Annotated in this window: 67 protein-coding genes, 14 tRNA genes, 4 rRNA genes and 1 other annotated feature (2 of these 86 cut by a window edge); of the genes, 4 read left to right on the forward strand and 81 right to left on the reverse strand. The window is 45.2% G+C overall.

Annotation, left to right across the window (positions count from 1 at the left end):
- The 4 genes from NSS82_RS31680 to NSS82_RS31695 all read right to left on the reverse strand — a co-directional run.
- A protein-coding gene (locus NSS82_RS31680) for a phage tail sheath family protein (RefSeq protein WP_076273161.1) crosses the window boundary here: on the reverse strand, positions 1-280 show its start. 1,043 nt of this gene lie to the left of the window's left edge; only the first 280 of its 1,323 coding nucleotides appear in the window; it begins with the start codon at positions 278-280; its stop codon lies off the left edge, out of view.
- Positions 280-459: a hypothetical protein gene (locus NSS82_RS31685; protein WP_036681241.1), complete on the reverse strand. Its 180-nt coding sequence runs from the start codon at positions 457-459 to the stop codon at positions 280-282. Before NSS82_RS31685 ends, NSS82_RS31680 begins: the two co-directional genes overlap by 1 nt.
- The gene (locus NSS82_RS31690) at positions 456-869 is read right to left on the reverse strand and encodes a phage tail terminator family protein (RefSeq protein ID WP_076273160.1); all 414 of its coding nucleotides are present in this window, start codon (positions 867-869) and stop codon (positions 456-458) included. Before NSS82_RS31690 ends, NSS82_RS31685 begins: the two co-directional genes overlap by 4 nt.
- Positions 870-1,401: 532 nt before the next feature.
- The gene (locus NSS82_RS31695) at positions 1,402-1,899 is read right to left on the reverse strand and encodes an ArpU family phage packaging/lysis transcriptional regulator (protein ID WP_076273182.1); all 498 of its coding nucleotides are present in this window, start codon (positions 1,897-1,899) and stop codon (positions 1,402-1,404) included.
- A gap of 288 nt (positions 1,900-2,187) precedes the next feature.
- Between NSS82_RS31695 and NSS82_RS31700 the strand changes: the two genes are divergently transcribed.
- Positions 2,188-2,619: a helix-turn-helix domain-containing protein gene (locus NSS82_RS31700; RefSeq protein ID WP_076129758.1), complete on the forward strand. Its 432-nt coding sequence runs from the start codon at positions 2,188-2,190 to the stop codon at positions 2,617-2,619.
- A 28-nt stretch (positions 2,620-2,647) separates the two neighbouring features.
- On the forward strand, positions 2,648-3,061 hold the full coding sequence (locus NSS82_RS31705) for an ImmA/IrrE family metallo-endopeptidase (RefSeq protein WP_076273181.1): 414 nt from the start codon (positions 2,648-2,650) through the stop codon (positions 3,059-3,061).
- A 100-nt stretch (positions 3,062-3,161) separates the two neighbouring features.
- Here NSS82_RS31705 and NSS82_RS31710 read toward each other — a convergent pair.
- From NSS82_RS31710 to NSS82_RS31805, 20 genes are all read right to left on the reverse strand, one after another.
- Positions 3,162-3,235 (reverse strand) — tRNA-Pro (locus NSS82_RS31710).
- Positions 3,236-3,249: 14 nt separating this feature from the next.
- A tRNA-Gly gene (locus NSS82_RS31715) sits at positions 3,250-3,323 on the reverse strand.
- Positions 3,324-3,334: 11 nt separating this feature from the next.
- Positions 3,335-3,408 (reverse strand) — tRNA-Pro (locus NSS82_RS31720).
- Positions 3,409-3,440: 32 nt separating this feature from the next.
- A tRNA-Arg gene (locus NSS82_RS31725) sits at positions 3,441-3,517 on the reverse strand.
- Positions 3,518-3,524: 7 nt separating this feature from the next.
- Positions 3,525-3,599, reverse strand: a tRNA-Gly gene (locus NSS82_RS31730).
- Positions 3,600-3,605: 6 nt separating this feature from the next.
- Positions 3,606-3,689: transfer RNA gene (locus tag NSS82_RS31735), tRNA-Leu, on the reverse strand.
- Between the two features lie 16 nt (positions 3,690-3,705).
- Positions 3,706-3,778: transfer RNA gene (locus NSS82_RS31740), tRNA-Lys, on the reverse strand.
- 5 nt (positions 3,779-3,783) lie between these two features.
- Positions 3,784-3,858 (reverse strand) — tRNA-Gln (locus NSS82_RS31745).
- 43 nt (positions 3,859-3,901) lie between these two features.
- Positions 3,902-3,977: transfer RNA gene (locus NSS82_RS31750), tRNA-Val, on the reverse strand.
- Between the two features lie 40 nt (positions 3,978-4,017).
- Positions 4,018-4,092, reverse strand: a tRNA-Glu gene (locus NSS82_RS31755).
- An 11-nt stretch (positions 4,093-4,103) separates the two neighbouring features.
- A tRNA-Thr gene (locus NSS82_RS31760) sits at positions 4,104-4,179 on the reverse strand.
- 1 nt (position 4,180) lies between these two features.
- A tRNA-Asn gene (locus tag NSS82_RS31765) sits at positions 4,181-4,256 on the reverse strand.
- 6 nt (positions 4,257-4,262) lie between these two features.
- A 5S ribosomal RNA gene (gene rrf, locus NSS82_RS31770) occupies positions 4,263-4,379 on the reverse strand.
- Positions 4,380-4,453: 74 nt separating this feature from the next.
- A 23S ribosomal RNA gene (locus NSS82_RS31775) occupies positions 4,454-7,379 on the reverse strand.
- Positions 7,380-7,518: 139 nt separating this feature from the next.
- A tRNA-Ala gene (locus NSS82_RS31780) sits at positions 7,519-7,594 on the reverse strand.
- Positions 7,595-7,620: 26 nt separating this feature from the next.
- A tRNA-Ile gene (locus NSS82_RS31785) sits at positions 7,621-7,697 on the reverse strand.
- A gap of 46 nt (positions 7,698-7,743) precedes the next feature.
- Positions 7,744-7,860 (reverse strand): 5S ribosomal RNA (rrf, locus tag NSS82_RS31790).
- A 124-nt stretch (positions 7,861-7,984) separates the two neighbouring features.
- Positions 7,985-9,542: ribosomal RNA gene (locus tag NSS82_RS31795) — 16S ribosomal RNA — on the reverse strand.
- The 16S, 23S and 5S rRNA genes sit together here with 14 tRNA genes alongside, the layout of an rRNA operon.
- Positions 9,543-9,900: 358 nt before the next feature.
- Positions 9,901-10,131 (reverse strand): hypothetical protein, encoded by a 231-nt coding sequence (locus NSS82_RS31800; RefSeq protein ID WP_036680631.1) that lies wholly within the window; start codon positions 10,129-10,131, stop codon positions 9,901-9,903.
- Between the two features lie 252 nt (positions 10,132-10,383).
- The gene (locus NSS82_RS31805) at positions 10,384-10,995 is read right to left on the reverse strand and encodes a stage II sporulation protein M (protein WP_036680630.1); all 612 of its coding nucleotides are present in this window, start codon (positions 10,993-10,995) and stop codon (positions 10,384-10,386) included.
- Positions 10,996-11,103: 108 nt separating this feature from the next.
- Between NSS82_RS31805 and pdaB the strand changes: the two genes are divergently transcribed.
- Positions 11,104-11,907 carry a polysaccharide deacetylase family sporulation protein PdaB gene (pdaB, locus tag NSS82_RS31810; protein ID WP_036680629.1) on the forward strand — a complete coding sequence of 268 codons (804 nt, stop codon included), beginning with the start codon at positions 11,104-11,106 and terminating at the stop codon, positions 11,905-11,907.
- Between the two features lie 50 nt (positions 11,908-11,957).
- Here the strand turns inward: pdaB and NSS82_RS31815 are convergent, their stop codons facing one another.
- The gene (locus NSS82_RS31815) at positions 11,958-12,779 is read right to left on the reverse strand and encodes a PPK2 family polyphosphate kinase (RefSeq protein ID WP_052097348.1); all 822 of its coding nucleotides are present in this window, start codon (positions 12,777-12,779) and stop codon (positions 11,958-11,960) included.
- A 243-nt stretch (positions 12,780-13,022) separates the two neighbouring features.
- Positions 13,023-13,613, reverse strand: coding sequence for a KinB-signaling pathway activation protein (locus NSS82_RS31820; protein ID WP_038574906.1), 591 nt, complete (start codon positions 13,611-13,613; stop codon positions 13,023-13,025).
- A gap of 131 nt (positions 13,614-13,744) precedes the next feature.
- Between NSS82_RS31820 and gerD the strand changes: the two genes are divergently transcribed.
- Positions 13,745-14,431: a spore germination lipoprotein GerD gene (gene gerD / locus NSS82_RS31825; RefSeq protein WP_036680627.1), complete on the forward strand. Its 687-nt coding sequence runs from the start codon at positions 13,745-13,747 to the stop codon at positions 14,429-14,431.
- 59 nt (positions 14,432-14,490) lie between these two features.
- Here the strand turns inward: gerD and NSS82_RS31830 are convergent, their stop codons facing one another.
- The 55 genes from NSS82_RS31830 to rpmG all read right to left on the reverse strand — a co-directional run.
- Positions 14,491-15,600: an Mrp/NBP35 family ATP-binding protein gene (locus NSS82_RS31830; protein WP_036680625.1), complete on the reverse strand. Its 1,110-nt coding sequence runs from the start codon at positions 15,598-15,600 to the stop codon at positions 14,491-14,493.
- A gap of 90 nt (positions 15,601-15,690) precedes the next feature.
- Positions 15,691-16,431 carry an N-acetylmuramoyl-L-alanine amidase CwlD gene (gene cwlD / locus NSS82_RS31835; RefSeq protein WP_038573445.1) on the reverse strand — a complete coding sequence of 247 codons (741 nt, stop codon included), beginning with the start codon at positions 16,429-16,431 and terminating at the stop codon, positions 15,691-15,693.
- A 78-nt stretch (positions 16,432-16,509) separates the two neighbouring features.
- Positions 16,510-17,679, reverse strand: coding sequence for a sulfate adenylyltransferase (gene sat, locus NSS82_RS31840; protein ID WP_076273157.1), 1,170 nt, complete (start codon positions 17,677-17,679; stop codon positions 16,510-16,512).
- A 37-nt stretch (positions 17,680-17,716) separates the two neighbouring features.
- Positions 17,717-18,409 carry a phosphoadenylyl-sulfate reductase gene (locus NSS82_RS31845; protein WP_036680616.1) on the reverse strand — a complete coding sequence of 231 codons (693 nt, stop codon included), beginning with the start codon at positions 18,407-18,409 and terminating at the stop codon, positions 17,717-17,719.
- A 228-nt stretch (positions 18,410-18,637) separates the two neighbouring features.
- On the reverse strand, positions 18,638-19,276 hold the full coding sequence (locus NSS82_RS31850) for a hypothetical protein (protein ID WP_076273158.1): 639 nt from the start codon (positions 19,274-19,276) through the stop codon (positions 18,638-18,640).
- 197 nt (positions 19,277-19,473) lie between these two features.
- Positions 19,474-19,866 (reverse strand): 30S ribosomal protein S9, encoded by a 393-nt coding sequence (gene rpsI, locus NSS82_RS31855; protein ID WP_025706574.1) that lies wholly within the window; start codon positions 19,864-19,866, stop codon positions 19,474-19,476.
- Between the two features lie 20 nt (positions 19,867-19,886).
- A complete protein-coding gene (gene rplM, locus NSS82_RS31860; RefSeq protein ID WP_036680589.1) occupies positions 19,887-20,324 on the reverse strand; it encodes a 50S ribosomal protein L13 in 438 nt (145 codons plus the stop codon).
- A gap of 229 nt (positions 20,325-20,553) precedes the next feature.
- Positions 20,554-21,336 carry a tRNA pseudouridine(38-40) synthase TruA gene (gene truA, locus NSS82_RS31865; protein WP_036680587.1) on the reverse strand — a complete coding sequence of 261 codons (783 nt, stop codon included), beginning with the start codon at positions 21,334-21,336 and terminating at the stop codon, positions 20,554-20,556.
- 317 nt (positions 21,337-21,653) lie between these two features.
- Complete coding sequence (gene rplQ / locus NSS82_RS31870; RefSeq protein ID WP_019908254.1) at positions 21,654-22,019, reverse strand: 50S ribosomal protein L17; 366 nt, start codon at positions 22,017-22,019, stop codon at positions 21,654-21,656.
- Between the two features lie 34 nt (positions 22,020-22,053).
- Positions 22,054-22,998: a DNA-directed RNA polymerase subunit alpha gene (locus tag NSS82_RS31875; protein WP_036680585.1), complete on the reverse strand. Its 945-nt coding sequence runs from the start codon at positions 22,996-22,998 to the stop codon at positions 22,054-22,056.
- A 130-nt stretch (positions 22,999-23,128) separates the two neighbouring features.
- Positions 23,129-23,524 carry a 30S ribosomal protein S11 gene (gene rpsK / locus NSS82_RS31880; protein ID WP_019908251.1) on the reverse strand — a complete coding sequence of 132 codons (396 nt, stop codon included), beginning with the start codon at positions 23,522-23,524 and terminating at the stop codon, positions 23,129-23,131.
- 19 nt (positions 23,525-23,543) lie between these two features.
- A complete protein-coding gene (rpsM, locus tag NSS82_RS31885; RefSeq protein ID WP_036680583.1) occupies positions 23,544-23,912 on the reverse strand; it encodes a 30S ribosomal protein S13 in 369 nt (122 codons plus the stop codon).
- Positions 23,913-23,931: 19 nt separating this feature from the next.
- The gene (rpmJ, locus tag NSS82_RS31890) at positions 23,932-24,045 is read right to left on the reverse strand and encodes a 50S ribosomal protein L36 (RefSeq protein ID WP_003322638.1); all 114 of its coding nucleotides are present in this window, start codon (positions 24,043-24,045) and stop codon (positions 23,932-23,934) included.
- A gap of 53 nt (positions 24,046-24,098) precedes the next feature.
- Positions 24,099-24,314 (reverse strand): translation initiation factor IF-1, encoded by a 216-nt coding sequence (infA, locus tag NSS82_RS31895; protein ID WP_036652996.1) that lies wholly within the window; start codon positions 24,312-24,314, stop codon positions 24,099-24,101.
- Positions 24,315-24,316: 2 nt separating this feature from the next.
- Entirely contained in the window at positions 24,317-24,625 is a 309-nt protein-coding gene (locus tag NSS82_RS31900; RefSeq protein WP_036680581.1) for a KOW domain-containing RNA-binding protein, read from the reverse strand.
- An 11-nt stretch (positions 24,626-24,636) separates the two neighbouring features.
- On the reverse strand, positions 24,637-25,389 hold the full coding sequence (map, locus tag NSS82_RS31905; protein ID WP_038573450.1) for a type I methionyl aminopeptidase: 753 nt from the start codon (positions 25,387-25,389) through the stop codon (positions 24,637-24,639).
- 4 nt (positions 25,390-25,393) lie between these two features.
- Positions 25,394-26,038, reverse strand: a complete 645-nt coding sequence (locus tag NSS82_RS31910) for an adenylate kinase (protein ID WP_038573451.1) — start codon at positions 26,036-26,038, stop codon at positions 25,394-25,396.
- 96 nt (positions 26,039-26,134) lie between these two features.
- Positions 26,135-27,433, reverse strand: a complete 1,299-nt coding sequence (secY, locus tag NSS82_RS31915) for a preprotein translocase subunit SecY (protein ID WP_076105929.1) — start codon at positions 27,431-27,433, stop codon at positions 26,135-26,137.
- Positions 27,433-27,873 (reverse strand): 50S ribosomal protein L15, encoded by a 441-nt coding sequence (rplO, locus tag NSS82_RS31920; RefSeq protein ID WP_036680569.1) that lies wholly within the window; start codon positions 27,871-27,873, stop codon positions 27,433-27,435. The genes secY and rplO overlap by 1 nt, the downstream gene beginning before the upstream one ends.
- A 40-nt stretch (positions 27,874-27,913) precedes the next feature.
- A complete protein-coding gene (rpmD, locus tag NSS82_RS31925) occupies positions 27,914-28,099 on the reverse strand; it encodes a 50S ribosomal protein L30 (RefSeq protein WP_036680567.1) in 186 nt (61 codons plus the stop codon).
- A gap of 14 nt (positions 28,100-28,113) precedes the next feature.
- Complete coding sequence (rpsE, locus tag NSS82_RS31930) at positions 28,114-28,611, reverse strand: 30S ribosomal protein S5 (RefSeq protein ID WP_036652980.1); 498 nt, start codon at positions 28,609-28,611, stop codon at positions 28,114-28,116.
- A 27-nt stretch (positions 28,612-28,638) separates the two neighbouring features.
- Entirely contained in the window at positions 28,639-29,007 is a 369-nt protein-coding gene (gene rplR / locus NSS82_RS31935; RefSeq protein WP_036680564.1) for a 50S ribosomal protein L18, read from the reverse strand.
- An 84-nt stretch (positions 29,008-29,091) separates the two neighbouring features.
- Positions 29,092-29,634, reverse strand: coding sequence for a 50S ribosomal protein L6 (gene rplF, locus NSS82_RS31940; RefSeq protein ID WP_036680562.1), 543 nt, complete (start codon positions 29,632-29,634; stop codon positions 29,092-29,094).
- Between the two features lie 30 nt (positions 29,635-29,664).
- A complete protein-coding gene (rpsH, locus tag NSS82_RS31945; protein WP_036680560.1) occupies positions 29,665-30,063 on the reverse strand; it encodes a 30S ribosomal protein S8 in 399 nt (132 codons plus the stop codon).
- Positions 30,064-30,095: 32 nt separating this feature from the next.
- Positions 30,096-30,281: a type Z 30S ribosomal protein S14 gene (locus NSS82_RS31950; protein ID WP_013312154.1), complete on the reverse strand. Its 186-nt coding sequence runs from the start codon at positions 30,279-30,281 to the stop codon at positions 30,096-30,098.
- A 49-nt stretch (positions 30,282-30,330) separates the two neighbouring features.
- Positions 30,331-30,873 (reverse strand): 50S ribosomal protein L5, encoded by a 543-nt coding sequence (gene rplE, locus NSS82_RS31955; protein ID WP_036680558.1) that lies wholly within the window; start codon positions 30,871-30,873, stop codon positions 30,331-30,333.
- 31 nt (positions 30,874-30,904) lie between these two features.
- On the reverse strand, positions 30,905-31,258 hold the full coding sequence (gene rplX / locus NSS82_RS31960; protein ID WP_076099615.1) for a 50S ribosomal protein L24: 354 nt from the start codon (positions 31,256-31,258) through the stop codon (positions 30,905-30,907).
- 48 nt (positions 31,259-31,306) lie between these two features.
- On the reverse strand, positions 31,307-31,675 hold the full coding sequence (gene rplN / locus NSS82_RS31965; protein WP_036680556.1) for a 50S ribosomal protein L14: 369 nt from the start codon (positions 31,673-31,675) through the stop codon (positions 31,307-31,309).
- Positions 31,676-31,713: 38 nt separating this feature from the next.
- Positions 31,714-31,980, reverse strand: coding sequence for a 30S ribosomal protein S17 (gene rpsQ, locus NSS82_RS31970; RefSeq protein WP_036680554.1), 267 nt, complete (start codon positions 31,978-31,980; stop codon positions 31,714-31,716).
- Between the two features lie 43 nt (positions 31,981-32,023).
- On the reverse strand, positions 32,024-32,221 hold the full coding sequence (rpmC, locus tag NSS82_RS31975) for a 50S ribosomal protein L29 (RefSeq protein WP_019908232.1): 198 nt from the start codon (positions 32,219-32,221) through the stop codon (positions 32,024-32,026).
- Complete coding sequence (rplP, locus tag NSS82_RS31980) at positions 32,211-32,645, reverse strand: 50S ribosomal protein L16 (RefSeq protein ID WP_036680552.1); 435 nt, start codon at positions 32,643-32,645, stop codon at positions 32,211-32,213. Before rplP ends, rpmC begins: the two co-directional genes overlap by 11 nt.
- 2 nt (positions 32,646-32,647) lie before the next feature.
- Positions 32,648-33,313, reverse strand: a complete 666-nt coding sequence (gene rpsC, locus NSS82_RS31985; RefSeq protein WP_038573452.1) for a 30S ribosomal protein S3 — start codon at positions 33,311-33,313, stop codon at positions 32,648-32,650.
- Positions 33,314-33,326: 13 nt separating this feature from the next.
- Complete coding sequence (gene rplV / locus NSS82_RS31990) at positions 33,327-33,659, reverse strand: 50S ribosomal protein L22 (RefSeq protein WP_036680546.1); 333 nt, start codon at positions 33,657-33,659, stop codon at positions 33,327-33,329.
- A 33-nt stretch (positions 33,660-33,692) separates the two neighbouring features.
- Positions 33,693-33,971, reverse strand: coding sequence for a 30S ribosomal protein S19 (rpsS, locus tag NSS82_RS31995; RefSeq protein WP_036652940.1), 279 nt, complete (start codon positions 33,969-33,971; stop codon positions 33,693-33,695).
- A 76-nt stretch (positions 33,972-34,047) separates the two neighbouring features.
- Positions 34,048-34,878: a 50S ribosomal protein L2 gene (gene rplB, locus NSS82_RS32000; protein ID WP_036680541.1), complete on the reverse strand. Its 831-nt coding sequence runs from the start codon at positions 34,876-34,878 to the stop codon at positions 34,048-34,050.
- 29 nt (positions 34,879-34,907) lie between these two features.
- Entirely contained in the window at positions 34,908-35,201 is a 294-nt protein-coding gene (rplW, locus tag NSS82_RS32005) for a 50S ribosomal protein L23 (protein ID WP_036680537.1), read from the reverse strand.
- The gene (rplD, locus tag NSS82_RS32010) at positions 35,201-35,824 is read right to left on the reverse strand and encodes a 50S ribosomal protein L4 (RefSeq protein WP_036680536.1); all 624 of its coding nucleotides are present in this window, start codon (positions 35,822-35,824) and stop codon (positions 35,201-35,203) included. The genes rplW and rplD overlap by 1 nt, the downstream gene beginning before the upstream one ends.
- Before the next feature lie 25 nt (positions 35,825-35,849).
- Positions 35,850-36,473, reverse strand: coding sequence for a 50S ribosomal protein L3 (gene rplC, locus NSS82_RS32015; RefSeq protein WP_036680532.1), 624 nt, complete (start codon positions 36,471-36,473; stop codon positions 35,850-35,852).
- A 42-nt stretch (positions 36,474-36,515) separates the two neighbouring features.
- On the reverse strand, positions 36,516-36,824 hold the full coding sequence (rpsJ, locus tag NSS82_RS32020) for a 30S ribosomal protein S10 (protein WP_017692074.1): 309 nt from the start codon (positions 36,822-36,824) through the stop codon (positions 36,516-36,518).
- Positions 36,825-37,049: 225 nt separating this feature from the next.
- Positions 37,050-38,399 (reverse strand): globin-coupled sensor protein, encoded by a 1,350-nt coding sequence (locus tag NSS82_RS32025; protein WP_341109927.1) that lies wholly within the window; start codon positions 38,397-38,399, stop codon positions 37,050-37,052.
- 259 nt (positions 38,400-38,658) lie between these two features.
- The gene (tuf, locus tag NSS82_RS32030; RefSeq protein ID WP_036680523.1) at positions 38,659-39,849 is read right to left on the reverse strand and encodes an elongation factor Tu; all 1,191 of its coding nucleotides are present in this window, start codon (positions 39,847-39,849) and stop codon (positions 38,659-38,661) included.
- A gap of 109 nt (positions 39,850-39,958) precedes the next feature.
- The gene (fusA, locus tag NSS82_RS32035) at positions 39,959-42,037 is read right to left on the reverse strand and encodes an elongation factor G (protein WP_036680521.1); all 2,079 of its coding nucleotides are present in this window, start codon (positions 42,035-42,037) and stop codon (positions 39,959-39,961) included.
- A 47-nt stretch (positions 42,038-42,084) separates the two neighbouring features.
- Positions 42,085-42,555: a 30S ribosomal protein S7 gene (gene rpsG, locus NSS82_RS32040; protein WP_036680520.1), complete on the reverse strand. Its 471-nt coding sequence runs from the start codon at positions 42,553-42,555 to the stop codon at positions 42,085-42,087.
- Positions 42,556-42,600: 45 nt separating this feature from the next.
- On the reverse strand, positions 42,601-43,020 hold the full coding sequence (rpsL, locus tag NSS82_RS32045; protein WP_036680518.1) for a 30S ribosomal protein S12: 420 nt from the start codon (positions 43,018-43,020) through the stop codon (positions 42,601-42,603).
- 133 nt (positions 43,021-43,153) lie between these two features.
- Positions 43,154-43,405, reverse strand: coding sequence for a ribosomal L7Ae/L30e/S12e/Gadd45 family protein (locus tag NSS82_RS32050; protein ID WP_038573459.1), 252 nt, complete (start codon positions 43,403-43,405; stop codon positions 43,154-43,156).
- 180 nt (positions 43,406-43,585) lie between these two features.
- Positions 43,586-47,197 (reverse strand): DNA-directed RNA polymerase subunit beta', encoded by a 3,612-nt coding sequence (rpoC, locus tag NSS82_RS32055; RefSeq protein WP_036680514.1) that lies wholly within the window; start codon positions 47,195-47,197, stop codon positions 43,586-43,588.
- 116 nt (positions 47,198-47,313) lie between these two features.
- On the reverse strand, positions 47,314-50,859 hold the full coding sequence (gene rpoB / locus NSS82_RS32060; RefSeq protein WP_038573461.1) for a DNA-directed RNA polymerase subunit beta: 3,546 nt from the start codon (positions 50,857-50,859) through the stop codon (positions 47,314-47,316).
- 422 nt (positions 50,860-51,281) lie between these two features.
- Complete coding sequence (locus tag NSS82_RS32065; protein WP_076099618.1) at positions 51,282-51,881, reverse strand: class I SAM-dependent methyltransferase; 600 nt, start codon at positions 51,879-51,881, stop codon at positions 51,282-51,284.
- Between the two features lie 111 nt (positions 51,882-51,992).
- Complete coding sequence (gene rplL, locus NSS82_RS32070; RefSeq protein WP_036680508.1) at positions 51,993-52,352, reverse strand: 50S ribosomal protein L7/L12; 360 nt, start codon at positions 52,350-52,352, stop codon at positions 51,993-51,995.
- Between the two features lie 65 nt (positions 52,353-52,417).
- Positions 52,418-52,921, reverse strand: a complete 504-nt coding sequence (gene rplJ, locus NSS82_RS32075) for a 50S ribosomal protein L10 (protein WP_076099619.1) — start codon at positions 52,919-52,921, stop codon at positions 52,418-52,420.
- Between the two features lie 64 nt (positions 52,922-52,985).
- Positions 52,986-53,138 (reverse strand) — a sequence feature (ribosomal protein L10 leader region).
- Positions 53,139-53,205: 67 nt separating this feature from the next.
- On the reverse strand, positions 53,206-53,898 hold the full coding sequence (gene rplA, locus NSS82_RS32080; RefSeq protein WP_036680504.1) for a 50S ribosomal protein L1: 693 nt from the start codon (positions 53,896-53,898) through the stop codon (positions 53,206-53,208).
- A gap of 82 nt (positions 53,899-53,980) precedes the next feature.
- Positions 53,981-54,406, reverse strand: coding sequence for a 50S ribosomal protein L11 (rplK, locus tag NSS82_RS32085; RefSeq protein ID WP_036680502.1), 426 nt, complete (start codon positions 54,404-54,406; stop codon positions 53,981-53,983).
- A gap of 74 nt (positions 54,407-54,480) precedes the next feature.
- Positions 54,481-55,014, reverse strand: a complete 534-nt coding sequence (gene nusG, locus NSS82_RS32090) for a transcription termination/antitermination protein NusG (protein ID WP_036680499.1) — start codon at positions 55,012-55,014, stop codon at positions 54,481-54,483.
- Positions 55,015-55,035: 21 nt separating this feature from the next.
- Positions 55,036-55,227 (reverse strand): preprotein translocase subunit SecE, encoded by a 192-nt coding sequence (gene secE / locus NSS82_RS32095; RefSeq protein WP_036680497.1) that lies wholly within the window; start codon positions 55,225-55,227, stop codon positions 55,036-55,038.
- A 20-nt stretch (positions 55,228-55,247) separates the two neighbouring features.
- A protein-coding gene (gene rpmG, locus NSS82_RS32100) for a 50S ribosomal protein L33 (RefSeq protein ID WP_076099620.1) crosses the window boundary here: on the reverse strand, positions 55,248-55,370 show its 3' portion. It continues 27 nt past the right edge of the window; 123 of the gene's 150 nt are visible here — the last part of the coding sequence; its start codon lies beyond the right edge, outside the window; the stop codon is at positions 55,248-55,250.

The raw sequence follows: 55,370 nt of genomic DNA on the forward strand, positions 1-55,370 counted from the left end.
CGCCTTCATTCAATCGATAGAGCAGCAAGGTTCCCGCCCGTTTCAGCGCTTCACGCACTGGCAGTAGAGTTGGATGTTCCAAATCAACTCCTAGCAGCTTATTCACATCATCCTGCGGGGTAATCTTCATGATTACTCCCGGTTCTCCCCAAGATAGGGCAAGCGCCAATGCCGTAATCCCGCGTTCTCCCATTTTGCCGATGGCACCTTGATTTGATGCTACATTTACGTATACCCCAGGGCGCACCTTATTTTGCGTTGTCCATGTTCCGCCTGCCATTAGTTCATTACCTCCTTATTTTTGAACAATCCCATAGATTGCTTTGCTTCTTCGAGCGTATAGTTCTTGCCATCCTGCAAAATAACGTTCAATATATCCTTTTCCCTCGGCGTAAAAAGTGAGGAATTCACAATCTGTTCCTTACTGAACCCATTCCCGTTACTCCCTTTAGTACTCATTTCAATCGTTCTCCTCCAATCATTTGTCCCATCTTAATGCTGTCAGGCTTGTCGTTTTGCAAATACAACATATAGTCAACTGTAAACAGCGGCCCATGCCCTTCATTTCCAGCTTCCCACGCTTGCCTAACTACACGAAAAGCTCCACCATCCTGCTCCATTCCTGCCATCGCCTCACTTAGCTTATCTGCCATTCTCTCAGCTTCCAGCAAATTGCCTTGCTCATAACGGATGCCAAAACGGTAGACCGCTAAATACCTGCCCTCCCGCTGCCGATCCAGTGTTGCTGAGATCAGTCCGGGATGAAAATAGGCTGTTTGAGGTTTTTCTCCTTCTACATATACAGGCACATCAGGAAAATACCGTTCAAGTGTACTTGTAATGTGTTCTCGCAATTGTTGTACCGACATCACTCCATTCCTTTCTGATCTGCGATCGTTCGTCGATCCTTGATGGTGTTAACCTTCAACTGCATGAACATTAAGCAGACACCCCCTCAACTAGATTTAAGAAAAAAGGATACTATCCGAGGTTGGATAATATCCCTTCTTCATTAGGCAAATGCGAGAAGAATCTTTCACCGCTAGGTTTGTTCTCATCACCCTTAGGGCGGAACTATTAGCAGAGCATTCATGCTCTTGCGGTGTTCTTTTGCTTCATTTGCCATGTTATAATCATACCCCCATATTTTCCTTGCGGAGAGGGTAAACGGACGAGGTTTTGGCTAGCTTTTGGATGGTATAGAGCGGTTTTTCGGAGGAACATAATTGAAGACAAGCTTAAGAGCCCTCGTCCCTCCTTTTATGGACGGCAAGCATTTGTGCGAGGATTATAAGGATAAAGTACATCCTGAAACTTATACTTTCTTATAATTCAAAAAAAGACCGCATCATCCACTCGGACGATACAGTCTTCTTTACTAATCACACTATTCTATTTCTATTAAGTAATACTCATTTTCTCTTTCTTTACCCTAGGCGCTGTTGTTACTAAAGTTTGCAGAGATAGTAAACCGAGATCCGTTAACGCTAATGCCATCTTGTAAAAAGCCTTCGAGCGTATCTTCACGTAAGTGTCCTTACTTACCGGTGGATCAAACACATGATTGTAAATCGTATAATCGTACATCTCGTCTCTTCTCATATACCTTTCCCGTACCAGCTGCTGTTCTCTCGTATCGAGTCTCTCTACCACAGAGTCTATTGCGGAACAATAAGCTCTCCTTGCGGCGGGGATGTCCACATTATAAGAAGCTATCGCAGCAGTCTGATCAGTTAAAGTGTTAGTAGGACCATGAAATCTTTCTGTGTATGAATAAGTTGTGCTTGCTTCCTTCGCTTCAAATGTAACGGTCTTAAAAATACGGTATTTCTCCAACATGCTCTCTATAGCGACCTGGGTTCGGCGACGGTCCAACTCTGGTAAAGTTGATATGTTCATCATTTATGCACTCCTTTTGGGTTTAACTGAATGAGATTAAATTTGCGGAATTTTCCAGCCCAATGTGATAAAATAAATCTTGTTCGTATTCTGTTCGTATTTTTCTATAATATACCACTTCTTTACCAATCTCGTAAAACCCCGTTTTAGGCTGTTTTTATCGAAAAAGAGCGTATATCCCTCCATTATCTTGCCTTTTGGCAATAATATACGCTTTGTTGTTTACCTATTGGCAAAAATGGCTTATATTATTATCATAAGGTTACAGCCAATAAGGAGTGAGTTGAGATGAAACAGGAATTCGGGGATTATATGAAGCATCTTCGGGAAACAAAGGGACTCACCATTAATCAATTAGCAGTAGCTGCCGGAATCAGCGGTTCGCAAATTTCCCGGATTGAGAATGGATTAAGAGGGGTTCCTAAACCAACCACGTTACGCAAAATTGCTGAGGCCACTGGCGTCCCCTACGAGGAGCTAATGGATCAGGCAGGGTATTTGCAGGACCAGACTCTTTCAAGCGATGAGGCTGTCCCAGATTGGGCCACAAGCAAAGATAAAAGAGACTTTCGAAAAATGCTAGAGGATGATGGAGAACTGATGTTTGACGGGATTCCATTAGACAAAGAAGATAAACAGAGGATAAAAGATGTACTAACCGGATTGTTCTGGGAAGCCAAACAGATGAATAAGAGAAAAAAATCCAAAGACACTAAATAACTATACTAACATGCTGCAGGTGAAGAACATGGATGAACTGATCAATAGTCTGATTAAAAAATATAAAACCAACTGCCCGTTCGAGCTTGCCGCAGCACTAGGCATTCAAATTCGTTTCATGAACCTGGGGACTGGCACAAAGGGATTATATTATCGAAAACTAAGAAGAAGGTTTATCGTCATTCATAATGAGTTGCCTGTAGAATGGCAGCGCTTCGTTTGTGCGCATGAATTAGGGCATGATCGGCTTCACAAGGGGATCAATCGCTTTTTTCTGGAGGAAAGCTCCTATTTCGCTCCTGGGAAGCTTGAACGTCAAGCTAATGTCTTTGCTGTAAAATTACTTTCTTCGGGCAGAAGCCCCGAACAAGAGGAATCATGGAGAAACTATTATCTACGGATTGGAATTCCACCGGAAGTCCGATTTTTTTTGGAGGAATAATAGAACATACGTTCTTAGGCTGTATTTATATGTTTATTCAATACATAACAAAAAAGCCCTTACCGAAGTAAGAGCTTTTGAGCAGCGATTAAGCTGAGTATCGGGATGACACGATTTGAACATGCGACCCCCTGGTCCCAAACCAGGTGCTCTACCAAGCTGAGCTACATCCCGTTACTATAAAATTATGGAGCGGGTGATGGGAATCGAACCCACGCTATCAGCTTGGAAGGCTGAAGTTCTACCATTGAACTACACCCGCAAAGGTGAAAATCGGGATGACACGATTTGAACATGCGACCCCCTGGTCCCAAACCAGGTGCTCTACCAAGCTGAGCTACATCCCGTTATAAATACTATAATTGCTTAATAATAAAAATGGCGCGCCCTGAGAGATTCGAACTCCCGGCCTTTTGATTCGTAGTCAAACGCTCTATCCAGCTGAGCTAAGGGCGCAAAATTATGGAGCGGACGACGGGAATCGAACCCGCGACCCTCGCCTTGGCAAGGCGATGCTCTACCGCTGAGCCACGTCCGCAATAAGTGGTGCGCGTGAAGGGACTTGAACCCCCACGTCGTGAAACGCCAGATCCTAAGTCTGGTGCGTCTGCCATTCCGCCACACGCGCATGATAATAATAAAAGTGAGCCATGAAGGACTCGAACCTTCGACACCCTGATTAAAAGTCAGGTGCTCTACCAACTGAGCTAATGGCTCGCACTTGGCTGGGGATATAGGATTCGAACCTATGAGTGACGGAGTCAAAGTCCGTTGCCTTACCGCTTGGCTAATCCCCATTGATGGTACCTCTATGTTGCCCATAATCTCTTAGGAAGATTATGGTGGAGGCTGAGGGGATCGAACCCCCGACCCTCTGCTTGTAAGGCAGATGCTCTCCCAGCTGAGCTAAGCCTCCATATCTATGGGACCCTCTAAGGGTAAGTACAAGTAAAAGTTGGTGACCCGTATGGGATTCGAACCCATGTTACCTCCGTGAAAGGGAGGTGTCTTAACCCCTTGACCAACGGGCCTTGCAAATCTGTGGAGCTCTCAACCGGATTCGAACCGGTGACCTCTTCCTTACCATGGAAGCACTCTACCTGCTGAGCTATGAGAGCATGGCTCCCCGAACAGGACTCGAACCTGTGACAACTCGATTAACAGTCGAGTGCTCTACCAACTGAGCTATCAGGGAATATCCGCTTGGCAACGTCCTACTCTCCCAGGACCCTTCGGTCCAAGTACCATCGGCGCTGGAGGGCTTAACGGTCGTGTTCGGGATGGGTACGTGTGGAACCCCTCCGCTATCGCCACCAAACGGGCATTTACAGCGTAAATGCTCAGGCTTAATCGCCTGAAAACTGAATCCGAAACGAATCTGCATTCTAAGTATAGGATAAGCCCTCGACCGATTAGTATTGGTCAGCTCCATGCATTGCTGCACTTCCACCTCCAACCTATCTACCTCGTCGTCTTCAAGGGGTCTTACTAATTGGGAAATCTCATCTTGAGGGGGGCTTCACGCTTAGATGCTTTCAGCGCTTATCCCGTCCGTACGTAGCTACCCAGCCATGCTCCTGGCGGAACAACTGGTGCACCAGCGGTACGTCCATCCCGGTCCTCTCGTACTAAGGACAGCTCCTCTCAAATTTCCTGCGCCCACGACAGATAGGGACCGAACTGTCTCACGACGTTCTGAACCCAGCTCGCGTACCGCTTTAATGGGCGAACAGCCCAACCCTTGGGACCTACTTCAGCCCCAGGATGCGATGAGCCGACATCGAGGTGCCAAACCTCCCCGTCGATGTGGACTCTTGGGGGAGATAAGCCTGTTATCCCCAGGGTAGCTTTTATCCGTTGAGCGATGGCCCTTCCATGCGGTACCACCGGATCACTAAGTCCGACTTTCGTCCCTGCTCGACTTGTAGGTCTCGCAGTCAAGCTCCCTTATGCCTTTGCACTCTGCGAATGATTTCCAACCATTCTGAGGGAACCTTGGAACGCCTCCGTTACTCTTTAGGAGGCGACCGCCCCAGTCAAACTGCCCGCCTGACACGGTCCCCGTACCCGATTAGGGCACTAGGTTAGAACCTAGATACGATCAGGGTGGTATCCCAACGGCGCCTCCACCGAAGCTTGCGCTCCGATTTCTACGGCTCCCACCTATCCTGTACAGATCGTACCCAAATTCAATATCAAGCTGCAGTAAAGCTCCATGGGGTCTTTCCGTCTTGTCGCGGGTAACCTGCATCTTCACAGGTATTAAAATTTCACCGGATCTCTCGTTGAGACAGCGCCCAAGTCGTTACGCCATTCGTGCGGGTCAGAATTTACCTGACAAGGAATTTCGCTACCTTAGGACCGTTATAGTTACGGCCGCCGTTTACTGGGGCTTCGGTTCATAGCTTCGGGTTACCCCTAACCACTCCCCTTAACCTTCCAGCACCGGGCAGGCGTCAGCCCGTATACTTCGCCTTGCGGCTTCGCACAGACCTGTGTTTTTGCTAAACAGTCGCTTGGGCCTTTTCACTGCGGCCCCCTCGTGCTATTCACACTACCGGGGCACCCCTTCTCCCGAAGTTACGGGGTCATTTTGCCGAGTTCCTTAACGAGAGTTCTTCCGCGCGCCTTAGAATTCTCTTCTCGCCTACCTGTGTCGGTTTGCGGTACGGGCACCTTCTCCTGGCTAGAGGCTTTTCTTGGCAGTGTGAGATCATGACCTTCGCTACTATAATTTTCGCTCCCCATCACAGCCTAGCCTTAATGATGTGCGGATTTGCCTACACATCAGCCTCACTGCTTAGACGGACATCCATCAGTCCGCGTCACTACCCTCCTGCGTCACCCCATCGCTCATAGCGGATTACGGTGGTACAGTAATTTCAAACTGTTGTCCTTCGACTACGCCTTTCGGCCTCGCCTTAGGTCCCGACTTACCCTGAGCGGACGAGCCTTCCTCAGGAAACCTTGGGCTTTCGGCGGATCAGATTCTCACTGATCTTTTCGTTACTCATACCGGCATTCTCACTTGTGTAGTGTCCAGCGCTCTTTTCAGTACACCTTCAACCCCTACACAACGCTCCCCTACCCCAGATACATAGTATCTAGCCATAGCTTCGGTGGTGTGTTTAGCCCCGTTACATTTTCGGCGCAGAGTCACTCGACCAGTGAGCTATTACGCACTCTTTCAATGGTGGCTGCTTCTAAGCCAACATCCTGGTTGTCTGTGCAACTCCACATCCTTTCCCACTTAACACACACTTGGGGACCTTAGCTGATGGTCTGGGCTGTTTCCCTTTTGACAATGGATCTTAGCACTCACTGTCTGACTCCCGGCAATAAGTATATGGCATTCGGAGTTTGACTGAGCTTGGTAATCCTTGCGGACCCCGCACCCAATCAGTGCTCTACCTCCACTACTCTTATACCGAGGCTAGCCCTAAAGCTATTTCGGGGAGAACCAGCTATCTCCGAGTTCGATTGGAATTTCTCCGCTACCCCCACCTCATCCCCGCACTTTTCAACGTACGTGGGTTCGGGCCTCCAGTGCGTGTTACCGCACCTTCACCCTGGACAGGGGTAGATCACACGGTTTCGGGTCTACGTCCACATACTCAATCGCCCTATTCAGACTCGCTTTCGCTGCGGCTCCACCTTCTCGGCTTAACCTTGCATGTTAAACGTAACTCGCCGGTTCATTCTACAAAAGGCACGCCATCACCCATAGATCGGGCTCTGACTTTTTGTAAGCACACGGTTTCAGGTTCTATTTCACTCCCCTTCCGGGGTGCTTTTCACCTTTCCCTCACGGTACTGTTTCACTATCGGTCGCCAGGTAGTATTTAGCCTTAGCAGATGGTCCTGCTGGATTCATACGGGGTTTCACGTGCCCCGCACTACTCGGGATCCGTCTCGGAGAGAACACAGTTTAGGTTACAGGGCTTTTACCTCTATCGCGGGCCTTTCCAGACCTCTTCACCTACCATATTCCTTTGTAACTCCATGTGAGACGTCCCACAACCCCTAAGAGCAAGCTCTTAGGTTTAGGCTGTTCCGCGTTCGCTCGCCGCTACTGACGGAATCACTATTGTTTTCTCTTCCTCAGGGTACTTAGATGTTTCAGTTCCCCTGGTCTGCCTCTACATTTCCTATGTATTCAGAAATGAGTAACTGCGAATTACCACAGCTGGGTTTCCCCATTCGGACACCCCCGGATCAAAGCTTGCTTACAGCTCCCCGAGGCAGTTTCGTTGTTCGCCACGTCCTTCGTCGGCTCCTGGCGCCTAGGCATCCTCCGTGTGCTCTTATTAGCTTAACCTTGATTCTTCCGAAGAAAAATCTCACTAATAACATTTACTTGTTTACACAAGTTGCTAAAAGATGTTCTAAAACGCAAATTCGTTTCGGTATCCAGTTTTCAAGGATCAAGTTAAAAAAGTTATTCATTTAAAAATTTATGGTGGAGCCAAGCGGGATCGAACCGCTGACCTCCTGCTTGCAAGGCAGGCGCTCTCCCAGCTGAGCTATGGCCCCATAAAATTACTCTATATAATGTTATATGGTGGGCCTTGGTGGACTCGAACCACCGACCTCACCCTTATCAGAGGTGCGCTCTAACCAACTGAGCTAAAAGCCCATATAACATATATAACATTGTGAATCAACCAATGAATTGGTTGTCCGCTTGGCAACGTCCTACTCTCCCAGGACCCTTCGGTCCAAGTACCATCGGCGCTGGAGGGCTTAACGGTCGTGTTCGGGATGGGTACGTGTGGAACCCCTCCGCTATCGCCACCAAACGCATGCGAAAGAGACTTGCTCTTTCAAAACTGAACACGAGTGAGTATTCGAACCCGAAGGTTCTATTATGGAAGTTAAACTTCCGATTTGAATGTCTTCATTGCAGAAGACGATTCTCCATAGAAAGGAGGTGATCCAGCCGCACCTTCCGATACGGCTACCTTGTTACGACTTCACCCCAATCATCTACCCCACCTTCGGCGGCTGGCTCCCTTGCGGGTTACCCCACCGACTTCGGGTGTTGTAAACTCTCGTGGTGTGACGGGCGGTGTGTACAAGACCCGGGAACGTATTCACCGCGGCATGCTGATCCGCGATTACTAGCAATTCCGACTTCATGCAGGCGAGTTGCAGCCTGCAATCCGAACTGAGACCGGCTTTGATGGGATTGGCTCCACCTCGCGGCTTCGCTTCCCGTTGTACCGGCCATTGTAGTACGTGTGTAGCCCAGGTCATAAGGGGCATGATGATTTGACGTCATCCCCACCTTCCTCCGGTTTGTCACCGGCAGTCACTCTAGAGTGCCCAGCATTACCTGCTGGCAACTAAAGTTAAGGGTTGCGCTCGTTGCGGGACTTAACCCAACATCTCACGACACGAGCTGACGACAACCATGCACCACCTGTCTCCTCTGTCCCGAAGGCCGCTGCTATCTCTAGCAGATTCAGAGGGATGTCAAGACCTGGTAAGGTTCTTCGCGTTGCTTCGAATTAAACCACATACTCCACTGCTTGTGCGGGTCCCCGTCAATTCCTTTGAGTTTCAGTCTTGCGACCGTACTCCCCAGGCGGAGTGCTTACTGTGTTAACTTCGGCACCAAGGGTATCGAAACCCCTAACACCTAGCACTCATCGTTTACGGCGTGGACTACCAGGGTATCTAATCCTGTTTGCTCCCCACGCTTTCGCGCCTCAGCGTCAGTTACAGCCCAGAAAGTCGCCTTCGCCACTGGTGTTCCTCCACATATCTACGCATTTCACCGCTACACGTGGAATTCCACTTTCCTCTTCTGTACTCAAGCCACCCAGTTTCCAGTGCGACCTCAGGTTGAGCCCAAGGTTTAAACACCAGACTTAAATAGCCGCCTGCGCGCGCTTTACGCCCAATAATTCCGGACAACGCTTGCCCCCTACGTATTACCGCGGCTGCTGGCACGTAGTTAGCCGGGGCTTTCTTCTCAGGTACCGTCACTCCGGTAGCAGTTACTCTACCGGACGTTCTTCCCTGGCAACAGAGCTTTACGATCCGAAAACCTTCATCACTCACGCGGCGTTGCTCCGTCAGGCTTTCGCCCATTGCGGAAGATTCCCTACTGCTGCCTCCCGTAGGAGTCTGGGCCGTGTCTCAGTCCCAGTGTGGCCGTTCACCCTCTCAGGTCGGCTACGCATCGTCGCCTTGGTGGGCCGTTACCCCACCAACTAGCTAATGCGCCGCAGGCCCATCCCTCAGTGACAGATTGCTCCGTCTTTCATTCTTCTCTCAGGAGAAAAAAGAAATTATCCGGTATTAGCTACCGTTTCCGGTAGTTATCCCAGTCTGAAGGGCAGGTTGCCTACGTGTTACTCACCCGTCCGCCGCTAAGTTATTTTGAAAGCAAGCTTTCAAAATAACTCCGCTCGACTTGCATGTATTAGGCACGCCGCCAGCGTTCGTCCTGAGCCAGGATCAAACTCTCCAATTAGTATTGAAAAGAGCGATATGCTCATTTTGAAACATCTGACGAGAAAATTAATTCTCTAATTTGGATTTCACTTACGTGATTTCCCACTCACTCGTTGTTCAGTTTTCAAAGATCAATGTCTCTCATTTCGTCGTCGTTGTTTATCAGCGGCGACCTTTATAATATATCACAGTGTTAAGCTGTTTGGCAAGTCTTTTTTTTGAAAAATCTTTTTTTCAATTTTTCTTGCCTTCCGCTTCCCTTTTACACAAGCAAAAGGAGCGCGAGATATAATTTATCATGAGCACTCCTTTTTAGTCAAGCTATTTTATTAAATAATCTGAAAACTTTATAAAACTGTAGCAATTCTCGTATATCTTCAGTGTTTATACTGAGAAGAACGCCCACCCCATGCATACTTGGAAAGCTCTTTCTGAGGAGCGAAGCGAGCATACATCCGGAATACAGTCTTATATCTATTAGCGATGGCGTGCCTGATATTTTGGTCCAAGCGCTGATCACTCAAATCTAACAGCATCTCATCTAGTTCTTTTCTCAAAACATAATCCAGTTCCTTGCATTCCTTTTCGTTAAACAACATTCCCAACATATGCTTGGCCTCCTTCATGAAGTTGCAATTAACACCTTCTCTAAACCCCCAAAACCTTTTTGCATAATCAGTAAGTACATCTCATGGAGAAAGCTGCCTTAAGATCCTCTTACACTAGATTAACCGGAGTCCTCTTTTTATAACCATAATTATTAAAAATTCCCTTTATGGTTTCGTCTCGATTATATACTCCTTACCTTTAGGCAATCCTTGGATGAACGCCCTTAATGTTATGCTCTATTCCCGGAAGTTTTATGATAAAAGTGAAAAAGTAATTGTACTTTCAATAATGGCTGCAACAAATAACAGGATTACAGTCCATATGGAAGCCGTAAGTGTTTGACGCATGAATGCAGACCAGTCTGCGCTTCTCTCCTCTTTTCTATCTGTAGATCGAAATAAACTTGAAATCACTTTCCCGCCAAAATGCAGTCCAAAGGCACAAGCGATAATGATTGCCGGAATCTCTATAATCCCGTGTGGCAGCAATCCTTTTACGATTAAATCGAACAAATCCTGCCCTTGCAGTGCGGATAAATGTATCAAGTAGCCAATTACCGCTCCGTTTATAAATAAGAATATAGCTGGCAATATGCCGAACAACGCTCCCAGGAAAATAATAACCACTCCCTTGATGGCGTTATTCAGAAATATAAATACAAAGAAGTTCCATTGCGGATTAGAGGTATCTCTTAAGTTCCCACTGATCTCACTTAGCCCTTCCAATTGCTGAACCAATAGTTTTTCCAGACTACTTGTCGCTACCCAGCCAACAACCGCTCCTATTACGAAGAGCAGACAGGATAGCAGCAAAGCCTTGCGGATCGATTTAATATCTTTAACAAACGTGAAGAACGACAACATAAATACCTCCTGAAATTGTGATCTCTGTTTCTTAGGTCATAACCGTGCGGTACGAGCATACATTTAGAACAAACAAGCATTTCGCATGGGAGAGGAGCGCTGTCATTAATGAATTCTTTTTATGTATTCAGCGGCAAAAAGATCAAAAGGTTCATCTATATCTTCGCCGCTGTGCTTCTTGCTGCTGGAGTTGTCTATGTCGAGAGGGGTAATATCACCGTTTTTTCTGAAGCTGGACCTTCTGCCATTTACAGTGTGCCAACAGAGAAGAAGCTGATTGCCCTAACCTTCGATATTAGCTGGGGGGAAAAGAGACCCGAACCAATTTTGAAGGTACTTGAAGACAAGAAAGTGGACAAAGCCACCTTCTTCCTATCGTCACCATGGAGTAAGACTCACCCGGATATTGTAACAAGCATTAAAAACGCAGGATTCGAAATTGGCAGCCATGGCCATAAACACGTCAATTACAGCACTCTAAGTAACGAAGAGATTCGCACTCAGATCACAACGGCTCACACTGTGCTTACAGAATTAACCGGTAAAGAACCAAATTTAATTCGTATGCCTAATGGTGATTTTGACAAAAGAGTTCTGCAAGTGGCCAATGATCTTGGTTACAAAGTCATCCAGTGGGACACAGACTCTCTAGACTGGAAGAACATAGGTGTAGACAATATCGTGAAGCGTGTAACGACTAAAGCACATCCTGGTGATATCGTTCTACTACATGCCAGTGATTCCTGCAAACAAACTCACGAAGCTCTTCCGCAAATTATCGATGAGCTCCGCAGACAAGGTTATGAATTCGTTACCGTCTCTGAGCTGATCAGCCAAAGCAACGCAGAGGGTAAAGAGGTTCGTGACTCAGCCTCACTAAATAGTGCCTTAGAGGATGCTGCCGGGCTGTAACATTCCTCCCAATCTTAGGTACCGCAATAGATGTTGGTCTTATCCAAATATTAATGACGCGGGGAAATGAGCTCCGATATGTCGGGTGTGGGGGTATTCAGCTTCGGATAGCTCAGATCCAGACTCTCCAGTGTCTTTACAACGATGGATAAGGCCAAATAGTTGCGGTACCATTGATGATTGGCTGGTATCCAGTACCAGGGTGCTTTATCAATACTAGACTCCTTAAAAACATCTACATATGCCTCTTGGTAATCATCCCAAAACTCCCGCTCCTGTAGATCACTTGCGTCGAATTTCCAGTGTTTTTTGGGATCTTCAAGCCGTTCTTTGATTTTCTTAAGCTGCTTTTCTTTTGAAATATGCAGAAAAAGCTTGATAATTGTCGTTCCCTCTTCCACCAGCATCTCCTCAAACTGCCGTATGTAACGAAAGCGGCGCTTCAAGTCATCCTTTTTCAGTCCCCCATGTACCCGCGGTACCAATACATCTTCATAGTGTGAGCGGTTAAATGCAGAGATGTAGCCTTTAGGGGGTGTCTTTTGATGCACTCTCCATAAGAAATCGTGAGCTTCTTCCTCCAGAGAAGGTTTCTTGAAGCTGGTCACTATAAAGCCTTGTGGATTGATCCCTGAAAAAATGTGTTTAACCGTTCCATCCTTACCGCTGGAATCCATCCCTTGCAGAATTACTAGCAGTGAATGCTTTTTCTGTGCAAAAAGAATATCTTGAAGTTCTGCCAACCGTTCCTTTAACTGCTCTGTTTTGGCTTCTGCTTCTTTTTTTGATTTAAAATTACCTGTATCGTCCGGGTCCAGCTTGTTAAGCTGGATTTCATTTGTGTCTTTTATCATATAGCGCTTGATGTCCATATATTCCCCTCCTGAAAGTTTTGTGAGCGATGCTACGCTTTGTATTACTACGTACAAAACTCGCTTCGGAAGCATCTACTTAGTTTTGTGAGCGTTGCTACACACAAAGAATCCGCTCTATTGTTCTTTAAGATTAACCTCCTCCAGCGGATTTTAATCGTTAGGATACATTCTAGAGCAAAAAACCCCGTCTTCTGAAGGCCAGAGCACGGGGTTCATGATTTGCTGAATTCGCCCCAGCCTTTATCCGGCTGCCGGCTTGAGAATACGGTGAAGCATCAAAATTTGGAATGCATTACAGGCGATGAGCGGAACAACAATAAACACTGTCGCACTATCAACACCTATACGGAGCACGCCGATAATTTCCACAATTGAAATAGCTGTCATAAAAAAGAGGGTGGGAATCCAAGCTGAGATGTTTGTACTTTTCACTTTGAAATAAGACACAATAATGGCAGCTAACAAAATAAAGATTCCTAATATTAGATCAGACAAGACACTTCTTTCCCCGCCAACGACGGTACGCAAAAAAATCAGTTCAAGCAATGCGAGCACAGAAAGAACCAGTTGTATGTATTTCCAAATTTTTGGTGGGAAAACACCATTGCCCATGTAATTCAAAATTAGATAAGCAAAAAAACCAAGTTGCGCATAAACACTGACAAGCATACCGTAGCCGAATAGTATCAGCGGGTATAAAAAGAAATCAGCGACACTTTTGAAATCAATTCGACCGTTCACGAATTGCAGTGCCAGACCTGCGATTACTGCTCCACCCGCTCCTATTAGAAGGGTTGTCCAAAATAAATAAAACCATTTTTTTATACTCAGCCACTTCACCTCCCCTATGTCAGATTTATTTTACCAAGGATACCGACAAAACACCATTACATCAGCAACATAAATGTGTGTTAATGCGGCATAATACAACTGGAGAATCCTAATAAAGGAGGGCAGCGCCAATGAAATGGAGATTTATCGGATCTGTGGGTTTGGCTTTAAGCTTTGTTATGGCCTTAACGGCTTGCGGAAGTGAGCAGAGCAGTTCTTCTTCTGGTCAGGGCAGTTATAAAGAAATGAAGACCATGGTTATTGATATATTAAAAAGTGAAGATGGAAAAAAAGCAGTTGAGGAATCATTATCAAATTCCAGTTCTGGAGGCACCAGCGGAATGAGTATGAAAATGATGCCACTTCAAACAACAGAGGATATAAAAACCGCTGTTAAAGATACCCTCACTGCACCGGAATATCAAAAGGAAATCGAGAAAATTATGACTGATCCCAAGTTCGCAGGCGATTTTGCTAAAGCCATTCAATCACAAAGCAAAGAATTGCACCTGCAACTAATTAAAGATCCCACATATCAAAAATCCGTCGAAGAAATCATGAAGTCTCCAGAAATGATGACCATGTTTCTTAATCTAACCAAAACACCTGACTACCGAAAGCAATCCATGAAGACCATCCAGGAATCTATGCAGACTCCATTATTCCGGATGGAGGTATTGAATTTACTTAAAAAGGTCGTTCAGGACGAGCTCGAACCAAAGGAACAGAAAAAGGGCGGCGAAAGCGGCGATAAACAGGAAGGCAGCGGCAGCGGTGGTGAAAGTGGCAGCGGTAGCGGCGATGATTCAAGCACATAACAAAAAAGAGGCCTTATCCCACCTAACAAAGTGGGACGGCCTCTTTTTATGCACAATAATTAGTGCTCATATTTCGCAATCAGCTTTTCGGCGATATCAGCAAACAACAAGGCAGTTGGTGTGTCTTCCTTGTATACAGAAGGTGAGAAATCCGGTTCAGAAATATGGTTGTCCGGTGCGCCCAATGGAACTTGTGCAAGCAGCTCCGTATGGAGTGTCTCCGCAAGCCGCGCGCCTCCACCTCTGCCAAAAATATAATCTTTTTTACCACAGTCTTTACACTCATAATAAGCCATGTTCTCAATGACTCCAATAATCTCATGTTCTGTCTGCAGAGCCATAGAGCCCGCTCTAGCCGCCACAAACGCTGCGGTAGCATGAGGGGTCGTAACAATAATCTCTTTGCTGTGAGGGAGCATCTGATGTACGTCAAGCGCCACATCACCTGTACCTGGAGGAAGATCAAGCAGCATATAATCAAGTTCTCCCCAGCCCACATCACCAAAGAATTGGCGCAGCATTTTGCCAAGCATAGGTCCCCGCCAAATTACCGGACTATTCTCACGGATAAAGAAGCCCATAGACATGACCTTCACTCCGAAACGTTCCACAGGAATAATGATTCCCTCTTCTACAACGGGGCCCTCTTCGATTCCCATCATATCAGGGATGCTAAACCCATAAATGTCCGCATCAATCAATCCAACCTTTTTACCTTTTCTAGCCAGAGCTACTGCCAAATTCACAGTAACCGTAGACTTTCCAACCCCGCCTTTACCACTGGCAATGGCGATAAAGTTAACACCAGAGTTCTCATTGATTAATTCATGATCGTCAAGGCCTGCTGCATGTCCCTTAAGTTTCCCCGGTTCATCAGCCAATGGCTCTTCCCCAGCACTCTCTCCGCGAAGCAGAGCACGTTCATAATCGGTTGCATCACGCAGCCGGATATGTACATTAGTGACTCCACCCGCTTCAAGCAACTCACGAACCTGTTGTTCTAGGTCCATGCGACTTTGCTCTTCAGGATCCAGACATACGATTGACAAAGAAATACGATCTTCTTTAATCATAATGTCACGGATCAGCTGTAGTTCCACAAGGCTTTTTCCGGTTTCCGGGTCTGTTAATGACTGCAGTATTTCCTGGATATGTTCCCTAGTCAGCATGGAAAGCACCTCTGTTTCCTTTCCGGAGGAGAATTCTTCCGGAGTTTTTGTCTATTATAGCATTACCCATCTCCTGATGAGTAGTCCCGGCTACTCGGAAGCATAACGAAGAATGCCACGATATATGCTAGTCGCTACCTTGCGTTGATAAACATCATCTCCGAGCAGAACTGATTCCTGAGGGTGCGACAAGAAACCGACCTCTACAAGGATCGCAGGTATTTTTAATGCTTTTAATAGATAAACAGTATTTACAGTCTTAGCTACACGATCAGTATTTTCCAGGGTAGTCTTCAGCTCACTCTGTACAAACTCTGCTATAGCTTTATTATCCTTGTGATTGGGATAGTAAAAGGTCTGCGCCCCGCTCCACCGGTTCGAAGGCACACTGTTCATATGAACGCTTATAAAAAGATCTGCGCCCTTCTCTTCAATGCTTCTTACTCTTTGCTTAAGATCTTCAGTCTTGCGCTTAGAATAGCCCTTAGTGCCCTCCTGAGCTAAATCATAATCCCCTTCACGGGTCATCACAACAATAGCCCCTGCCTGTTGCAGGTAATCACGTAAATAAAGAGAGACCGCAAGATTAATGTCTTTCTCAATTAGCCCTTCCCGGCTAACTGCCCCTCCATCTGCTCCCCCATGTCCAGCGTCGATAGCGATCACTTTACCAGACAAAGGAAGACTCCAATAATTTAACGTTTTGGCAGTAGGCATGTCATACGCTATAATGCCGATCATTATAGCCAGCAGTGTCGCGCCCAGCATACATTTTTTGATACTGCTCCATGAGATCCAGACCGAGACTTTACTGTGTTTTCGGCCAGACATAACAAAGACCCCCTCGTCCCGATAGATAATACTCATCTATATGGGACAAGAAGGCCAAATAGTACTAGCTAACGATGATTAAGCTGTTACTTCTTGAGTCATGCCTTCAATTAGAATCTGCGCAACCTCAGGTCGCGTAAATTCAGGAGGTGGACATTGACCCTCCCGAAGCAAAGCCCGTACCTTTGTACCCGACAAAGTCATATGATCGTCGCCAGGATGCGGGCAGGTTTTACTGGAAGCCATATTTCCGCATTTTTTACAGAAGAAGCTGTGTTCAAAAAATAATGGAGTAATATCAAGTTCCTCAGCGGTAAAATTCGCGAAAATTTCTTGTGCTTCATAAGTTCCGTAGTAATCACCTACACCCGCATGGTCACGTCCGATAATAAAATGGGTGCAGCCGTAATTTTTGCGAACCATAGCATGAAAAATCGCTTCTCTCGGACCTGCATAACGCATGGCTGCCGGGAAAACACCTAGAAAGGTACGATCCTCAGGATAATAATTCTCCAAAAGCGCCAGGTAGCTCTTCATTCGTACATTTGCCGGTACATCATCAGACTTCGTCTCACCCACAAGCGGGTTTAAGAACAGAGCGTCTACAACCTCCATAGCGCACTTCTGAATATATTCATGTGCACGATGAACTGGGTTACGCGTCTGGAAGCCTACAACTGTTCTCCAGCCTTTGTCTGCAAATATCTTACGTGTAGCTGAAGGGTCAAAATAAAATTCTCCGAACTTTTCTGGCTGTGGTCTATTCAGCACTGTAATTGGTCCTCCTACATAGGTAGCCGGGCGGGCCAAGAGCTTACTTACTCCTGGATGTTCAGGGTCTGTTGTTTTGAATACATTTTGCGCTTCAAGGTTTTGATCAACCGTATAAATACTCTCAATATCCAATAAACCGTAGATCTCGCCATCCTCTTCACCGATTAGAGATACTTTGTCTCCAATAGCTAAACCAGAGACCACATCCTCTTCTACAGCAAGTGTTATTGGAATGCTCCACACTGTGCCATCTTCTAAACGCATGTTTTTGACTACGGAGTGATAATCTTGTTCATTCAAAAATCCAGTTAGTGGAGAAAATGCACCTACCGCTATTAGATCCAAATCAGATAAAGTCCAGGTGTTCACGGCAATCGCCTTATATTCACGTGCAAGCTGCAGCAATTCTTCTCTTTCTGTACCCTCTACTACACGGTTTACTAATGTTCCGCCATGCGGACGTATTGAAGTCATTATCGTCTCTCCTTCTGGGTTCTCACGGGGATAGGTCTTACTTGTGTAATCCGCACTCAGTCTTCTCTGATCCAGCCCAACGTCCAGCACGCGGATCTTCACCAGGCATAACCTGACGTGTACATTGCTCACAGCCGATACTTGGATAATTACGGTCATGTAGAGGGTTATAAATTACATCATTTTCACGAATATAGTTCCATACATCCTCAGTTGTCCAATCCGCAATTGGATTAAACTTAACCAAACCAAATTTATAATCATACTCAACCTTTTTGGCATTAGCACGGGTAGGCGCTTGGTCACGACGAATACCTGTAATCCAAGCTTCATATTGAGATAGGATACGAGTCAGCGGCTCTACTTTACGAATCCCACAACATTGGTTAGGATCTACTGTCCATAATGCATCACCGTGTTGAAGTGCTTGCTCCTGCGGAGTGATTTGTGGAGACACTCGTACGAACTCCAGCCCGTATTTATCCGCCATCAAATCTCTGGTCTCATAGGTTTCCTTAAAATGATAATCTGTATCGAGATAAAAGACGTCTGTAGACGGACTAACTTTGTGAAGCATATCAACTAGCACTACATCTTCGGCACCAAAGCTGCAGGCAAAAGTAATGTTAGGAAATGTTTCTACAGCCCAGCGGATAATTTCCTCGGGTGAAGCAGTTTCTAATTCTTCGGCCTTAACTTTGATTAAATCCTCTTTCTCGAGCAGGTTCATTAAGGTATTCCTCCATCCAAAATATTAATCGTATGAATAAATGAGGTAAAAGAAGTAATAAAACCAACTAATTCTATATGAAATAGTATATAACTTTTACTGAGGAAGTCAATGCGTTTCAACCGTTAGAATTAGTAAATAGATGCAAAAAAAGCCCATTTCTTGTGGAAAGGGGCTAAACAAGAAAAACCCTTAAGCATAACGGCTAAAGGTTTCTTATGTGCTTTTTTATCTCCCGTATTTTTCTAAGGCTTCTTTAAATATAGTATTTAACGCTTCAGGATACTCACCATAGATTTCTAAATCTTGAGAAGACTCTTCCTCAGACTGTTCCAGTATCTTATTCACTTTTGGTTCACTCAAAGGAATTTTACCGTAGTAAACTCCTTTAACAAAATAAACATTAGGATCGGTTAAACTTTTATCTAAGAATAATAAATACTCTTCATCTTCATTCATTAACTGATAACCTTCAATTCCATAGATCAATGTTCCATCTTCTGTTGTTTCGATAGCTCCATTTTCTTGCACAGTAACTTCAGAGCCCTCTACAATATCTGGATTATCGGATTTGAAAATCTGATTAATCTTTATTGCAGATTGCGTATGATAATCAATCGTTTCACCAAATTCATTTTTATCGATAAATGTATTTATGACTTTAGCTTTTTTGCCTTTCAGTATCAATTCAGCCGTGTTGTCTAGCTCATTAAAATCACGATAACCAATAACTTTTGCTTCAGAACTAATAAATGCAGGAGAATTATCTCCCTTTACAGCTTTGTTATTGTTAATCAATCCTGCAGCACCGACAACCAATACGAAAGCCAACACACCTATTGAAAGAAACTTATTTTGTTTTTTCATATATTGACCACCTTTATAACCTCAAACGCCTATAAATGGAAAAAGTTGCTATGATTTAAATAAAAAAATTATAAATATAAAAAAACCTATTCCGAAAGAAATAGGTTAGTTTGAAACACAGCTCTAAATATGATTCTGTTCTGATATAAAAAAATAAAACCCTCGGCCGTAAGGCCAAGGGTTGAATTCTGTAGATATTAACGTTTCGAGAACTGAGGCGCACGACGTGCAGCCTTCAAGCCGTATTTCTTACGTTCCTTCATACGTGGGTCACGAGTCAGGAAGCCGGCTTTCTTCAATGCACCGCGATATTCAGGGTCAACTTTAAGCAATGCACGGGAGATACCGTGACGAATTGCTCCAGCTTGACCGGAAATGCCGCCACCATGTGCAAGAACGATTACATCGTAGTTGCCCAGTGTTTCAGTCAGGTTCAAAGGTTGTTTTACGATCATTTTCAGTGTTTCCACACCGAAATATTCGTCCATCTCACGTTTGTTAATGACAATGCGTCCTTCACCCGGTACAAGGCGAACACGTGCTACCGAATGTTTACGACGACCTGTCCCATAGTATTGTACTTGTGCCATGAAACTGTCCTCCTCTATTCTTATCCGCGAAGTTCGTAAACTTCAGGTTTTTGTGCTGCATGTGGATGCTCGGCGCCTGCATATACTTTCAATCTCAGCTTCATGTGGTCCCCTTGACGAGTCTTAGGAATCATACCATGAACCGCGAATTCAATTACGCGTTCTGGTTTAGTGTTCAGCAGAGTTTCAGCATTAGTAACTTTCAAACCACCTGGGTGCATCGAGTGACGGTAGTATTTTTTGTTTTGCAATTTCTTACCGGTCAAGTGAATTTTCTCAGCGTTGATTACGATAACGAAATCTCCTGTATCAACGTGTGGAGTGAATTGCGGTTTGTGTTTGCCACGGATCAAAGCAGCGGCTTCGCTGGCCAAACGACCGAGTGTTTTGCCTTCGGCATCAATAATGTGCCAATTGCGTTCAACTTCGTTCGGCTTCGCCATATAGGTGGTACGCATGAATGTTTCCTCCTTGTTCTCGTACGAAAATCTTCTGTTTCGTATATCTTGTTTCTCATTGAATTACGATTATGTGAGTTAAGCAAAGCATTTTTTTGGCATTTTCCTGATCGGGGCTGTGGGATAGCCATCAAGAAAACACAACTTTTATATTACAGTATAAACATAACAAGTGCAAGTGATTTTTAAACATTTAGCCTATTAATTAGGAAGAAATTTATAGAAAAAACTATTCACTTTCAATCTCGTCATATTCAACACTCCACAAAGCTAACCCCATGGCCACAGCTGTTGGACCAGCATGTGATCGATCACATGCTGCCAATATTTCAGCAACCTTATCAGCAGGTATTTTACCTTCCCCCACATGGATCAAAGTCCCCATAATAATGCGAACCATGTGCTGAAGAAATCCACTACCCGTTATATAAGTATGGATAACTCCTTGATCTGATGAAGAGGGTCGGCACATACTGCGATCTACTTCCATATGAGCTTCAAAGATCGTTCGTACATGAGAAGTCTTCGTAGACCGTCGTGATGCAAACGAAGTGAAGTCATGTGTCCCTATAATTTGCGTTAAGCCTTGCTGCATCGCAGGAATATCCAACTTCACTGGATGGTGAAGCTGCCAGCGCCGTTGAAACGGATCTGGAAACCTGTTGCCATTAATCGTGTATCGGTAAGTTTTACGCTTAGCCCCTCTACGAGAGTGAAACGTTAGCGGAACTTCCCTAGCCTCTGTAACCACGATGTCTTGTGGCAGCCGGGCATTAAGCGCTAGACACCAACGTTCAGTTGGGATTCGAGAGGAGGTTGTAAAGTTAAAAGGCTGGCCATAGGCATGTACTCCGGCATCTGTGCGGCCTGAAGCAGTAATCTTCAGCTTCTCACCAGTCAGATGGAGTATGGCTTGCTCCAGCCGATCCTGAATCGTATTGCCCTGAGGCTGGGTCTGAAAGCCATCATAATTCGTTCCGTCATAATTGACCTTCATCAATAGATTGCGCATTCCGTTCTCCTTTTTAAACCGGTCAGCAGAACGTCGATCGAAGCACTGTCTGATCTTCTATTTGAAGAAATGGCTTCGCCGTCCCTAGAAGGACGGCATCCATTTTTCATATATAGAACTACAAGTCCTATAGGATCCTTAATTTCAAAAAAAAGAGCCCCTGCGGGAGCTCCTTCAATTGAACCAAGGTGATTCCCACGGTTATTAGTACAGCAGAGTCTTGCGCCTCTGCAGCACAATAACGCTGATATTTCCCCCATCTTTACTCCAAAGAGGGCTGGATGAAAGGGAAGCATCGGAAATCAATACTTGTGATACTACGCGCGGTCTACCAATTCAAGATAAACCATAGGCGCAGCGTCGCCACGACGAGGTCCTAGTTTAAGGATACGAGTGTATCCACCTGGACGCTCAGTGTAACGAGGAGCAATGTCAGAGAACAATTTTTGAATTGCATCTTGTTCACCATCAACAGTCTCGCGGCGAACAAATGCAGCTACTTGACGACGAGCATGAAGATCACCTTTTTTAGCTTTAGTGATCAGCTTTTCAGCGATAGAACGAACTTCTTTCGCTTTAGCTTCCGTTGTTTGGATGCGCTCGTATAAAAACAGATCCGTTACCATGTCGCGAAATAACGCTTTACGCGCACTGGAATCACGGCCCAATTTTTGGTATGCCATTGTGTTTTCCCTCCTTTACTAAAGCAATCTGCAGCTATTCTTCTGTGCGGAGACCCAAACCAAGTTCCTCAAGCTTTTCCTGAACTTCTTCCAAAGATTTGCGACCAAGGTTACGCACCTTCATCATATCTTCTTCAGTCTTCGTGGTAAGCTCTTGTACGGTATTAATACCAGCACGTTTGAGGCAGTTGTAGGAACGAACAGAAAGATCAAGCTCTTCGATTGTCATCTCAAGTACTTTTTCTTTTTTGTCTTCTTCTTTTTCAACCATAATTTCGGCGTCTTTCGCTTCGTCCGTAAGACCTACGAACAGAACGAGGTGCTCGTTCAAAATTTTGGCTCCGAGGCTTACAGCCTCTTCCGGTCTGATACTTCCATCCGTCCAAATTTCAAGCGTCAATTTGTCGTAGTTGGTCACTTGACCAACACGTGTATTGTCTATGCCGTAGTTAACGCGTGAAATTGGAGTGTAGATGGAGTCAACTGGAATAACACCAATTGGCTGATCGTCACGTTTGTTCCGGTCCGCTTGGACATAGCCGCGACCACGGCCTGCAAAAATACGCATATGAAGTCTCGCACCAGGTCCCAGCGTTGCAATGTGAAGATCCGGATTGAGGATCTCAACATCGCTGTCCGCACGGATATCACCTGCGGTAACGATGCCTTCCCCTTCAGCATCAATCTCGAACACTTTTTCCTCGTCTGAATGAATCTTCAGAGACAAGGCTTTAAGGTTCAGAATGATTTCCGTCACATCTTCCATTACGCCTGGAACGGTCGAGAACTCATGCAGAACGCCGTCAATTTGGACCGAAGTCACTGCGGCTCCTGGAAGCGAAGAAAGCAATATCCGGCGAAGCGAGTTCCCCAGAGTCGTGCCATACCCACGTTCCAGCGGTTCAACTACGAATTTCCCATAGGTACCTTCATCATTAGCTTCTACGGTCTCAATCTTCGGCTTTTCGATTTCTATCACGAGTTTACCCCTCCTTCAACGTCGCTCCTATATGAAACTGTCACCCCATCAGGTGCATCATGTAGTATGCCTAAACACCTATTATTAGCAGATGCGTCAGAATTATACCACATTCACAATACTGATTTCACTATACGCGACGACGCTTAGGCGGACGGCATCCATTGTGAGGAACCGGAGTTACGTCTTTAATAAGGTTAACTTCAAGCCCTGCAGCTTGAAGGGAACGGATGGCTGCTTCGCGGCCCGCGCCCGGTCCTTTAACCATAACCTCAACCGACTTCATGCCGTGCTCCATAGCTGCTTTAGCTGCTGATTCAGCTGCCATTTGCGCTGCGAATGGAGTGGACTTACGGGAACCTTTAAATCCTTGGCCGCCGGAGCTTGCCCAGGAAATTGCATTTCCGTGAGGATCCGTGATGGTAACGATGGTGTTGTTGAACGTGGAACGAATATGTGCCACGCCGGATTCGATATTTTTACGGTCGCGACGTTTGGTACGTACGACTTTTTTCGGTTTAGCCATTGTCTCTTATCCCCCCTTATTATTTCTTTTTGTTTGCTACCGTACGACGCGGGCCTTTCCGGGTACGGGCATTCGTTTTAGTACGTTGACCGCGAACAGGCAATCCACGACGGTGGCGAACACCGCGGTAACAGCCGATCTCAGTAAGACGTTTAATATTTAAGGAAATTTCACGACGCAGGTCACCTTCAACCTTAACCGTTTTGTCGATCGTTTCACGCAGTTTGCTGACTTCATCTTCCGTCAAATCACGGACACGTGTATTAGCGCTAATGCCTGTTTCATTAAGAATTTTCTGAGAAGTCGTTTTACCGATTCCGAAAATATAAGTCAAGGCGATCTCAACGCGTTTGTCACGTGGCAAATCCACTCCAGCTATACGAGCCATTTTACGCTACACCCCCTTCTTAACCTTGTTTTTGTTTGTGTTTCGGATTTTCGCAAATCACCATAACAGTCCCTTTGCGGCGGATTACTTTACATTTCTCGCAAATGGGCTTTACAGAAGGTCTTACCTTCATGTTAATTACCTCCTCAAAGTTTTGCGAAGCAAAACTTTTTTCGTAGTTCCCATCTATTTACGGTAAGTTATACGACCTTTTGATAAATCATAAGGCGATAACTGCACGACCACTTTGTCTCCGGTCAAAATACGGATAAAGTGCATCCGCAATTTACCGGATACATGGGCAAGTATTTGATGACCGTTCTCAAGCTCAACCTTAAACGTTGCGTTTGGCAACGGTTCAAGGACAGTACCTTCTACTTCAATGACATCTTCCTTAGCCACAGTTAGTCTCCTTTCTCATCAGCACTTATTCCGGTGGGTCCAGCATACTTCATGACTGCGAATCGCAGCTTTCCGTTTGTTACCCGCCCAGTTTCCTTCAAACTGTCCACAACCTCACTGCTGATGAAGGGTATGAGCTCAAGATGAAGAATATTCTTCTTCTTTGGCCCATCAAACTTACGTTTGTCTCCATCTGCAATGTATACAAATCTGCTATCAACAACTGCGATAACAACGGCTGCCTCTCCGGCATCTTTGCCTTTGAGAATTCTCACTAATTGACCAACCTGCGGGCTGCTCACAGTATTCAAGAGGAGATCACCTACGCATTCAGTTTTGTGAAAATTTCCATGCCGTCCGGAGTAACTGCTACTGTATGCTCGAAGTGAGCACATAGTGAGCCATCAACCGTAACGACAGTCCAGTTATCTTCCAGTGTTCTGACATGTCTCTTTCCTGCGTTTACCATCGGCTCAATCGCGAGCACCATACCCGGTTTCAGACGTGGTCCGCGGTCCGCTATGCCATAATTCGGAATTTGCGGTTCTTCATGCAGTTTTGCCCCAATACCATGACCAACATACTCACGTACGACTGAGAAACCAGCCTCTTCGATGTACTGCTGAATAGCATGGGAGATTGTAAACAAGCGCACATCCGGCTTAACTAACGCCAGTCCCGCGTACAAGGAGCCTTCCGTAACGTCCAGCAAACGCTGAGCCTCTTCGGAAATGCTGCCCACACCGTAGGTCCAGGCGGAATCACCGTGATAACCGCGGTACTCTGCACCGATATCCAGCGTAACAATATCGCCTTCGATCAGTTTACGTTTACCTGGAAATCCATGCACCAATTGTTCGTTGACTGAAGCGCAAATGCTGGCAGGAAAACCGTTGTAGCCTTTGAAAGACGGCACAGCATCTTGACTGCGAATGTATTGATCGGCGATTCTGTCGAGCTCGCCCGTTGTAATGCCAGGCTCAATGGCCTGAGCAATAAGACGGTGACTCTCGGCAACAATTCGACCAGCTTCCCTCATAAAGGCAAGTTCCTGTTCGGATTTACAAATGATCATTACATTAACCCCGCATTAAAGACACGATTTCAGAAGTAACGACATTAATTTCGTTTTCCCCGTTTACCTGACGCAAAAGACCTTTATTATCATAAAACGCAAGCAGCGGCGCTGTTTTATTATCATACTCATCCAGGCGCTTGCCTACACTTTCTTCGTTGTCATCCGGACGTTGATATAACTCACCGCCATCAATGTCGCAAATGCCATCTTGCTTCGGCGGGTTGAAGATTAAATGGTAGGATGCTCCGCAAACGCTGCAGATACGACGTCCAGTAAGACGCGCCATTAGCAATCCACGGTCAACATTCAAGTTGATGACATGATCCAAAGAAGTGTTCAAACGGCTAAGAATATCATCCAGCGCTTCCGCTTGCGAAAGAGTTCTTGGAAAACCATCCAATAGAAATCCTTTTTCGCAATCGGACTGCTGCAACCGTTCTTCGACTATCCCAATGGTCACATCATCTGGTACAAGCAAACCTTGATCTATAAATGATTTGGCCTTCAATCCTACCGGAGTTTCCTGTTTGATTGCCAAACGGAAAGCATCTCCTGTCGAAATATGAGGAATACCAAATTCTTTAACGATTTCTGCCGCTTGTGTTCCCTTGCCTGCCCCAGGAGGGCCCATGAATAAAATGTTCACGATTTCTCTCTCCCCCCAAAAGTTCGCCACCAAGCAAGAAACAGCATAATAGGTGCCGGGAAGAATAAAAACTTAAGCTTCACCGGAACCTATCACCTATTTATTGATGAAGCCTTTGTAATGGCGTTTGATCAAATGGCTCTCGATCTGCTTCATAGTATCCAATGCCACACCGATTACGATAAGCAGCGCAGTGCCACCAATTCGAACTTCTTTGGGCAATCCAGATATAGCACCGAAGAACATCGGTAGTACAGAGATCAAAGCTAGGAACAACGCGCCTGACATAGTCAAACGAGACATTACTCTAGTCAGATATTTCTCTGTAGCTTTACCAGGACGGATACCTGGGATGTAACCACCATTCTTCTTCATGTTATCGGCCATCTGTTGAGGATTCATCTGCACGAACGTATAGAAGAACGTGAACCCGATGATCATCACTACATACAGAAGCATACCAAGCGGAGCATCGGTTGCCAAATATTTGGTAATCCATTGTGCCCAGGCATGTGTTGACCAGAAACTGGAGAGAACAACTGGGAACTGAAGCAATGATACGGCGAAGATTACCGGAATTACACCTGCCGCATTAATTTTCAATGGGATATGTGTATTCTGTCCACCGTACATTTTATTGCCGACTACGCGTTTAGCGTATTGAACAGGAATCTTCCGAATACCTTGCTGTACGAAGATAACTGCTGTAATAATCGCTACAATCACAATCAGCACGATAACGACTTTAAGAATATTCAGGAACACCTGATCCGGCTGAATAAAACTTGAGTTAGCCGTACTTGTGATATACCCCGGAATGGCGGCGACGATTCCCGCAAAAATCAGGATCGAAATCCCGTTCCCGATTCCCTTTTCGGTAATCTGTTCACCAAGCCACATCAAGAAAGAAGTACCCGCCGTCAAGATAATGGCAACCAGCAAGTAATCAGCAAATGTCGCATTCGGCATCATTTGAGTTCCATAAATCCGGTTAAACCCTATCGACGTAGCAAAACCTTGGATCAGGGCTAATATCACTGTACCGTAACGAGTGATTTGCGCCAATTGTTTTTTCCCGTGCTCCCCTTGTTTAGCCCATTCAGCAAACTTAGGAACAACATCCATCGACAGCAATTGCACGATGATGGATGCTGTAATGTACGGGTAAATACTGATCGCAAATATCGAGAAGTTTTTGAGCGCTCCGCCCGAAAAGGTGTTCAAGAGTCCCATCAAAGCGTCACCACTCTGATTTGCTGTTTGCAGTACATCTTTGTTCACACCAGGAACCGGAACAAACGAACCGATACGGTAGATAATCAGAATGAACAAGGTAAACAGGATCTTTTTGCGCAAATCTTCAACATGCCAGATATTCTTAAGCGTCTTGAACATTAGATCACCTCGGTTTTACCGCCGGCAGCCTCGATTTTCTCTACCGCAGATTGAGAGAACTTATTTGCTTGTACAGTCAATTTTACGGTCAACTCACCGTTGCCGAGAATCTTGATGCCGCTTTTGGAATTCTTGACAACACCAGTTTCAAGCAACAACTGCGGAGTCACTTCAGTTCCTTCTGCAAAGCTATTCAGATCTTCCAGGTTCACAATCGCATACTCTTTACGGGTAGGATTGACGAAACCACGTTTAGGCAGACGACGATAGAGCGGATTTTGTCCACCCTCGAAGCCCGGACGAACACCACCGCCAGAACGTGAGTTTTGACCTTTGTGACCGCGACCGGAAGTTTTACCATTTCCGCTACTAGGACCACGACCAACGCGATTGCGTTCTTTGCGGGAACCAGGAGCTGGAGCAAGTTCATGTAACTTCATCGTTTGCACCTCCTTATGTTTGTTAATTTATGCGAGGCGTTTAGCCTTCAATTTCAGTTACAGATAGCAAGTGACTCACTTTATTGATCATTCCGCGAATTGCAGGACTGTCATTGTGAACCACTGTCGTGTTGAGTTTACGCAGGCCGAGCGTCTTAACAGTAACACGTTGTGTTTCTGGACGTCCGATTACACTACGTACGAGGGTAATTTGCAATTTTGCCATTGACGTTCCCCTCCTTAACCGCGCAATTCTTCGACAGATTTGCCGCGAAGTTTCGCGACCTCTTCAATGCGTTTCAGACGGGAAAGTCCCTCCAAAGTTGCATTGACCATGTTCATGGAATTCGAAGAACCCAGTGATTTTGTCAAAATGTCGCCAACGCCTGCCAATTCCAATACCGCACGAACTGGACCGCCAGCGATAACGCCAGTACCCTCTGATGCTGGTTTCAGCAACACGCGTCCTGCGCCGAAGTGTCCAGTAACGAGATGGGGAATCGAAGTTCCTACGATTGGGATGTGAATCAGGTTTTTCTTGGCGTCTTCAATGCCTTTACGGATGGCATCCGGAACTTCGCCGGCTTTACCGATACCAGCACCGACGTAGCCGTTGCCGTCGCCCACAACAACAAGTGCACTAAAGCTGAAACGGCGTCCGCCTTTTACAACTTTTGCAACACGGTTAATGTGTACAACTCTTTCTGTCAGTTCTAAACTGTTCGGATCTACACGCAAGTCGTTAACCTCCTTTTAAGAATTATTCTAGAATTCAAGACCAGCTTCACGAGCTGCATCAGCCAATGCTTGAATCCGTCCATGGTACAAGTAACCTCCGCGGTCGAATACGACCACTGCATAGCCTTTTTCTTTGGCACGCTCAGCGACCAATTGGCCAACTTTCGCTGCAGCTTCAACGCTGCCGCCATTACCGATATTAGCGCTCAGATCTTTATCAAGTGTAGAAGCGGATACGATAGTAACCCCTTTAACATCATCGATCAGTTGAGCGTAGATGTGTTTCGAAGAACGGAATACGTTCAAACGTGGACGCTCAGTAGTTCCCTGGATCTTCTTACGAACACGCAGGTGTCTTTTGAGACGAGCCTTGTTTTTATCTTCTTTTGTAATCATGACTTCCCTTTCACTCCCTTCAGTTTGCCGTAAACAGCTTCACTTTAAGATGCACGGGGTATCTTACAATTAAGTTTAAACTGGTTATTTCTTCTTACCAGCTTTACCTTCTTTGCGGATGATACGCTCGCCTTCATATTTGATACCTTTACCTTTATACGGTTCTGGTTCACGAACGGAACGGATTTTAGCAGCGTATGCGCCAACGCGTTCTTTATCGATACCTTTAACGATGATCTTCGTGTTCGCAGGAACTTCGAACTCGATACCAGCTTCCGGTGTAATTTCAACCGGGTGGGAATAACCAACGTTCAGAACGATTTTATCTCCGGATTTGCTTGCACGATATCCGACCCCAACCAGTTCCAGAGATTTCGAGAAACCTTCAGTCACACCTGCTACCATGTTGTTGACAACGGAGCGGGTTGTGCCGTGAAGTGAACGATGCAATTTGTTATCCGACGGGCGAACAACGGTAATTTCGTTATTTTCAACTGTAACCTTCATGTCTTTATGAAGCTCACGAGTCAAAGAACCTTTTGGACCTTTTACTGTAATAACGGCGTTGTCCAAAGTGACATCTACACCGCTAGGTACTGCGATTGGTTTGCGACCAATACGAGACATGTGTTGCACCTCCTTATCTTGTGACGTTTATTACCAAATGTAGCAGACAACTTCTCCGCCAGATTTTGATTGACGAGCTTCTTTGTCGGTCATAACTCCCTTAGATGTGGAGATAATCGCGATTCCTAGACCACCGAGTACACGAGGCACTTCATTGCTCTTCGTGTATACGCGAAGGCCTGGTTTACTGATTCTTTTCAAACCAGAAATAACACGCTCTTGGTTAGGGCCGTATTTCAAGAAGATACGGATAATCCCTTGTTTGCTATCTTCAACGAATTCCGCATCGCGGATGAAACCTTCACGCTTCAAAATGTCAGCGATTTGTTTCTTCATAGTAGAAGCAGGCATTTCTACCGTCTCGTGACGCACAATGTTAGCGTTACGAATACGAGTAAGCATATCTGCAATAGGATCAGACATAGTCATGTGTGTAAACCTCCTTCCCGTTTATAAACTTCTTACCAACTTGCTTTTTTCACGCCAGGGATCTGGCCTTTATAAGCTAATTCACGGAAACAAATTCTGCAAATTTTGAACTTTTGCAGTACCGAATGTGGACGACCACAACGTTCGCAACGTGTATATGCACGTACTTTAAACTTAGGCGTACGTTGTTGTTTAACTTTCATCGAAGTTTTTGCCACTTAGCCTGACACCTCCTAAACATTTTCGGAGAAAATGGATTAACCGACTTTATTTTGCGAAAGGCATTCCCAGCTGACCCAGCAGCTCGCGGGATTCCTCGTCCGTCTTAGCAGTCGTTACAATAACGATGTCCATACCGCGGACTTTATCCACTTTGTCATATTCGATCTCGGGGAAGATCAATTGTTCTTTAAGACCAAGTGTGTAGTTACCACGGCCATCAAAGGCTTTAGTGGAAACACCACGGAAGTCACGTACACGTGGAAGTGTTACGTTGAACAATTTGTCCAAGAAGTAATACATACGCTCTCCGCGCAGTGTTACTTTAACCCCAATCGGCATATTTTCGCGTAGTTTGAAACCAGCGATGGATTTTTTAGCTTTAGTGATTACTGGTTTTTGACCAGCGATCAACTGCATGTCATTAACTGCAGCATCAAGTACTTTGGAGTTTTGAACAGCGTCACCCACACCCATGTTGATGACAACCTTCTCGATCTTAGGCACTTGCATAACAGTTGTATAGTTAAACTTCTGCATCAAAGCAGGTGTAATTTCGTTAAGAAAACGTTCTTTCATTCTTGCTGCCATGAAGATTTAACCTCCTTTCTTAAGGGCTAGATTAGTCGATAATCTCTCCGGATCTTTTAGCAATCCGAACTTTTTTACCATTGTCCAAAACTTTGTAACCGATACGGGTTACTTTGCCGGTCTTCGGATCGATGTGCATTACGTTGGACACATGAATCGAAGCTTCCTGCTCAATAATTCCACCCTGTGGATTCAGCTGGTTCGGCTTTTGGTGTTTTTTCACCATATTGACGCCTTCTACCAGAACGCGGTTTTCACGAGGATAAGCAGCGATGACACGGCCTTTTTTGCCTTTGTCTTTACCACTAATCACAAGCACCACGTCATCTTTCTTCACGTGCAGTTTATTGTTATGGGATTCCAGAACTTTTTTCACTCTAGGCATTTATTACACCTCCTATAACTAACCTTCAACTTATTGGTGCCGTGTTTATTAGATAACTTCCGGTGCCAAGGAAACGATCTTCATGTAGTCTTTATCGCGAAGTTCGCGAGCAACTGGTCCAAAGATACGTGTTCCACGAGGGCTTCTGTCGTCTTTAACAACAACAGCTGCGTTTTCGTCGAATGCGATGTAAGATCCATCTTTACGACGAACGGAACGTTTCGTACGAACAACTACCGCTCTAACAACATCACCTTTTTTGACAACGCCGCCTGGTGTTGCTTGTTTAACGGAACAAACGATCAAATCACCGATTGCTGCTGTACGGCGTCCAGTACCACCCAGTACGCGGATACACATCAGTTCCTTCGCACCAGAGTTGTCAGCCACATGCAAACGTGTAAATGGTTGAATCATTATAATTTCCTCCTTCCGGAAAAACTCTCTTGATTATCTTAGATGATAACCGCTGCTTCTACCACTTCAACTAGTCTCCAACGTTTGTCCTTAGACAACGGACGAGTTTCCATGAGTTTTACGGTATCGCCAATCTTTGCAACATTTCCCTCATCATGTGCTTTGAACTTCTTCGTAGACTTGATGCGTTTGTGGTACAAATTGTGTTTCTTATAGGTTTCAACAGCAACTACGATGGTTTTATCCATTTTATCACTGACCACTTTACCGATTAGCACTTTACGTGCATTACGTTCTTCACTCATTAGTTAGCCTCCTTCCTGAATACGGATCTGCGATCCGTCTCACTTAACTAATCCCAAGCACTCTTTGATGGATCACGGTTTTAGCACGAGCTATTTCCTTACGCACGTCACGAATCCGAGTTGGGTTGTCCAATTGGCCAGTTGCCAATTGAAAACGGAGATTAAAAAGTTCCTCTTTGAATCCAGCGATCTTTTGTTCAATCTCAGCAGTGGTTAAGTTGCGAAGTTCATTAGCTTTCATTTGCTTCACCACCCAATTCTTCACGTTTCACAAACTTAGTCTTTACAGGCAGCTTGTGAGCGGCAAGACGCATCGCTTCACGAGCGATTTCTTCCGACACGCCTCCGAGTTCGAACATAATCTTGCCCGGTTTAACTACGGCTACCCATTTCTCAACGTTACCTTTACCACTACCCATACGAACCTCGAGAGGCTTTTGAGTAATAGGTTTATCTGGGAAAATCTTGATCCAAACTTGACCGCCACGTTTGATATAACGTGTCATCGCGATACGAGCAGCTTCGATCTGACGGTTAGTGATCCAAGACGGTTCAAGTGCAACCAGGCCGAATTCGCCGAAGTTCAATTCAGTACCGCCTTTTGCCATACCCTTCATGTGTCCGCGTTGTTGCTTGCGGTGTTTTACGCGTTTTGGTACCAACATGATTAGTTGCCTCCTTCCTGAGCAGCTTGTTTCTTAGCTGGGGGAAGAACTTCTCCACGGTAGATCCATACTTTTACGCCAATAAGACCGTAAGTTGTATGTGCTTCAGCCGTTCCGTAATCGATATCGGCACGAAGCGTATGAAGTGGAACTGTTCCTTCGCTATAACCTTCTGAACGAGCAATCTCAGCTCCGCCAAGACGTCCGCCCACTTGAGTTTTAATCCCTTTTGCGCCAGAACGCATAGTTCTTTGAATCGCTTGTTTGAGGGCACGACGGAACGATACACGACGTTCCAATTGTTGAGCAATGCTCTCAGCTACAAGAATTGCATCCAATTCAGGGTGCTTGATTTCATTGATGTTGATGTGTACTTTTTTGCCACCAGCGATTGCTGTAACTGCGCTGCGAAGTACTTCTACTTCTGCTCCGCCTTTACCAATAACCATACCTGGTTTAGCTGTATGAATTGTAACGTTCACGCGGCTAGCCGCTCTTTCGATCTCGATATGGGAAACAGCGGAATCCTTCAATTTGCCTTTAAGGTATTCCCGGATTTTGACGTCTTCCATCAGAAGAGTACCGAAATCTTTTCCTGCATACCATTTAGATTCCCAATCGCGAATAATACCGATTCGGAGTCCGATTGGATTTACCTTTTGACCCACGTGTTATCCCTCCTTATTTCTCAGATACCACCAGTGTAATGTGGCTCGTGCGTTTATTGATCCGACTTGCGCGGCCCATGGCGCGCGGACGGAAACGTTTCATAGTAGGTCCTTGGTTAACGAAAACCTCGCTAACGAACAAACTGTTCACGTCCAAAGAATAGTTATGCTCAGCATTCGCAATTGCCGAATTAAGCAACTTTTCAACGACCGGAGAAGCGGATTTCGGAGTGTGGCGAAGAATAGCAATTGCTTCCCCCACTTGCTTACCACGAATCAAGTCAACAACCAGTTTCGCTTTACGAGCGGAAATTCGCACCGATCTTGCATGTGCTTTTGCTTCCATTGTTTAACCTCCTTTCAAACAGAGACCTTATTATTATCTTCTTGTTTTCTTATCGTCACCCGCGTGGCCTTTGTAAGTACGTGTTGGCGCGAACTCGCCCAACTTGTGACCTACCATATCTTCTGTTACGTATACAGGCACGTGTTTACGGCCGTCATATACACCAAACGTATGTCCGATAAACTGAGGGAAAATGGTTGAGCGACGGGACCAAGTTTTAACTACAACCTTTTTCTCAGCCTCGTTCAGTTCCTCAACTTTTTTAAGCAGGTAGCCATCGATAAACGGCCCCTTCTTTAAACTGCGACCCATGTGTGAATCCTCCCTTCATCCGGTTCTTCAAACCGCGAATCGACGCTTCGCGCTTTATTAACTTGCCAGAAGCGTCTTATTTAGTGCGGCGGCGAACGATATATTTATCAGATGCCTTGTTTTTCTTACGCGTTTTGTAACCAAGGGTTGGTTTGCCCCATGGAGACATTGGCGATTTACGTCCGATTGGAGCGCGACCTTCACCACCACCGTGTGGGTGATCGTTAGGGTTCATTACTACCCCGCGAACTTCAGGACGACGGCCGAGCCAGCGACTACGTCCAGCTTTACCGATTTTGATCAATTCGTGATCTTCGTTACCTACGGAACCGATAGTTGCACGGCATACGCTAAGGATCTTACGAACCTCACCGGATGACAAACGAACGGAACAGTATTTTTCTTCTTTACCAAGCAATTGAGCTTCTGTACCAGCTGCACGAACCAATTGTCCGCCTTTACCTGGTTTCAACTCAATGTTGTGGATAACTGTACCTACTGGAATGTTCTCCAGTGGAAGACTGTTACCAATTTTGATGTCGGCCGCAGGACCGGACTCTACTTTATCCCCAACTCTTAGACCTTTAGGAGCGATGATATAACGTTTCTCTCCATCAGCATAGTGGATCAAAGCAATATTAGATGTGCGGTTCGGGTCATACTCGATTGTAGCAACGCTACCTGGTATGCCGTCTTTAGTCCGCTTGAAGTCGATAATACGGTATTTACGTTTATGTCCGCCGCCATGGTGACGAACCGTAATTTTACCTTGGTTGTTGCGTCCCGCATGTTTGAACAGCGGAGAAAGCAACGATTTCTCTGGCTGGTTTGTTGTAATTTCTTCAAACGTAGACACGGACATAGCGCGTCTTGCCGGAGAGGTCGGTTTGTACTTTTTGATTGGCACTGTAGTTCCCTCCTTACTTCAACAGAGTATTATTCTACCGCTTCAAAAAATTCAAGCGGTTTGCTGTCCGGGCTAAGCTTAACGATGGCTTTTTTCCACTCTGGAGTGTAACCAGAATATTTACCATAACGTTTCAGTTTGCCAGGTACGCGCATTGTGTTCACATTTGTTACTTTTACTTTGAAAATAGCCTCGACAGCTTTTTTGATTTCGGTTTTGTTAGCACGGATATCCACTTCAAAAGCGTATTTCATTTCGCTCATGTAGTCGGAAGTACGTTCCGTAATCACCGGACGTTTGATAATATCACGAGGATCTTTCATTACGCGAACACCTCCTCTACCTTCAGAACTGCTTCTTTAGTGATGATCAGTTTGTCGTACGTCAGTACGTCAAGAACATTAATGCCGTCAGCCGCTACGAATTTCACCCCAGGGATGTTACGAGCGGAAAGTGCTACGTTATCATCATAGCTAGTAGCTACGATCAACGCTTTACGATCTACTTTCAGATTGTTCAAGATTGCTGCGAATTCTTTCGTTTTCGGAGCATTCATTGTCAAGCTATCCAATACGATAATGTCATTCTCGAGTACTTTCGAGGACAAAGCGGATTTGATCGCCAAACGACGAACCTTCTTAGGCAGTTTCCAGGAATAGCTACGTGGTGTTGGTCCGAAGACAACGCCGCCGCCTTTCCATTGTGGAGAACGAATGGAGCCTTGACGAGCGCGACCTGTACCTTTTTGTTTCCAAGGTTTACGTCCACCGCCACGAACTTCAGAACGTCCTTTTACTTTGTGTGTACCACGACGTAGGGAAGCTCTTTGCATAAGCGCAGCTTCATGTAGAACGTGCTCATTCGGTTCAATACCGAATACTGTATCGCTCAGTTCCACTTCACCAACTTCGTTGCCACTAATATTAAAAAGTGTTACTTTTGGCATTTCATGTTCCTCCTTTCTTCAATAATTATTTCTTAACGGTTTGTTTAACTTTCACGAAGCTGTTTTTAGGACCTGGGATAGCGCCTTTAACCAGCAATACGTTACGTTCAACATCAACCTTGATAATTTCAAGCTTTTGAACCGTAATAGTCGTGTGACCCATATGTCCTGGAAGGCGTTTGCCCTTAGGAACACGGTTAGCTTGGATAGAACCCATGGAACCCGGTCTTCTGTGGTAACGCGATCCGTGTGCCATTGGTCCGCGGCTTTGTCCCCAACGTTTGATGTTACCTTGGAAACCTTTACCTTTAGATGTACCAGTTACGTCAACAAATTCGCCCTCAGCAAAGATATCAGCCTTCAGCTCTTGTCCAACCTCGAGAGACCCGAGATCAACACCGCGAATTTCACGAACGTAGCGCTTAGGTGTTGCATTTGCCTTTTTGGCGTGACCCTGTTCAGGCTTATTGGAGCGTTTTTCTTTTTTATCAGAAAAGCCCAATTGCACTGCTTCATATCCGTCGATATTCAGGTCTTTCTTTTGCAGTACTACACAAGGTCCTGCTTCGATAACAGTAACAGGAATTACGTTACCTTCTGGAGTAAACACTTGAGTCATACCGAGTTTTTTTCCTAAGATACCTTTCAATGTTGACACCTCTTTTCTTTTCCTAAGTTACTTAAAATAGAATTACAATTTGATTTCGATATCTACACCGGACGGTAGATCCAAGCGCATCAAGGCATCCACAGTTTGTGGTGTTGGGTTCACAATATCGATCAAACGTTTGTGAGTCCGTTGTTCAAACTGTTCACGGGAATCCTTGTACTTGTGTACCGCACGGAGAATAGTAATGATTTGCTTCTCAGTTGGTAACGGAATCGGCCCGGACACACCTGCACCCGAACGTTTTGCTGTTTCAACAATCTTCTCAGCGGATTGATCAAGAATTCTGTGGTCGTATGCTTTCAAGCGAATACGAATTTTTTGCTTTGCCATTTTAGTCCCTCCTTCTATCGCCCAATTTGGTATCGGACATACTCCGTGAAAATTTTCTGACCTCGTCCCCATGGCAAAGGGGCCGGGTGTGTCAGTAACCTCTCACATCATCGCAACGTCTCAGAACAACATTTATTATTATATATAATAGGCAGCAGTATTGCAAGCAAAAATAGAAAAACAACGCATATTTTTTTCATGCGCTGTTCTTCTACTATATATATGTTAAAGATTCTCTGTCGCAGACTTAAAAATCTCTGCGGAGGAAGCAGTCTGAGCCGTTGCAGTTCCGATCCCCTCAATGGTTTGGATTAAGGTTCTTATTTCTTCTTCCACTATTACAATCTCCTGTGTACTGCTACGCATAGCGTCTACAATATCAGAGAACAAAAGACTAGTCTCGACCGATTGGTGTTTCCCATTCTTAGTTAAGTCCTGCACCTTACGAATCTCTTCTACAACCTGCTGAGTGAGGAGTCCTGATTTATTTGTTAGCTCTACGATCTGAATCACAGTATTCTTAGTATCCTCCGCAAGCCGGCTAACTTCTTGAGCAACCACACTAAACCCTCTACCATGCTCACCAGCTCTTGCGGCTTCAATCGTTGCATTAAGTGAGAGGATTTTAGTCTGATCAGCAATTTCCCTTACTGAGTTCACAATTTTTTGAATTTGTTTAGAGGAATCGCTTAACTCAATGATCGAGTCTTCCATCTCACTGGTGGTCTGATATATGAGATTAATTTGCTCAGTCAAATCGTCCAAGTGTTCATGCCCATCTGCAGCTAATCCCTGTGACTCCAGAGCGGATGAAGCCGTACGTTGGAATGTTCTACTTACTTCATTGCTGCTTGCCACTAGCTGCTTCACAGCAGCATTAGTATCGATGCTATAATCTATCAGTTCAACGCTAAACTCTGAAATTTTTTGTTTCAATTCATTTTTCACTAATAAATATTGCTCCTCCTTCTCTCTTATATTCTCCTTCTCATATTCTTCTAGCACCAATTGCTGCTCGAGATTAAGCAGTTTAGTCACCGTCTGAACCACTCGAAGGCGTATAATGTCATCGTTTGTTTCATTATATATAACGCGTATAAATACGTTCTGAAGATTCTGAAAAGCAGATAAGTACCATTTAGGCTCAAGTCCTACTCTTTTATGAATATTAGCGATCATTAGACGCTTTGCTATGTACTCATCGTCAACCTTTCCATTAAAAATCTCTAGGATATGACCACGCAGAGTAGTTTTTAACCTATCTATACTGCTATGTTCCAAAATAATAGCTTCGAGTTTATTTACACCTAATACAGAATTGTAAAATTGATCAATGATATAGTCTATATTCTGCTCAACAACAGGTTTCACCCTGCGTAGTAAGTTCAGATCTGCTTCAGTCAGATCAATCATCCTCATCTGCTCGTTAAGTTCGCCATGTCCTTCCAGTTTATGAAAAGACTCCGCAACAGAATGATTCTGATCCTTGAAGTCTAAGGAACGAGAGGCAGGAGAATCCACATTATTATTACGTGCAGTTAACGCATGCATGAAGGAAAAAGGACATTTCCCCATATTAACACCCTCCCACAACTCCTATTATTTTACATTATTATACCTCCTTCATTTTACTCTAAGATTAGTATAATTGTAAACAATCGATTGTTGTAATTTGACGAATTATGTAGAAAAAGATCATATTGTTATGCTTTATTATCAATTGGTGTCGAATAATAAATCTTTCTCAAAAAAAAAAAAAAAGCCCCTGATTCTCCGCAAGAAGAATCAGGGGTGTTTGTAATTCGGAATCTACCCGCAGATAGAAGTCGAATTATTATTTTTGGATAGAAGCTACGCTACCAGCACCAACTGTACGGCCACCTTCGCGAATGGAGAATTTAGTACCTTCTTCAATAGCGATTGGGGAGATCAGTTGTACGGTTACGGAGATGTTATCACCAGGCATAACCATTTCAGTACCTTCTGGCAAGTTGATGATACCAGTTACGTCAGTTGTACGGAAGTAGAACTGTGGACGGTATCCAGTGAAGAAAGGCTTGTGACGGCCACCTTCTTCTTTTGTCAGAACGTAAATTTGAGCAGTGAACTCAGTGTGTGGTTTAACGGAGTTCGGCTTAGCCAATACTTGGCCACGCTCGATCATGTTACGGTCAACACCACGAAGCAATGCTCCGATGTTGTCCCCAGCTTGAGCGGAATCCAGCAATTTACGGAACATTTCTACGCCCGTAACTACGGATTTCTTAGTATCTTCATGAATACCAACGATTTCGATTTCTTCTCCGACTTTAACTGTTCCGCGTTCTACGCGACCAGTTGCCACAGTACCGCGGCCAGTGATGGAGAATACGTCTTCGACAGGCATCAAGAAAGGCTTGTCAGTTTGACGCTCAGGAAGTGGAATGTACTCATCGATTGTTTCAAACATTTCGATGATTTTTTTAGCGTAATCGCCATCTGGGTTTTGCAGAGCTTCACGAGCAGAACCACGGATGATTGGAGTATCGTCGCCTGGGAAGTCATACTCGCTAAGCAAGTCGCGAACTTCCATTTCAACCAATTCCAACAACTCTTCGTCTTCAACCATGTCGCATTTGTTCAAGAAGACAACGATGTAAGGAACGCCTACTTGACGGGACAACAGGATGTGCTCGCGAGTTTGTGGCATTGGGCCATCAGCTGCGGATACAACCAGGATAGCTCCGTCCATTTGCGCTGCGCCAGTGATCATGTTTTTAACATAGTCGGCGTGACCAGGGCAGTCTACGTGAGCGTAGTGACGGTTAGGAGTTTCATATTCAACGTGGGAAGTGGAAATTGTGATACCACGTTCGCGCTCTTCAGGAGCTTTGTCGATTTGATCGAATGCGATAGCTGCGCCACCGTAAGTTTTGGACAATACAGTAGTGATTGCAGCAGTCAGAGTCGTTTTACCATGGTCGACGTGACCAATAGTACCGATGTTAACGTGCGGTTTGTTACGTTCAAACTTTGCCTTTGCCATTTGAACAGTTCCTCCTTAATGTGGGGTTCCTTATATTTGAGCCGCCCGCATACGTGTAATCTTAGATGACTGAGTGTTTATACCCGGGACGGCAAGTTAAAACTGGTAATTATTCAGCGCCTTTGTTCTTTGCAGCGATCTCTTCCGCAATGGATTTAGGAACTTCTTCATAGTGAGAAAGCTCCATTGAGAATACGCCACGTCCTTGTGTACCAGAACGAAGTGTTGTAGAGTATCCGAACATTTCGGAAAGAGGCACCTTAGCACGGATAATTTGCGCTCCACCACGGGAATCCATACCTTCGATACGGCCACGGCGGGAGTTCAGCATACCCATTACATCACCCATATATTCCTCAGGAACAGTTACTTCTACTTTCATGATTGGCTCAAGCAGGACAGGCTTACACTTGTCTTTAGCTGCTTTGAGTGCCATCGAACCGGCAATTTTAAATGCCATTTCGTTGGAATCGACATCATGATAAGAACCATCTACGATGGTAGCTTTAACGTCTACTAGCGGGAAGCCAGCAAGTACGCCGTTTTTCATTTGTTCTTCAATACCCGCAAGTGCAGGAGCGATGTACTCTCTAGGAACCGAGCCACCCACAACTTTACTTTCGAATTTGCTACCAGTACCTGGTTCGAGGGGTTCAAATTCAACCCATACGTGACCGTATTGACCACGACCACCAGATTGGCGTACAAATTTACCTTCGACGCGAGCAGGTGCCTTGAACGTTTCGCGGTAAGCAACCTGTGGTTTACCCACATTGGTTTCTACTTTGAACTCACGACGCATACGGTCGATGATGATGTCCAAGTGAAGTTCACCCATACCAGCCAGGATTGTTTGGCCTGTTTCTTCATCAGTGTGAGCACGAAGAGTTGGATCCTCTTCAGTCAACTTTCCGAGAGCAACACCCATTTTATCTTGGTCAGCTTTAGTTTTTGGTTCAACAGCGATCTCGATAACTGGATCAGGGAAGTTCATTGATTCCAGAATTACTGGATTCTTCTCATCACACAGTGTATCACCTGTACTGGTATCTTTCAAACCAACAGCAGCTGCGATGTCGCCAGAATACACGATGGAAATTTCTTGACGGCTGTTCGCATGCATTTGAAGGATACGACCAATACGTTCACGCTTGTTCTTAGTTGCATTAACTACGTATGATCCGGACTCAAGTACGCCTGAGTAAACACGGAAGAACGTAAGTTTACCAACATAAGGGTCTGTCATGATTTTAAATGCCAAAGCTGCAAACGGCTCTTCATCCGAAGAGTGACGAACAGCTTCTGTACCGTCATCAAGATGTCCAGTAATAGCTGGAACGTCAAGAGGAGATGGCAAGTAATCAACAACAGCATCCAGCATAAGCTGAATCCCTTTGTTTCGGTAGGAAGATCCAGCAATTACAGGGAACAATTTAACTTCAACTACGCCTTTGCGAATTGCAGCTTTAATTTCCGGAATTGTAATTTCTTCGCCTTCCAAATACTTCATAGTCAGATCCTCATCAAGTTCAGCAACTTTCTCGATCAACTCGAGACGCAGCTCCTCAACTTTGGCCAAATATTCTTCCGGAATATCCGTTACTTCGATGTTTTGGCCCAGATCATCTCTGAACATGTGTGCTTTTTGCTCAACTAGGTCGATAATACCAGTGAAATCACTTTCTGCACCAATTGGCAATTGAATAGCAACTGCATTGGCTTGAAGGCGATCACGCATAGTTTCGATTACGTTAAGGAAATCCGCACCGATAATGTCCATTTTGTTTACATATGCAATCCGGGGAACGTTATAACGGTCAGCCTGTCTCCATACGGTTTCAGACTGAGGCTCAACGCCCTCTTTTGCACTAAATACACCAACTGCCCCATCCAATACACGCAGGGAACGTTCAACTTCAACAGTGAAGTCAACGTGTCCTGGGGTATCAATGATATTGATGCGGTGACCTTTCCACGCAGCAGTCGTAGCAGCGGACGTAATCGTGATTCCGCGCTCTTGTTCTTGCTCCATCCAGTCCATTGTAGCAGCACCCTCGTGAACTTCACCGATTTTGTGCGTACGGCCTGTATAGAAAAGAATCCGCTCTGTGGTAGTTGTTTTACCAGCATCAATATGCGCCATGATCCCGATGTTACGTGTATTTTTTAAGGAGAACTCTCTAGCCATGAAATGGATCTCCCTTCAAAATATAAGTTATTTGAATGACCTTTATCCTACCAACGGTAGTGAGCGAACGCTTTGTTTGCTTCAGCCATTTTGTGTGTATCTTCACGTTTCTTAACAGAAGCGCCTGTGTTGTTGGAAGCGTCGATGATCTCAGCCGCCAAACGCTCTTCCATAGTCTTCTCACCGCGGTTGCGAGAGTAGTTTACGAGCCAACGTAATCCCAGAGCAGTACGTCTCTCCGGTTTAACCTCGATAGGTACTTGATAGTTAGCACCACCGACACGACGAGCTTTGACTTCCAAAACCGGCATGATATTCTTGATGGCAGCTTCGAAAACTTCCATCGGATCTTTACCCGTACGTTCTTCAATCAATTTGAATGAATTGTACAGAATGCTTTGAGCGACACCTCTTTTACCACCCAGCATAATGCGGTTAATCAAACGAGTAACCAACTTGCTATTATACAACGGATCTGGCAATACGTCTCTCTTTGTAACTGGACCTTTGCGTGGCATGGATATCCCCCTTTCTTAAATGTTTATTATTCAGATATTGTTATCTTACTTCTTAGCTTTAGGACGTTTTGCACCGTATTTAGAACGAGCTTGCATCCGGTTAGCTACACCTGCTGTATCCAAAGCACCACGAACGATATGGTAACGAACCCCTGCAAGGTCCTTTACTTTACCTCCGCGAAGTAATACAACACTGTGCTCTTGTAAGTTATGTCCGATACCCGGGATATAAGCTGTTACCTCGAGACGGTTCGTCAAACGAACACGGGCATATTTACGAAGCGCTGAGTTTGGTTTACGTGGAGTCATTGTGCCTACACGAGTGCACACACCGCGTTTTTGCGGAGCGCTCAAATTTGTAGCCTCACGCTTGAGGGCGTTATACCCTTTTTGAAGAGCGGGAGATTTAGATTTTTCGATTTTGGCTTGACGGCCTTTACGAACCAATTGGTTAATTGTTGGCATGTTGTTGCCACCCCCTTCCTGAAATGATAGTCGATTTAAGAACTCTAAGCCCACAGACCCAGGCGGTTCATAAAAAGACAAATGAAAAGTTCTTGCCGCTGGTGTTCACCCCAGTACAAAAACATTTCTGTAGCTATTGTTTTAAGACGGCTGCCATCGCAGCGCCAACTTCTATTCCGCAGGCCTTGCCCAAATTCAGCATCGTATCCACATATGTGATCTTAACACCTTGTTTGTTACAAAGCAAAACTATCCTGGAAGTAAGCCTTTGATCTCCGTCCTCTGCCACATAGACTTCTGCGGCTAGGCCCAACTCTACCGCCTTGACGGTTTGTTTGGTACCGATCTTGACCTGAGCATCCTGTAGTCCTCTATCATCAGTCATTCTCTTTACCTCCAATGAACAAGGATAACATGGCTACTCACGCACCTTAGACATTTTAGCATTATCAATAGATGGTGTCAAGAAATTCAGCAACAATTTTTATAGAAATTATACACAGCAGAACACTCATGCCACACCTATGAGTAGGTATGACATGAGCACACTACCATGATTGCTAATTTATTCAGCAGGAACCGTCTCTAATGATTCAAGTTCGCTTTCTGCATTTGGATCACTTAGCTTAACGTTACGGTAACGGTTCATCCCAGTACCTGCAGGAATCAACTTACCGATAATAACATTTTCTTTAAGTCCAAGCAACTTATCTACTTTACCTTTGATAGCAGCGTCTGTTAGGACACGAGTAGTTTCTTGGAATGATGCAGCTGACAAGAAGGAATCAGTTTCAAGAGACGCCTTGGTAATACCGAGCAAGACTGGTTTAGCAACAGCAGGCTCTTTACCAGACAAGATAGCTTCCTTGTTAGCACCTTCGTACTCATGAATATCCGCAAATGCACCTGGCAACAGACTTGTGTCACCTGCGTCAATAATACGGATCTTCCGAAGCATTTGCTTGATCATAACTTCAATGTGCTTATCATTGATCTCAACGCCTTGGTTACGGTATACACGCTGTACTTCTTGCAGAATGTAGTTTTGTACCCCACGGATCCCTTTGATACGCAGCATTTCTTTAGGGTCAATCGAACCGTCTGTCAGCTCATCGCCGGCTTCGATTTCTTGGCCTTCGCTAACACGTAGACGTGAACCATAAGTTATGGAATAAGTCTTGGATTCTGCTTCACCTTGAACCTCGATTTCGCGACGGTCTTTGGTTTCACGGATTTCCTTGATTACGCCATCGATCTCACTGATTGTAGCTTGACCTTTAGGGTTACGAGCTTCAAACAACTCCTGAATACGCGGCAAACCTTGAGTGATGTCATCACCGGCAACACCGCCGGTATGGAACGTACGCATTGTAAGCTGGGTTCCTGGTTCACCGATAGATTGTGCGGCAATAATACCAACTGCTTCACCAATCTCAACGTGTTTACCAGTTGCCAAGTTACGTCCGTAACATTTCTTACAAACACCATGACGGGCACGGCAGCTCAGTACAGAACGAATTTGCAGCTTAGTTACACCTGCGTTTACAATTGCCTCCGCTTTATCGGAGTCAATCAAATCATTGCGGTGAACAATGATTTCGCCTGTTTCTGGGTGACGAACAGTTTCGAAGCAGTAACGACCTTCAATACGGTCATACAGATCCTCGATAACCTCTTTACCATCCTGAATACGACTAACTGTGAAGCCTTTATCGGTTCCACAATCTTCTTCACGGACAATAACGTCCTGGGCAACGTCAACAAGACGACGTGTCAGATACCCTGAGTCAGCGGTACGAAGTGCGGTATCGGCAAGACCTTTACGCGCTCCGTGAGTGGAGATAAAGTACTCCAAGACGGTAAGACCTTCACGGAAGTTCGCCTTGATTGGCAATTCGAAAATCCGACCTGAAGGTGTTGCCATCAGACCACGCATACCACCCAGCTGAGTGATCTGCGATTTGTTACCACGCGCTTTAGAGTCAACCATGAGCATGATAGAGTTGAAACGGTCCATCGACTTAAGCAGGATGTTCGTAAGATCATCCTTAGTCTTCGACCAGATCTCAATAACACGGTCATACCGTTCGTCATTGGTGATCAAACCACGGCGATATTGGTTAGCAACCACATCAACCTTAGCTTCAGACTCTTTCAGGATGGTAACCTTTTCCTCAGGAACAATAACGTCCGACACGGCAACTGTAACACCAGAACGTGTGGAGTAAGTGAATCCGAGCTGTTTAATTTTATCCAAAATCATAGAAGTTTTGGTTGTGTGATAAGTTTCAAAACAACGAGCAATTATCAGACCCAGATATTCTTTACCTACAGCACTGGCTTCTGGAGCGGATTCAATCAGCTCGCGAATGTTCGCGCCTTTTTCGTAGATAAAGTATTTCTCTGGTGTGCCGTGCAGCAAGTTGGTTTTGGTTGCTTCGTTGATATAAGGGAAACTACTTGGGTAGATTTCATTAAAGATGATCTTACCGATCGTAGTAATCAACATTGCATTTTGTTGTTCTTCCGTAAAGCATGTTTTGCCAAGTGCTTTAGCCGGAATAGCAACACGAGCATGAAGTCCTGCAGTTCCGCGTTGGTAAGCTGATACAGCTTCGTTAACGGTACGCAGAATCATACCACTACCCTTTTCTTCCTTGTTATCCATGGTCAAGTAGAAAGTACCAAGGACCATATCCTGGGAAGGTGTTACAACTGGCTTACCGTCTTTAGGGTTCAAGATATTACCAGATGCAAGCATGAGAATGCGTGCTTCCGCTTGAGCTTCTGCAGACAGAGGAACGTGCACCGCCATTTGGTCACCGTCAAAGTCGGCATTGTACGCCGTACATACGAGTGGGTGAAGACGAATAGCATGACCTTCCACCAAAATCGGTTCAAATGCTTGAATACCGAGACGGTGAAGTGTTGGTGCGCGGTTTAGAAGCACTGGGTGTTCTCTAATTACTTCTTCGAGTACATCCCAAACTTCAGGACTTACGCGTTCAACTTTACGTTTCGCGCTCTTTATGTTGTGGGCAAGGCCCTTATTAACCAATTCTTTCATAACAAAAGGCTTGAACAATTCTAGCGCCATTTTCTTAGGAAGTCCGCACTGATACATCTTGAGGTACGGTCCTACAACGATAACGGAACGTCCAGAGTAGTCAACCCGTTTACCGAGCAAGTTCTGGCGGAAACGTCCTTGTTTACCTTTCAGCATATGGCTGAGCGATTTAAGCGGACGGTTACCAGGACCGGTTACCGGACGTCCCCGACGGCCGTTATCGATGAGAGCATCGACAGCTTCCTGGAGCATCCGTTTCTCGTTCTGCACGATAATGTCAGGAGCACCGAGATCAAGCAGTCTTTTCAGACGGTTGTTCCGGTTAATAACACGGCGATAGAGATCATTCAAATCGGACGTAGCAAAACGGCCACCATCCAACTGAACCATCGGACGAAGCTCCGGAGGAATAACCGGAAGAACATCCATGATCATCCAATCAGGCTTGTTGCCGGAGTTACGGAATGCTTCAATGACTTCCAGACGTTTGATCGCCCGGTTACGGCGTTGGCCTTGGGCCGTACGCAGTTCTTCTTTGAGGAATTCCAGCTCTTTATCGATGTCGATATCTTGAAGAAGCTTTTTAACAGCTTCAGCACCCATGCCGGCTTGGAACCCGTAACCGTATTTTTCACGGTAGCTACGATATTCTTTCTCGGACAGAAGTTGTTTCTTTTCCAGTGGAGTTTCACCTGGATCCGTTACAACATAAGATGCGAAATAGATAATTTCTTCAAGTGATCTTGGAGACATATCTAGTGCAAGCCCCATGCGGCTTGGGATACCTTTGAAATACCAGATATGAGATACCGGAGCAGCCAATTCAATGTGACCCATACGTTCACGACGAACTTTAGCACGGGTAACCTCAACGCCACAACGGTCGCAGACTACGCCCTTATAACGGACACGTTTGTATTTACCGCAATGACATTCCCAGTCTTTTTGTGGTCCAAAGATACGCTCACAGAAAAGACCCTCTTTTTCCGGTTTCAATGTACGATAGTTAATGGTTTCCGGTTTCTTAACTTCTCCGCGGGACCATGAACGAATCTTCTCCGGAGAAGCGAGTCCGATTTTCATAAATTCAAAATTGTTAACGTCCAACAAGGAGCAACCCTCCTTAACCTAATCCTGATTTAGTACCGCTTTGCCCTCTCCTGACTGTTACATCAAAAGAGGGCGTGCGGTCCTTTATAAAATGGAACTTTTAAGCTCCAGCTTGATTATTCTACTCCGACTTCTGAACCTTCTAAATTGAGGCTTAGTTTGTCGCCTGACGTCTCGTCCTCATCGTCCAATTCTCTCATTTCAATTTCCTGCTCGTCACCGCTAAGAATCTTAACATCCATACCCAGGGACTGCAGTTCTTTGATCAATACCTTGAACGACTCAGGAACACCTGGTTCCGGTACATTTTCACCTTTGACAATGGATTCGTACGTCTTCACGCGACCAACCACGTCATCGGATTTCACGGTCAAAATTTCTTGCAATGTATATGCAGCACCGTAAGCTTCAAGCGCCCACACTTCCATCTCCCCGAAACGCTGTCCACCAAATTGAGCTTTACCACCCAATGGTTGCTGCGTAACTAGTGAGTAAGGTCCTGTTGAACGGGCGTGAATCTTATCATCAACCATGTGCGCCAGTTTGATCATGTGCATGACACCAACAGTAACTTCACGTTCGAAGCGTTCACCTGTACGGCCATCATACAGTACAGTTTTACCATTACGCTGCATACCTGCTTCTTCCATCGTATCAAACACGTCGTACTCACGCGCTCCGTCAAATACCGGCGTTGCAATGTGAATTCCCAGACGCAATGCGGCCATACCAATATGGACCTCAAGCACCTGTCCGATGTTCATACGAGAAGGAACGCCCAGAGGGTTAAGAACAACCTGTACTGGCGTACCGTCCGGAAGGAACGGCATATCTTCTTCTGGCAGGATACGGGCAACGACACCCTTGTTACCGTGACGTCCGGCCATCTTGTCACCCTCAGAAATCTTACGTTTCTGAGCGATGTAGACACGAACTAATTGATTTACACCAGGAGGCAGCTCATCGCCGTTCTCACGTGTAAAGACTTTAACGTCCACGATAATACCATCACTACCATGAGGAACGCGTAAAGAGGTATCCCGTACTTCACGAGCTTTCTCACCAAAGATAGCGTGCAGGAGACGTTCTTCTGCTGTCAGTTCAGTCACACCCTTAGGAGTAACCTTACCAACCAGAATGTCACCAGCGCTGATTTCCGCACCGATACGGATGATTCCGCGCTCATCAAGATTGCGCAGAGCTTCTTCGCCGACGTTCGGAATATCGCGCGTAATTTCTTCAGGTCCCAGTTTAGTATCGCGAGCTTCAGATTCGTATTCTTCGATATGAATCGAAGTATATACATCTTCCTTAACCAGCTTTTCACTTAACAGGATCGCATCCTCATAGTTGTAACCTTCCCAAGTCATGAACGCAACGACTACGTTACGGCCAAGAGCAAGTTCGCCCATTTCTGTGGAAGGACCGTCTGCCAGGATATCACCCTTCTTAACAATGTCCCCTCTTTTAGCTAGAGGACGTTGGTTAATACAGGTACCTTGGTTAGAACGCATAAATTTGTGTAATTTATATTTAACGATATCGCCTTTAACTTCCTTGCCTTCGACAGTCTCAACGCGACGCAGCCAAATTTCATTAGCTGAAGAACGTTCGATAATACCGTCATACTTGGAAACGATACATACGCCAGAATCCTTAGCGGATTTATGTTCCATCCCTGTTCCGACCAGCGGAGCTTTTGGAATTAGAAGCGGAACGGCTTGACGTTGCATGTTAGATCCCATCAGTGCGCGGTTGGAGTCATCGTTCTCAAGGAACGGAATGAGCGCCGTAGCGACAGATACAACCTGTTTAGGCGAAACGTCCATGTAATCGACACGATTACTTGGCATCGTTGTAATGTTGTCTGAGTCTTTGTTGTAACGAACGATTACCATGTCTTCTTTAAAGGTGCCATCTTCTTCGATCAACACGTTAGCCTGAGCAACTACATAATTATCTTCCTCATCAGCAGTCAGATAGTCAATTTGCTCAGTCACCTTACCAGTCTTCGGATCCACCCAACGATACGGAGCTTCAATAAAGCCGTATTCATTGATGCGGGCAAAGGTGGACAAGGAGTTGATCAACCCGATGTTTGGACCTTCCGGCGTTTCAATTGGACACATCCGACCGTAGTGACTGTGATGGACGTCACGAACTTCAAAGCCCGCGCGTTCACGTGTCAAACCACCAGGTCCGAGGGCGGACAGACGACGTTTATGCGTAAGTTCCGCAAGCGGGTTCGTCTGATCCATAAATTGAGACAGCTGGGAGCTACCGAAGAACTCTTTAATAGACGCGATGACCGGACGAATGTTGATCAGAGCCTGAGGCGTAATCGCATTAGCATCCTGAATCGACATTCTTTCACGTACAACACGTTCCATCCGGGACAAACCGATACGGAACTGATTCTGCAAGAGTTCACCTACAGAACGCAGACGACGGTTACCCAAGTGGTCGATATCATCGGTATTGCCAATTCCGTGAAGCAAATTAATAAAGTAGCTGATCGAGGATATAATATCAGCTTGAGTAATATGCTTAACAGATTTGTCGATGTTGCCGTTAGCGATCAGCTTAATAACCCGGCCTTCTTCAATTGGCGAGAATACGTCAATTGTTTGAAGAGGAATATCTTCGCTGTCCATAACTCCGCCAGTAACGCGGTAGTTTTTAAAGGCAACATTTTTTTCGAAATATGGAATCAATTCATCAAGCAATCTACGATCGACCATTTGGCCGGATTCTGCCAGGATTTCTCCAGTAGAGTCATCAACCAAAGGCTGAGCAAGACGTTGATTGAAAAGACGGTTCTTAATGTGTAGCTTTTTATTGATTTTGTAACGGCCTACGTTAGCTAGGTCGTAGCGTTTTGGATCAAAGAAACGCGCAACCAGCAAACTTTTGGCATTGTCTAGTGTCGGCGGTTCGCCCGGACGCAAACGCTCATAAATTTCAATAAGCGCCTTCTCCGTGGAGTCCGTGTTGTCTTTATCCAGCGTATTGCGAATATATTCATCATTGCCAAGCAATTCCAGAATTTCGGCATCACTACCGAAACCGAGAGCACGCAAAAGTACGGTAACAGGAATTTTACGAGTCCGATCGATACGAACATACATAATGTCCTTAGCATCGGTTTCAAGTTCCAACCAGGCTCCGCGGTTCGGGATTACTGTGGCGGTGTAGGTTTTTTTGCCGTTCTTATCCACTTTTGTGCTGAAATAGACGCTTGGAGAGCGAACCAACTGGCTGACAATAACCCGTTCCGCACCATTAATAATAAAAGTGCCGGTCTCCGTCATCAGCGGGAAATCTCCCATGAACACTTCCTGCTCTTTAACCTCACCGGTCTCTTTATTAATGAGCCGCACCTTTACACGCAGAGGAGCCGCATACGTTACGTCCCGCTCTTTAGCGTCGTCAACCGTATATTTCGGTTCACCCAGGCTGTAATCAATGAACTCTAGTACCAAATTACCTGTGAAATCCTGGATCGGCGAGATGTCCTGAAACATTTCCCGCAATCCTTCCTCCAAAAACCAATCATAAGATTTTTGTTGGATCTCGATCAGGTTCGGGACCTCGAGTACCTCGTTAATTCTCGCATAGCTCCGCCGAGTGCGTCGACCATACTGAACAAGATGTCCTGCCAACTTTACTCACCCCTCATGTCTACTCACTTAAAAATTGATTGCGAACCCTTGTTTGGAACCGTATAATGGAACCATACTACAAGGATTCAGTCATAAATAAAAGAAAAGCCCTTATCGAAATCTTCGAAAAAAGAGCGCATTTATCCATGACCAAAATACTCCTTATCAAGTAGATTTGCCCAAAACGTACATATTATACGTCACCAAGCAATAGTTTATGCGCTATTATCTATTACCACGCAGCATTCGCTGCGTTAGAGCATAGACAACCAACTCGCAAAAACTTGCCGTGCGGCATGCGCTAGCCGGGCGACAATATATTGCTTGACATTTCAGCAAACTAAAGACATGGAGCCTATCTTAATACTGACATTTTATAATAATACCATTATCACTATCACATGTCAATAACCTATTGTATTTTATTTTTGCGCTTTAATAATACGATAGCCTTTGTCTTTCCCTACTTCTTCCACCATTGAGAACAAGCTTTCTAGTTTTGCCACTGCGGATGGAGCACCCTGCTTCTTCTGAATCACAATCCACAGATAGCCACCCTCATTTAAATGTTCATACGCATCTTCAAAAATCTTATGCACTACAGCTTTTCCTGCACGAATCGGAGGATTAGTTAGAATCACATCGAACTTCTGCTGATCATTCAATGCGCCGAGCACATCGCTTTCCATTATCGTAACATTCCGGATTCCATTGTGCTGAGCATTCTCACGCGCCAGTTCTACCGCACGACTGTTAATATCAATCATGGTCACATGTCCTTTGGGAGCTAGGTATGCTGCACTTATGCCAATCGGCCCATAACCACAACCTACATCAAGCACCGCTGAACCGTCCGGAATTATCATAGCTTCAATAAGAACTCGGCTACCGTAATCGATGTCTCCTTTAGAGAATACACCGGCATCGCTCGTAAAACGAAAGCTTTTGCCTCTTAGTACGGTATCAATGCTACGTCTGTCATGACGTACTTCCGGCTGCTGTGAATAATAATGTTGCGACATCTCTTTCCTCCCTTTCCTATTATGTTAGCAGTTGGTATATACGCCCTACTAACTCTATTTATAAAACAAACCCCTTGAACAAGTTCAAGGGGTTTTCAGTAATAGAAGGAATTACTTCACTTCTACAGCTGCGCCTGCTTCTTCCAATTTTGCTTTAGTAGCTTCGGCTTCGTCTTTGCTTACTTTTTCTTTGATTGCTTTTGGTGCGTTGTCTACAAGATCTTTAGCTTCTTTCAAGCCAAGACCAGTGATTTCGCGAACGATTTTGATAACGTTGATTTTGGAAGCGCCAGCGCCTGTCAAAATTACGTCAAATTCGGATTGCTCTTCAGCTACTGCTGCTACCGCACCGCCAGCTGCTACTGGAGCTGCTGCAGTTACGCCGAATTCTTCTTCAATTGCTTTAACCAGGTCGTTCAGTTCCAATACGCTCATGCCTTTAATTGCTTCCAAGATTGCTTCTTTACTCATGATTGAACCTCCATTTTATATTTAAATTTATTTGTGGTATTGATTATGCTGCAAGAGTCAAAGGCTTACGCGCTTTGTTCTTCTTTTTCAGCAACAGCTTTAACTGCAAGCGCGAAGTTGCGCATTGGAGCTTGAAGTACGCTAAGCAGCATGGACAGCAAACCATCGCGGGATGGAAGCTCAGCCAGTGCTTTCAGTTGTTCCGCGTCAATGACACGACCTTCAACTACGCCGCCTTTCAATTTCAAAGCGTCGTTTTTCTTGGCGAAATCGTTCAAAATTTTAGCTGGTGCTACTGCATCAGTTGTGCTGAATGCGATAGCTGTTGGACCAGTCAAAACTTCATCCAATTCACTCAACTCAGCCGCAGCAGTTGCGCGACGTAGCAATGTGTTCTTCAGGACTTGAAACTCAACGCCAGCTTCACGAAGTTGCTTACGCAGTTCAGTCACTTGGGAAACGTTCAATCCACGGTAGTCAGCTACAACAGTCGAAAGACTGTTTTGCAGTTTTGCAGTAACGACGTCAACCGCGTCTTGTTTTGCTTGAATTACTTTTGCATTTGCCAATGTATACACCTCCTGAAAATTTATGTGTCGGCGTTCTTTCCAAGGAAAGCTTCACCGCTCCTACGCAGGCAGTAGAAAAGCCTCCGCAGAATCACGAAGGCTTGATAAAACGAAAGTTATACGAGCGAGCTCGTTACTTCTTGTTTCTATCACAACACCTCGGTAGGAAATTAAGCCCTAAGGCACCTACTGTCTACGGTAAGCATATTCAAGGTTAAGATTGATACCTTAAGTTTCACAACTGTTATAGATTATCAAAATTGACTCAAAGAGTCAACCCTTAATTATCTGAAGACGGTTGTGTTCACACGAGCGCTAGGACCCATTGTGGAAGAAATCGAGATGCCTTTAAGGTATACACCTTTAGCAGCAGCTGGTTTCGCACGGTTCAAAGCGTCGATAAGAGCTTTAAGGTTATCGTTCAATTGTGCAGCATCAAAGGACACTTTGCCGATTGGCGCGTGAATTTGACCTGCTTTGTCGAGACGGTATTCGATTTTACCGGCTTTGATTTCTTGCACAGCCTTGGAAACATCGAATGTAACTGTGCCAGCTTTAGGGTTAGGCATAAGACCTTTACCACCAAGCAGACGACCCAGTTTACCGACTTCACTCATCATATCAGGTGTAGCTACACAGACATCAAATTCAAACCAGCCTTGTTGAATTTTGTTGATCATGTCTTGATCACCAACAAAATCAGCGCCAGCAGCTTCTGCCTCTTTCGCTTTTTCACCTTTTGCAAATACAAGCACGCGTTGTGTTTTACCAGTGCCGTGAGGCAGGACAACAACACCACGAACTGCTTGGTCTTGTTTACGCGGGTCTACACCCAGACGAACTGCTGCTTCAACGGTTTCGTCGAACTTAGCAGTCGCTGCCTTTTTCACAAGCTCTACAGCTTCTGAAGGCTCGTAAGTTGCTTCGCTGTTGATCAGCTTAGCAGCTTCTTGGTATTTCTTACCATGTTTAGCCATGAAAATGTTCCTCCTTTGTGGTGTTAGCGGAAATTCCTCCCACATACTTGCGGGTCACGAATGACCGATTCTTCGAAAACTACTAGTCTTCGATTGTGATACCCATACTGCGGGCAGTACCTTCAACCATACGCATTGCAGCTTCAACAGTTGCAGCGTTAAGGTCAGGCATTTTTGTTTCAGCAATTTCACGTACCGCAGCGCGGCCGATTTTTGCTACTTTTTTCTTGTTTGGTTCGCCGGATCCTTTTTCTACTTTAGCAGCGATGCGAAGCAGAACAGCAGCCGGAGGAGTTTTAGTGATGAAAGTAAAGGAACGGTCTTCAAATACTGTAATTTCAACCGGAATGATCAAGCCAGCCTGGTCGGCAGTACGAGCATTAAATTCCTTACAGAATGCCATGATGTTGACACCTGCTTGACCTAACGCCGGACCTACTGGAGGCGCTGGATTCGCTTTCCCTGCAGGAATCTGCAGTTTCACCATTTTAATAACTTTTTTAGCCATGAGTGACACCTCCTTGCAAAAATAGTGGTCTTCGAACGCCAATAGCGCTCTCCCACAAGAAACCCTAGCTTATGTTATATTTTCTCCACTTGAGTGAAATCCAACTCTAGCGGGGTTTCCCGTCCAAACATGTTAACATGCACTTTGATCTTGCTCTTGTCAGCCAAAATTTCTTCCACGGAGCCCACAAAATTCGCAAACGGACCAACCATAATACGTACGGATTCCTTGATTTCGAAATCAATCTTCGCTTTAGGTTCAACCATGCCCATATGCTTCAGAATTTGTTCTACCTCTTCCGGAAGCAAAGCTGTTGGTTTAGACCCTGAGCCTGTCGAACCAACAAATCCAGTAACGCCCGGAGTATTGCGGACAACATACCAGGAATCATCAGTCTGAACCATTTCCACCAAAACATATCCGGGGTAAACTTTACGCATAACGGTTTTTTTCTTACCGTCTTTGTTTACGATTTCTTCTTCCATAGGAACAAGAACGCGGAATATTTTGTCTTCCATGCCCATGGACTCAACGCGCTTTTCCAAATTGGCTTTGACCTTATTCTCATACCCAGAATAGGTATGAACGACATACCATCTTTTTTCCATATCAAGCCACCTGGGACCTCTCTAAATAATCGCTTCAATCACAGCGGAAATACCGATGTCCAGAACCCAGAAGTAAATAGCGACAACTACAATCGTACCGAGAACGATCAATGTATAGTTGGTCAATTCTTTACGACTTGGCCAGCGAACCTTTTTGAGTTCACTCCAGCTCTCAGTGAAAAAGGAAAACATAGACTTGAAACTACGTTTCATGCCGACTACACCTCCACAGACTATCTGGTTTCGCGATGAGGAGTTTGCGAGTTACAATACTTGCAAAATTTCTTCATCTCCATGCGGTCGGGGTGATTTCGCTTGTTTTTGGTAGTCGCATAGTTTCTTTGTTTGCAACTTGT

This window comes from Paenibacillus sp. FSL H7-0735 (genome assembly GCF_038008505.1).
GTDB classification, from domain to species: Bacteria; Bacillota; Bacilli; order Paenibacillales; family Paenibacillaceae; genus Paenibacillus_AQ; species Paenibacillus_AQ odorifer.

Bases quoted from the DNA above. Each gene is read 5' to 3' on its own strand.
- NSS82_RS31685 (WP_036681241.1), bottom strand. From the start codon at position 459: ATGAGTACTAAAGGGAGTAACGGGAATGGGTTCAGTAAGGAACAGATT.
- NSS82_RS31690 (WP_076273160.1), bottom strand. From the start codon at position 869: ATGTCGGTACAACAATTGCGAGAACACATTACAAGTACACTTGAACGG.
- NSS82_RS31695 (WP_076273182.1), bottom strand. From the start codon at position 1,899: ATGAACATATCAACTTTACCAGAGTTGGACCGTCGCCGAACCCAGGTC.
- NSS82_RS31700 (WP_076129758.1), top strand. From the start codon at position 2,188: ATGAAACAGGAATTCGGGGATTATATGAAGCATCTTCGGGAAACAAAG.
- NSS82_RS31705 (WP_076273181.1), top strand. From the start codon at position 2,648: ATGGATGAACTGATCAATAGTCTGATTAAAAAATATAAAACCAACTGC.
- NSS82_RS31800 (WP_036680631.1), bottom strand. From the start codon at position 10,131: ATGTTGGGAATGTTGTTTAACGAAAAGGAATGCAAGGAACTGGATTAT.
- NSS82_RS31805 (WP_036680630.1), bottom strand. From the start codon at position 10,995: ATGTTGTCGTTCTTCACGTTTGTTAAAGATATTAAATCGATCCGCAAG.
- pdaB (WP_036680629.1), top strand. From the start codon at position 11,104: ATGAATTCTTTTTATGTATTCAGCGGCAAAAAGATCAAAAGGTTCATC.
- NSS82_RS31815 (WP_052097348.1), bottom strand. From the start codon at position 12,779: ATGGACATCAAGCGCTATATGATAAAAGACACAAATGAAATCCAGCTT.
- gerD (WP_036680627.1), top strand. From the start codon at position 13,745: ATGAAATGGAGATTTATCGGATCTGTGGGTTTGGCTTTAAGCTTTGTT.
- NSS82_RS31830 (WP_036680625.1), bottom strand. From the start codon at position 15,600: ATGCTGACTAGGGAACATATCCAGGAAATACTGCAGTCATTAACAGAC.
- cwlD (WP_038573445.1), bottom strand. From the start codon at position 16,431: ATGTCTGGCCGAAAACACAGTAAAGTCTCGGTCTGGATCTCATGGAGC.
- sat (WP_076273157.1), bottom strand. From the start codon at position 17,679: ATGACTTCAATACGTCCGCATGGCGGAACATTAGTAAACCGTGTAGTA.
- NSS82_RS31845 (WP_036680616.1), bottom strand. From the start codon at position 18,409: ATGAACCTGCTCGAGAAAGAGGATTTAATCAAAGTTAAGGCCGAAGAA.
- NSS82_RS31850 (WP_076273158.1), bottom strand. From the start codon at position 19,276: ATGAAAAAACAAAATAAGTTTCTTTCAATAGGTGTGTTGGCTTTCGTA.
- rpsI (WP_025706574.1), bottom strand. From the start codon at position 19,866: ATGGCACAAGTACAATACTATGGGACAGGTCGTCGTAAACATTCGGTA.
- rplM (WP_036680589.1), bottom strand. From the start codon at position 20,324: ATGCGTACCACCTATATGGCGAAGCCGAACGAAGTTGAACGCAATTGG.
- truA (WP_036680587.1), bottom strand. From the start codon at position 21,336: ATGCGCAATCTATTGATGAAGGTCAATTATGACGGAACGAATTATGAT.
- rplQ (WP_019908254.1), bottom strand. From the start codon at position 22,019: ATGGCATACCAAAAATTGGGCCGTGATTCCAGTGCGCGTAAAGCGTTA.
- rpsK (WP_019908251.1), bottom strand. From the start codon at position 23,524: ATGGCTAAACCGAAAAAAGTCGTACGTACCAAACGTCGCGACCGTAAA.
- rpsM (WP_036680583.1), bottom strand. From the start codon at position 23,912: ATGGCTCGTATAGCTGGAGTGGATTTGCCACGTGACAAACGCGTTGAG.
- rpmJ (WP_003322638.1), bottom strand. From the start codon at position 24,045: ATGAAGGTAAGACCTTCTGTAAAGCCCATTTGCGAGAAATGTAAAGTA.
- map (WP_038573450.1), bottom strand. From the start codon at position 25,389: ATGATCATTTGTAAATCCGAACAGGAACTTGCCTTTATGAGGGAAGCT.
- secY (WP_076105929.1), bottom strand. From the start codon at position 27,433: ATGTTCAAGACGCTTAAGAATATCTGGCATGTTGAAGATTTGCGCAAA.
- rplO (WP_036680569.1), bottom strand. From the start codon at position 27,873: ATGAAGTTACATGAACTTGCTCCAGCTCCTGGTTCCCGCAAAGAACGC.
- rpmD (WP_036680567.1), bottom strand. From the start codon at position 28,099: ATGGCAAAATTGCAAATTACCCTCGTACGTAGTGTAATCGGACGTCCA.
- rplR (WP_036680564.1), bottom strand. From the start codon at position 29,007: ATGATTACAAAAGAAGATAAAAACAAGGCTCGTCTCAAAAGACACCTG.
- rplF (WP_036680562.1), bottom strand. From the start codon at position 29,634: ATGTCTCGTATTGGTCGCAAACCAATCGCAGTACCTAGCGGTGTAGAT.
- rpsH (WP_036680560.1), bottom strand. From the start codon at position 30,063: ATGACTATGTCTGATCCTATTGCAGATATGCTTACTCGTATTCGTAAC.
- rplE (WP_036680558.1), bottom strand. From the start codon at position 30,873: ATGGCAGCAAGAATGAAAGAACGTTTTCTTAACGAAATTACACCTGCT.
- rplX (WP_076099615.1), bottom strand. From the start codon at position 31,258: ATGCCTAGAGTGAAAAAAGTTCTGGAATCCCATAACAATAAACTGCAC.
- rplN (WP_036680556.1), bottom strand. From the start codon at position 31,675: ATGATTCAACCATTTACACGTTTGCATGTGGCTGACAACTCTGGTGCG.
- rpsQ (WP_036680554.1), bottom strand. From the start codon at position 31,980: ATGAGTGAAGAACGTAATGCACGTAAAGTGCTAATCGGTAAAGTGGTC.
- rpmC (WP_019908232.1), bottom strand. From the start codon at position 32,221: ATGAAAGCTAATGAACTTCGCAACTTAACCACTGCTGAGATTGAACAA.
- rplP (WP_036680552.1), bottom strand. From the start codon at position 32,645: ATGTTGGTACCAAAACGCGTAAAACACCGCAAGCAACAACGCGGACAC.
- rplV (WP_036680546.1), bottom strand. From the start codon at position 33,659: ATGGAAGCAAAAGCACATGCAAGATCGGTGCGAATTTCCGCTCGTAAA.
- rpsS (WP_036652940.1), bottom strand. From the start codon at position 33,971: ATGGGTCGCAGTTTAAAGAAGGGGCCGTTTATCGATGGCTACCTGCTT.
- rplW (WP_036680537.1), bottom strand. From the start codon at position 35,201: ATGAAAGATCCTCGTGATATTATCAAACGTCCGGTGATTACGGAACGT.
- rplD (WP_036680536.1), bottom strand. From the start codon at position 35,824: ATGCCAAAAGTAACACTTTTTAATATTAGTGGCAACGAAGTTGGTGAA.
- rpsJ (WP_017692074.1), bottom strand. From the start codon at position 36,824: ATGGCAAAGCAAAAAATTCGTATTCGCTTGAAAGCATACGACCACAGA.
- NSS82_RS32025 (WP_341109927.1), bottom strand. From the start codon at position 38,399: ATGGGGAAATGTCCTTTTTCCTTCATGCATGCGTTAACTGCACGTAAT.
- tuf (WP_036680523.1), bottom strand. From the start codon at position 39,849: ATGGCAAAGGCAAAGTTTGAACGTAACAAACCGCACGTTAACATCGGT.
- fusA (WP_036680521.1), bottom strand. From the start codon at position 42,037: ATGGCTAGAGAGTTCTCCTTAAAAAATACACGTAACATCGGGATCATG.
- rpsG (WP_036680520.1), bottom strand. From the start codon at position 42,555: ATGCCACGCAAAGGTCCAGTTACAAAGAGAGACGTATTGCCAGATCCG.
- rpsL (WP_036680518.1), bottom strand. From the start codon at position 43,020: ATGCCAACAATTAACCAATTGGTTCGTAAAGGCCGTCAAGCCAAAATC.
- NSS82_RS32050 (WP_038573459.1), bottom strand. From the start codon at position 43,405: ATGACTGATGATAGAGGACTACAGGATGCTCAGGTCAAGATCGGTACC.
- NSS82_RS32065 (WP_076099618.1), bottom strand. From the start codon at position 51,881: ATGTCGCAACATTATTATTCACAGCAGCCGGAAGTACGTCATGACAGA.
- rplL (WP_036680508.1), bottom strand. From the start codon at position 52,352: ATGAGTAAAGAAGCAATCTTGGAAGCAATTAAAGGCATGAGCGTATTG.
- rplA (WP_036680504.1), bottom strand. From the start codon at position 53,898: ATGGCTAAACATGGTAAGAAATACCAAGAAGCTGCTAAGCTGATCAAC.
- rplK (WP_036680502.1), bottom strand. From the start codon at position 54,406: ATGGCTAAAAAAGTTATTAAAATGGTGAAACTGCAGATTCCTGCAGGG.
- nusG (WP_036680499.1), bottom strand. From the start codon at position 55,014: ATGGAAAAAAGATGGTATGTCGTTCATACCTATTCTGGGTATGAGAAT.
- secE (WP_036680497.1), bottom strand. From the start codon at position 55,227: ATGAAACGTAGTTTCAAGTCTATGTTTTCCTTTTTCACTGAGAGCTGG.